Here is a 42105-nt window from a genome sequence, read left to right as displayed (position 1 = left end):
ACCGTGGGAGCCGGCTTGCTGGCGAATGCGGTGGGTCAGCACCCTCAACAGTGACTGACCCACCGTCTCACCCGGCAGTGTCAATCGACAGTGACATTATGCCCCTTCAAGAACGCCACAAACGCTTCTTCATCCAGCACCTTCAACCCCAGCTCGTTGGCCTTGGTCAATTTGGAGCCCGCCCCCGGCCCTGCGACTACCGTGTAGGTCTTTGCTGAGACGGAGCCTGACACCTTGGCGCCGAGGCTTTCGAGCTTTTCCTTGGCAACATCGCGACTCATGAGTTCCAGCGAGCCCGTCAGCACCCAGGTCTGCCCGGTCAGCGGCAAGCCTTCGACCACCTTCTTCTCACTCTGCCAGTGCATGCCGAAGTCTTTGAGCTGCTGTTCGATCTTCAACGCTCGCTCGGCGTTTTCCGGCACATCGAAGAACGCCCTGACGGACTGCGCCTGCTTTTCCGGCAACGTCTGGCGCATGTCCAGCCAGTCGGCCTTGACCACGCCTTCCAGGGTGCCGAACTTGTCTGCCAGTTTCTGTGCGCCCCCCGGCCCTATCGACGGAATGTTGAGCTTGTCGAGCATGCCGCCAAGGGTCGCGCTGGCAGCGAACTCGGCGCCTAGATCGCCGGTGTCCTGCAGTTCCATTCCACACTCGCCCAACAGCGCGCCGATGACGTTCTGGTTGTGGTCGTCTTCAAAGAAGCTGTGAATCTCGTGCGCCACTTCAAGGCCGATGTCCGGCAGGTACGTCAGCACTTCAGGCAACGCGACTTTGACCCTGTCCAGCGACCCCAACGAACGCGCCAGCACCTTGGCGGTCTCCTCGCCCACATCGGGAATGCCCAACGCGTAGATAAAACGCGCCAGCGTCGGCGTCTTGCTGTCGTTAATGGCCTTTAACAGCTTCTTGGTGGAAACATCGGCGAAGCCTTCCAGATCGATGATCTGCTCATATTCGAGCTTGTAGAGGTCTGCAGGCGAACCAATGAGTTTTTCATCCACCAGTTGCTCGATGGTCTTGTCGCCCAGGCCTTCGATGTCCATGGCACGACGCGATACGTAATGGATGATCGCCTGCTTGAGCTGCGCGCCACACGCCAGACGCCCGACGCAGCGATACACCGCGCCCTCGCTGACGGTTTCCTTGCCTTTACTGCGCTTGATCAGTTGCGTGCGCTCGACCTGCGAGCCGCACACCGGGCAGGTCTGCGGGATCTCGACCTTGCGCGCGTGGTCAGGGCGACGTTCCATCACCACCTGCACGACTTGTGGAATCACGTCACCGGCACGGCGGATGATCACGGTGTCACCGATCATCAGGCCCAAACGCGCCACTTCATCCATGTTATGCAGCGTGGCATTGGCGACCGTGACGCCAGCGACCTTGACCGGCTTCAGGCGCGCGACCGGGGTGACTGCGCCGGTACGACCGACCTGAAATTCCACGTCGAGCAGCTCGGTGAGCTCTTCCATGGCCGGGAATTTGTGCGCGATGGCCCAGCGTGGCTCGCGCGCGCGGAAACCCAGCTCGCGCTGTGCGGCGATGCTGTTGACCTTGAACACCACGCCGTCGATTTCATACGGCAGCGACAACCGACGCTCGCCGATGTCGTGGTAGTACTTCAGGCAATCCTCGATGCCGACAGCCACTTTCAATTCGCGACTGATCGGCATGCCCCACGCCTTCAACTGTTTCAGGTTTCCAATGTGGGTGTCGGAAATGTCGTGCGACACCTGACCGATGCCATAGCAGCAGAACTCCAGCGGCCGGTTGGCGGTGATCTTCGAGTCCAGTTGGCGCAGACTGCCAGCAGCAGCGTTACGTGGGTTGGCGAAGGTCTTGCCGCCGACTTCCAGCTGGCTTTCGTTGAGGCGCTCGAAGCCCGCTTTGGACATGAACACCTCGCCACGCACTTCGAGGGTTTCCGGCCAGCCTTCGCCGTGCAGCTTGAGCGGAATATTGCGCACGGTGCGCACGTTGACGCTGATGTCTTCGCCGGTCGTGCCGTCGCCGCGCGTAGCGCCACGCACCAACGCGCCGTTCTGGTACAGCAGGCTGACCGCCAGGCCGTCGAGCTTTGGTTCGCAGCTGTATTCGACCTTCGCCCCAGCGCCGAACAGATCCCCCACCGGCAGATCGAGGCCCTCGGTGACACGCCGATCGAACTCCCGCATATCGGCCTCTTCGAACGCGTTGCCCAGGCTGAGCATGGGAATCTCGTGACGGACCTGGGTGAACGCCGACAGCGCCGCGCTGCCAACCCGCTGAGTGGGCGAATCCGGCGTCACCAGATGCGGATTGTCGGCTTCCAGCGCCTTGAGCTCATGAAACAGGCGGTCGTATTCAACGTCCGGAATGCTCGGCTCGTCGAGTACGTGGTAGCGGTAGTTGTGAAGGTCCAGCTCTGCGCGCAGTTCCAGGATCCGGGTTTCGGCGGCTTTCATACGGTGTTCTCTCAGAATGCAAAAGAGCAGCCGGAGCTGCTCATCTGATGTTGCATCAACCTGTAGGAGCGCTTGCCGGCGATCAGGTGTGTCAGAACCCTAAAGGCCAACTGACAGAAAGTCATCGCGGGCAAGCGCGCTCCTACAATTAGAAGCTGCGTCGTTCGCAATCAACGACGCTGAGTCAACGCGCGACGCTCGAATTCGACGATGCGCTGGCGATAATGCTCGATGGTCTGCGCGGTCATGACACTGCGCTGATCGTCCTTCAATTCACCGTTCAACTCGTGGGCCAGCTTGCGAGCAGCGGCCACCATCACATCGAAGGCCTGCTTCGGATGGCGCGGACCTGGCAGCCCCAGGAAGAAGCTCACCGCACGGGTGCTGAAATGATCGATGTCGTCCAGATCGAACACGCCAGGTTTGACCGCGTTGGCCATCGAGAACAGCACTTCACCGTTGCCGGCCATGCTCTCGTGGCGGTGAAAAATGTCCATTTCGCCAAAGCGCAGGCCGCTTTCCAGAATGTTCTGCAGCAACGCAGGGCCTTTGAAGCCGCTTTCGTCGCGGGAAATGACGCTGATGACCAGCACCTCTTCGACCGGGGGCAGATCCTTGTCTTCGGTGATGCGCTGAGGCGGCTTGTCGTCCGGAAAGTCGTCATCCCGGGCGCTGAACAGGCTCGGCCCATCGGCTTCCAGATTCAGGTCACCCTGCTGCGGCTCATCCTTACGCTTGTTGCGTTTGCTTTCGCGCTCGGGACGTTCGGGCCGCTCACGGGCCGCGCTCATGGCGGGCAGGTCGTGCTCGTCGAGCTGCGGTTCTTTATGGGTTTCAAGGACTCGTGCAGGGCCCAACACCTCGGCGGACGAGCCTTCTTCGTCGTCCGGCAGGTTCGAGAAGCTGCGGTCCAGCCTGAATTTCAACTTGCCTTTACCGCCGCGCATCCGGCGCCAGCCGTCAAAAAGAATACCGGCAATGACAATGATGCCGATGACGATCAGCCACTCTCGCAGACCGATTTCCATGTAATCCCGTGCCTCTAATGAAAATTCTGAAAATTAAGGGCGTAAACCCCTTTAAAACGTGGAGCCAACTCTATGTTCTGAATGGCCTTTTACCCACGCCAAATGAAAAAGTGGACATTAAGCTAGCACGACCAAAGGTAACTTTACACCGTCTGTTACATCTGCATGCGGCAAGCATCTGTACCGCTGCGACCGTTCTTCCTGTGCCGAGCGCTCAGAGCGTCACTTTTCCGTCTTCAATCTGTTCGACCACATCGCAGTCCGCTACGCATCCACCAGCGCCATCGCCTCCTCTACGTCAACGGCCACAAGGCGCGAACACCCTGGCTCATGCATGGTGACGCCCATCAGTTGATCGGCCATTTCCATGGCGATCTTGTTGTGGGTGATGTAGATGAACTGCACGGTTTGCGACATCTCCTTGACCAGTCGGGCATAGCGGCCCACGTTGGCGTCGTCCAGCGGCGCATCGACTTCGTCGAGCATGCAGAACGGTGCCGGGTTGAGTTTGAAAATGGCAAAAACCAGCGCCAATGCGGTCAGGGCTTTTTCGCCACCGGACAGCAAATGGATCGTGCTGTTCTTCTTGCCCGGGGGGCGCGCCATGATCGTCACCCCTGTATCGAGTAAATCTTCGCCCGTCAGTTCCAAGTAAGCGCTGCCGCCACCGAAAACTTTTGGAAAAAGTGCCTGAATTCCGCTGTTTATCTGATCAAAGGTCTCTTTGAAGCGATTACGCGTTTCTTTGTCGATCTTGCGGATGACGTTTTCCAGCGTTTCCAGCGCTTCCACCAGGTCGGCGTCCTGAGCGTCCAGGTAGCGCTTGCGCTCGGATTGCTGCTGGTACTCGTCGATGGCCGCCAGGTTGATGGCCCCCAGACGCTGGATACGGGCGTCGATACGCCCCAGTTCTTCCTCGGCTTCTTTCTCGCTGGCCTCGGGTGTCAGCGTTGCCAGGACGCCATTCAGATCGTAGCCGTCTTCATGCAGTTGCTCCTGCAACGCCTTGCGGCGCACCGTCAGTGACTGCCATTCAAGACGCTGCTGTTCCAGTTGTCCGCGCAACAATTGTGACTGCTGCTCGGCCTGGGTCCGACGTTTCTCGGCATCGCGCAGCTCACGGTCGGCGTCTTCGAGCGCGTTTTTCGCGGTGCGCATTTCATCGTCGACGACCATACGCTTTTCCAGTAACTCTTCGAGTTTCAGGCGCAGTTCCTCGAGAGGCGCCTCGCCCTCCTCCAGGTTGAGGTTCAACTGCTCGCGCTTTTCGGTCAGGCGCTCGGACTGCATTTCAAGGCGCTCCAGCGCCTGACGCGTGGAGTCGTGCTGTGCACGCAGCGAGCTGAGCCGCACGGCCAACTGGTTGGCGTGGTCCTTGTGCTGACGTGCCTCCTGACGCACCCGGTCGAGCCGTTCACGCAGGCTGTCGCGCTGGGCCAGCAGCAACTCACGCTGCTCGGTGTCCAGCGCCATGCTGTCGAGGGCTTCCTGCAAGTGCAGGCGTGACTCACCGAGACTCTCCTGCTCAATGGCGCGCTGCTCGCCCAGTTCGGTGAGTTCTTCATCCAGCCGCGTGCGGCGCAAGGTCAATTGCTCAACCTTGGCTTTGGCTGCCGACAGTTGCGCCTTGAGTTCGCTTTGCTGACGGGTTTCGTCCTGCAGGCGACGACGCAACTGTTCGCGATTGCCTTCCTGCACACGTTGCTGCTCGCGCTGCGCCAGCAGGTGTTCTTCCAGCGCCGCCAGGGTCGCTTCGCGCTCTTCACGCTCAAGCTCCAGGCGCTGCAGCTCCTGCCCCCGCGCCAGTACGCCGCTCTCGGCTTCGCTGGCACGACGAACCCGCAGAAAATCCCGGCCGACCCAATAGCCGTCACGGCTGATCAGGCTCTGTCCGGCACCCAGTTGCGCACGCAGTGACAGTGCATCGTCCAGGGTTTCGACCGGCCTGACCTGCCCCAGCCAATGGGTCAGGTCGACATGGGTTTCCACTTTCTCCAGCAGGCTACCGGGAACGCGCGTGCTGTCAGTTGCCGGACTCACCAGGCGTAAATCGCCCTGATTGAAACCGGCGAGATCGAGCCCTGAGAAGTCGTCCACCAAGACCGCGTGCAAATCGGCACCGAGCACGGTTTCCACTGCCAGTTCCCAACCCGCTTCGACGCGCAGGCCCTCGGCCAGACGCGGGCGCTCGTTGAGCTGCTGATCGCGCAGCCACTCAGCGGTGCCGGTGCCGGGATCGAGCGCCGCCTGTTGCAGAGCTTCCAGCGAGGCAATGCGCCCGTTCAGGCGTTGCAGATCACCTTGCGCCTGCTGCTGCGATTGAGTGGCCTGTTGCAGTTCGAGGCGCAGTTGCTCAAGACGTTCGATCAGTTGTTCTTCTTCAGCCGTCAGTTCTTCGAAGGTCATCTCGCGTGCTGCGAGGTCTTCGCTGAGTTCAAGAATGGCGGCGTCTTCAGGATCAGCGGCCAGCAACTGGCGTTCTTCGCCCAGACGGCGCTGACGCTCGGCCAGCCGCTCCATGCTGGTTTCCAGTTGCTGGATGCGCGATTGTTGAACTTCGGCCTGACGCCGAGGCTCGGCGGAGGTCAGGTTGAAAGCGTCCCACTTTTCCTGCCAGCTGTGCATCGAGGCTTCTGCCTCTTCCAGCGATGCGGCGGATTCCTCGGCGGCAGCCAGGGTCATTTCCTGTTCCGGCTCGAGCATTTCCAGCTCTTCGCCAAGGGTCGCCAGCAAGGTGCGGTCATGGCCCAGGTGCGATTCGGTTTCCTGTCGCGCCCGCTCGGCTTCGCGCAGGTCGTCCTGCAACTGACGCAAGCGCTGCTGGCCATGCTGAATGCTCTGCTCGACGCGAGCGATATCACCGCCCACCGAATAGAAGCGGCCTTGCACCAGGTTGAACCGCTCGGACAGGTCATGATGACCGTCACGCAGACGCTCGATCAACGCATCGGCACTGCGCTGATCGGCCACCAGGGATTCGAAACCGATTTCCTGAGTGCCGATGATCGATTCGCGTTGAGCGACCTGTTCGTTCAGGGCCTGCCAACGCAACGCCGACAGCTGTGCCTTGAGCTGACGCTCTTCGGCTTTGTATTCCTGGTACTTTTCGGCGGCCTGCGCCTGACGCTGCAGCCGCTCCAGTTGACGACCCAGCTCGTCGCGCAGGTCGGTCAGGCGTGCAAGGTTCTCGTGGGTGCGACGAATACGGTTTTCGGTGTCGCGACGGCGTTCCTTGTATTTGGAAATGCCGGCCGCTTCTTCGATGAAGTTGCGCAGGTCCTCAGGCTTGGCCTCGATCAGCTTGGAGATCATGCCCTGCTCGATGATCGAATAGCTACGCGGGCCGAGGCCGGTACCGAGGAAGATGTCGGTGATGTCGCGACGACGGCACTTGGTGCCGTTCAGGTAATAGCTGTTCTGGCTGTCGCGGGTCACTTTGCGGCGGATGGAAATCTCCGCATAGCTGGCGTACTCACCGACCAGGGTGCTGTCCGAGTTGTCGAACACCAGCTCGATGCTGGCCTGACTGACCGGTTTACGGCTGGTGGAGCCATTGAAGATGACATCGGTCATCGACTCGCCGCGCAAGTTCTTGGCCGAGCTTTCGCCCATGACCCAGCGCACCGCGTCGATGATGTTGGATTTGCCGCATCCATTGGGGCCGACCACGGCCGCCATGTTGCTGGGGAAGTTCACCGTCGTCGGGTCGACAAACGATTTGAACCCCGCCAGCCTGATGCATTTAAGGCGCATGGATCAGTTGGCCGCCAAAGCAGACAGGATGGACTGGCAGCTGCGCTCGGCGTAACGGGTCAGCACGGTTCGAATGCGCCCCAGATCGCGCGCGACCACCGCTTCGAGCAACTGCCCGAACAGGGTCAGGTATTCGCTCATTTCCGCCTGACGCTGTTCCAGTGCGAGGTAGTAGAAGCGGCTCATGGACGGCTGCAGGTTCTCGACGGTCTCCTCCAGGTACGGATTGTTCGCGAACGGATACGCCGCGCGCATCACATTGAAGCTGTCCTCGACGAAGCTTTTTATGTCCTCGCGCTCACAACTGGCGATCAACCGTTGCTGAATTTGCAGGAAAGGCGCCAGATCGAGTTCTTCCTTCCAGCTTTTCGCCACCGCGAGGCCGAGCAGAATGTACAGCTCGCTCATCAATGCGCAGAGGCTGGTGACGTTGTGCGGGGTGAGCACCGACACCTGCGCGCCCCGGCGCGGCAGGATCACGATGAGGTGACGGCGTTCGAGGATCAGCAGCGCTTCGCGCACCGAGCCGCGGCTGACGTTGAGTGCAGCAGTGACCTTCTGCTCCTGAATCCGCTCCCCTGGCTTGAGCTCGCCGCGAATGATCCGCTCGGCGAGGTGATGAGCGATCTGCTCAGCGAGGCTGTCCGGTGCCTTGAACGTCATGTCTTTCCTTCAAACCCGATAGCTGCACACAAGCGGCGCAGTGTATCGCACTGGATACCTGTGGCGCAGGGCCATGTGCATGGAAACTGGCACGAAATAAGCAAAACTTTGAGCCTCGCCACATTGTTTTATTGCAAGGTCGTGTTGCCGTTAATCGGCCCGTCGCCGGAAAAGCCGTTTTCTTGACTTAAAGGTCAGAAATAAATTGACCCGATAGTCAGAACTGATAAATTCATCGACAGGTTCAATGACAGCTTCCGTTACACCTTTCCAAGATTGCCATCCCTTACAAGAAGACGAGGCGCGACCCGTGATCCAGTTTTTGCTGAACCAAGAGCTGAAAACCGAGCATGCTCTGGACCCCAACATGACGGTGCTCAATTATCTGCGTGAGCATTTACACAAGTCCGGCACCAAGGAAGGCTGCGCCAGCGGTGACTGCGGCGCCTGCACCGTGGTGGTGGGCGAGCTGACCACCGATGAAGACGGTCAGGATCACCTGAGCTACCGCAGCCTCAATTCCTGCCTGACTTTCGTTGCATCGCTGCATGGCAAACAGCTGATCAGCGTCGAAGACCTCAAGCACCAGGGCGAACTGCATAGCGTGCAGAAGGCCATGGTCGAGTGCCACGGTTCGCAATGCGGCTTCTGCACACCCGGTTTCGTGATGTCGTTGTTTGCCTTGCAGAAGAACAGCAATGCGACGGACTCGACACAAATCAAGCACGCTCAGGCCCATGAGGCCCTGGCCGGCAATCTCTGTCGCTGCACCGGTTATCGTCCGATTCTCGCGGCTGCCGAACAGAGTTGCAGCCAGCGCCAGCCCGACCAGTTCGACGCCCGGCAGGCACAGACCATGGCGCGCCTGAAAGCCATCAAGCCCAAGGAAACCGCCGAACTGAACAGCGGCGACAAACGCTGCCTGGTGCCGCTCACCGTCGCCGACCTCGCTGACCTCTACGATTCGTACCCTCAGGCACGCCTACTGGCTGGCGGCACCGACCTGGCGCTGGAAGTCACGCAATTCCATCGTCCATTACCGGTGATGATCTATGTCGGCAATGTCACCGACATGAAGAAGATCGAGCACTTCGACGACCGTATCGAGATCGGTGCTGCCACGGCGCTGACCGACTGCTACGAAGCATTGAGCGGTGAATACCCGGATTTCGGCGAATTGCTGCACCGTTTTGCATCGCTGCAGATCCGCAATCAGGGCACGTTGGGCGGCAATATCGGCAATGCCTCGCCCATTGGTGACTCGCCTCCCCTGCTGATCGCATTAGGCGCGAAAATCGTCCTGCGTAAGGGCGAGAAGTCTCGCACCCTGGCACTGGAAGATTACTTCATCGATTACCGCGTGACCGCGCGTCAGGAAAGCGAGTTCATCGAGAAGATCATCGTGCCCAAAGCCAACGCCAGACAGGCATTCCGCGCTTATAAAGTGTCCAAACGCCTGGATGACGACATCTCGGCCGTCTGCGCAGCCTTTCGCCTGCAGGTGGAGAACGGCGCCATTGTTGACGCCCGCGCTGCATTCGGCGGCATGGCGGCGATTCCCAAACGCGCCGCTAACTGCGAACAGGCGTTGATCGGTCAGCCCTGGACCTCGGCCACCGTCGAGCGTGCCTGTGCGGCGCTGGAAAAGGACTTCACGCCCCTCTCGGATTTCCGCGCCACCAAGGAATACCGCCTGCTGACCGCGCAGAACCTGCTGCGCAAATACTTCATCGAGCTGCAAACGCCACACATCGAGACTCGGGTGACTGCATATGTCTAATCATCATCCCGCTAAAACCCAGGAAGAACTCGTCGCCCTGTTCCAGCAGGACCTCACCACCGGCGTCGGCCGCAGCGTCAAGCACGACAGCGCCGACAAGCACGTGTCAGGCGAAGCGATCTACATCGATGACCGGCTGGAGTTTCCTAATCAGTTGCACGTCTATGCGCGAATGTCCGATCGGGCGCACGCGCGGATTGTGAGCGTTGACGTCTCGCCCTGCTACGACTTCGAGGGTGTACGCATTGCAATTACCCACGAAGACATCCCTGGCCTGAAAGACATCGGCCCGTTGCTGCCTGGCGACCCGCTGCTCGCCATCGACACGGTCGAGTTCGTCGGCCAGCCAGTGATCGCCGTTGCCGCTCGCGACCACGAAACCGCACGTAAAGCGGCGATGGCCGCGATCATTGAATATGAGGACCTGGAGCCGGTGCTCGACGTGGTCGAGGCCTACCGCAAGAAGCATTTCGTGCTCGACAGCCATACCCATCAGCGCGGTGATTCAGCCACCGCTCTGGAGACTGCACCGAACCGCATTCAAGGCACGTTGCACATCGGCGGTCAGGAACACTTCTACCTGGAGACGCAAATCTCCTCGGTGATGCCGACCGAAGACGGCGGCATGATCGTCTACTGCTCGACGCAGAACCCGACCGAAGTGCAGAAGCTCGTCGCCGAAGTGCTGGATGTGTCGATGAACAAGGTGGTCGTGGACATGCGCCGCATGGGTGGCGGTTTTGGCGGCAAGGAAACCCAGGCCGCGAGCCCTGCGTGTTTGTGCGCAGTGGTCGCGCGCCTCACCGGTCAGCCGACCAAGATGCGGCTGCCGCGCGTCGAAGACATGATGATGACCGGCAAGCGCCACCCGTTCTACGTCGAGTACGACGTGGGTTTCGACAATGACGGTCGCCTGCACGGGATTCAGCTCGATCTGGCGGGAAACTGCGGCTATTCACCTGACCTGTCGGCCTCGATCGTCGACCGGGCGATGTTCCACGCCGACAACTCGTACTACCTGGGCGACGCCACCATCAACGGCCATCGCTGCAAGACCAACACCGCGTCCAACACGGCCTATCGCGGCTTCGGCGGTCCGCAAGGTATGGTCGCGATCGAGGAAGTGATGGATGCGATTGCCCGGCATCTGGGCAAGGATCCGCTCGCCGTGCGCAAGGCCAACTATTACGGCAAGACCGAGCGCAACGTCACCCACTACTACCAGACCGTCGAGCACAACCTGCTCGAGGAGATGACCGCCGAACTGGAAGAAAGCAGCCAGTACGCCGAGCGTCGCAAGGCGATCATGGCCTACAACGCCAACAGCCCGATCCTGAAGAAAGGCCTGGCGTTGACCCCGGTCAAATTCGGCATTTCCTTCACCGCCAGCTTCCTCAACCAGGCGGGTGCGCTGATCCACATCTACACCGACGGCAGCATCCATTTGAACCATGGCGGCACCGAGATGGGCCAAGGCTTGAACACCAAGGTCGCGCAAGTCGTGGCCGAAGTGTTCCAGGTCAGCATCGACCGCGTGCAGATCACCGCGACCAACACCGACAAAGTGCCGAACACCTCGCCCACCGCGGCCTCCAGCGGCGCGGACCTGAACGGCAAGGCGGCACAGAATGCGGCGGAAACCCTCAAGCAACGGCTGATCGAGTTCGCGGCAAAACACTATCAGTGCGAGGCGTCCCAGGTTGAGTTCCGCAACGGCCATGTGCGCGTCGGCGAGCAGGTGATCAGCTTCGACACGCTGGCGCAGCAGGCATGGATGGGTCAGGTGTCGCTGTCGAGCACCGGCTATTACAAGACACCCAAAATCTACTACGACCGCAGTCAGGCACGCGGTCGGCCGTTTTACTACTTCGCCTTTGGTGCGGCGTGTACCGAGGTGATCGTCGACACGCTGACCGGCGAGTACAAAATGCTGCGCACCGACATCCTGCATGATGTCGGCGCCTCGCTGAATCCCGCGATCGACATCGGTCAGGTCGAGGGCGGCTACATTCAAGGCATGGGCTGGCTGACCACCGAAGAGCTGGTGTGGAACGCCAAAGGCAAGCTGATGACCAATGGCCCGGCCGGGTACAAGATCCCGGCGGTGGCAGACATGCCGGCAGACTTGCGCGTGAAACTGGTAGAAAACCGCAAGAACCCCGAAGACACAGTGTTCCATTCCAAAGCCGTGGGTGAGCCGCCGTTCATGCTGGGCATCGCCGCGTGGTGTGCAATCAAGGACGCGGTGGCAAGCCTGGGTGATTACAGGCATCAGCCGAAGATCGACGCGCCGGCGACGCCTGAGCGTGTTTTGTGGGGATGTGAGCAGATGCGTCAGTTGAAGCGTGATCAGGAGCTCGTCCCCACGCTTCGCGTGGGAATGCAGCCCGAGACGCTCCGCGTCGATTAACGGCATGACGCAGAGCGTCACAGGAAGCGTGCCCACGCAGACGGTTCGACGTGGGTACGATCAATTCGATCGCCTGACGCGATCAGGAGAAACACATGAACAACTGGATCAGCGCCCTTGCCGAACTGCAAGCTCAGGGAGAACCCTGCGTGCTGGTGACCATCATCGAGGAGCGTGGCTCGACGCCGCGCAATGCAGGCTCGAAAATGGTGGTCAGCGCCGAACGGATCTACGACACCATTGGCGGCGGGCATCTGGAATACAAGGCGATGGCGATTGCCCGCGAAATGCTCGACAGCGGCAGCCAGCAGACGCGTCTGGAGCGGTTCAGCCTCGGCGCCAGCCTGGGCCAGTGCTGCGGCGGCGTGAACGTTTTGCTGTTCGAGCCGATGGGGCAGCCACAGGCGCAGATCGCCGTCTTCGGCGCAGGCCATGTCGGCCGCGCGCTGGTGCCGCTGCTTGCCAGCCTGCCCTGTCGGGTGCGCTGGATTGACTCGCGCGAAGCTGAATTCCCCGCGCACCTGCCGCATGGCGTCACCCGGATCGTCAACGACGAAGTGGTGGACGAGGTGGATAACCTGCCCGCGGGCAGTTACTGCATCGTCATGACCCACAACCATCAACTGGACCTGGAGCTCACCGCAGCGATCCTCAAGCGCGGCGACTTCGCCTGGTTTGGCCTGATCGGCTCGAAAACCAAACGTGCAAAATTCGAACACCGCTTGCGTGATCGCGGCTTCGCGCCCTCCCTGGTACAGCGCATGCGCTGCCCCATGGGCCTGGCCGAGGTCAAAGGCAAGCTGCCGATGGAGATTGCGGTCTCGGTCGCCGCTGAAGTGATCGCGACCTACAACGCCTGCTTTGGTCTGGAAAGCAGCAAGCAAAGTGGCTCTCCGGCTGCTGAACCCGTTGCCAGGCTGACGCCCGTCTCACGCCGCCAGGCTCAATGAATAAAAGTGAATGCTCAGATGACTATTGAAAAGAAAGCCTACCGCGCCGCCATCGTCCACAGCATCGCCGACCCGGCCGAGGTGGCGCTCGAAGCCTCCTACGAGTATTTCGAAGACGGCCTGATGCTGGTCGAGGACGGCAAGATCAAGGCCGTTGGCCACGCCAAAGACCTGCTTGGCACACTCGCCAGCGACGTCGACGTGGTGATCTACACGGACGCACTGATCACCGCTGGCTTCATCGACACGCACATCCATTTGCCGCAGACCGGCATGGTCGGCTCGTACGGCGAACAGTTGCTGGACTGGCTCAACACCTATGTCTTCCCGGTGGAGCGGCAGTTTGCAGATCCTGTCCACGCCGCTGAAGTGTCCGATATTTTCATCAAGGAACTGCTGCGCAACGGCACCACCACCGCCCTGGTGTTTGGCAGCCGTCACAAGGAGTCGGTGGACGCGTTCTTCACCGCTGCCGAGAAGCTGAATCTGCGCATGATCGCCGGCAAGGTCATGATGGACCGCAACGCACCGGATTATCTGGTGGACACCGCCGAGTCCAGCTATGTCGACAGCAAGGCGCTGATCGAGCGCTGGCACGGCAAGGGTCGCTTGCACTACGCGGTCACGCCGCGCTTTGCGCCCACCAGTACCCCGGAGCAACTCACCCTTGCGGGCCAACTGCTGACCGAGTACCCGGACCTCTACATGCAGACCCACATCAGTGAAAACCTGAAGGAAGTCGAGTGGGTCAAAGCCTTGTTTCCTGAGCGCAAGAATTACCTGGACGTCTACGACCACTTCAAGCTGCTGGGCGAACGTTCAGTGTTCGCGCACGGGGTGCATCTGTGCGATCAGGAATGCGAGCGCCTGGCGGAAACCGGCTCGGCCATCGCCTTCTGCCCCACGTCCAACTTCTTCCTGGGCAGCGGGCTGTTCAACCTGCCGATGGCCGAGCGGCACAAGGTCAATGTCGGCCTGGGCACCGACGTCGGGGGCGGCACCAGCTTCTCGATCCTGCAGACGCTGAACGAGGCGTACAAGGTGATGCAGCTGCAAGGCGCGAAGCTCAGCCCGTTCAAATCGCTGTACCTGGCGACCCTGGGCGGCGCGCGGGCACTGCGTCTGGACGACAGGATCGGTAACCTGAACGCAGGCACCGAGGCGGACTTCGTGGTGCTGGACTTCAACGCCACGCCGCTGCTGTCCTACCGCATGAAACAGGCGACCAGTATCGAGGAGAAGTTGTTCGTGCTGATGACGCTGGGGGATGACAGGACAGTCAGCGAGACCTATTCGGCGGGGGTTCTGGTGCATCAGCGCTGATGTACGGTGCGGCGTATTGATGATCGCTGATGATCGTTCCCACGCGGAGCGTGGGAACGATCAAACTGAACTTAGTGCGAGCTGATCCACTGTAGTAGCGCGGCTTAAACCGCCGTACTGCGCCCCGGCTTTTTCTTCGGCAGCATCAGGTGCGAGAACACCGCGTGCAGGTCGTCCGACGCGCTTTCCTCGTCCAGATTGAGCTTGCTGTCGATGTGATCCATGTGGTGCATCATCAGGTTCACCGCCAGCGCCGCGTCGCGGGCTTCGATGGCGTCGATCAACTGGGTGTGCTCATCGTAGGAACAGTGCGAGCGGTTGCCGCTTTCGTACTGGGCGATGATCAGCGATGTCTGCGACACCAGACTGCGCTGGAAGCTGATCAGCGGTGCATTTCTGGCCGCCTCGGCCAGTTTCAGGTGAAACTCGCCAGACAACCGAATCCCCGCACCGCGGTCGCCTCGGGAAAAACTGTCGCGCTCGTCGCAGACCATCTTGCGCAGCTCAGTGAGCTGCTCGGCCGTTGCGTGCTCAACGGCGAGTTCAGTGATCGCTTTCTCGACCATGCGGCGAGCGAAGAACACCTGCCGCGCTTCTTCAACGCTCGGGCTGGCGACCACTGCGCCACGGTTCGGACGCAGCAACACCACGCCTTCATGCGCCAGACGCGACAAGGCTCGACGAATGATGGTGCGGCTGACGCCGAAGATTTCGCCCAGCGCTTCTTCACTCAGCTTGGTACCAGGCGCCAGCCGCTGTTCGAGGATGGCCTCGAAAATGTGCGCGTAGACAATGTCGTCCTGAGTACCGCTGCGGCCAGCCTTGGCGGCATGCGGTTGTTTCTTGAGAGGTTGCAACTGATCGTTCATGGGCACTCGTAAGAACTGAATCCGGCGCGGGGCCGTGACCGTGATCGGCAATGACGAATCAATAGCAGATATCGCCCAAACGTCACAGTAAAAGTAATGGCGCATTGTACACAGTGCGCACCGTCTGGACACGCTCCTGATTTCGCGACCGTTATGCACACAATCCGAAAATTTCTCACAACAAAATCAAAAACATTATTTGCAATTTTTGTATACAAAAGCATAATTCGCCCGTGCATGTTTCTGACCTTTCAGTCAACAAATCACACTGAAAGGTCAACTCGCCTCAGGGAGCAGTTACCGGCTCTGAAAAAAACAACAAAAACGTTCCGAGGAATTCACTGTGGAAAGTCGCAAACCCGAAGCCGCGCCGCTGGATGCCACTCAACTCGACCTCAGACCAAAACGCACAGGTTTACTTGAACGCCTCTTCAAGCTGAGCCTGCATGGCACGACCGTGAGAACCGAGCTGCTGGCGGGCCTGACGACCTTCATCACCATGGCTTACATCATCTTCGTGAACCCGAACATCATGGCCGACGCCGGTATCGATCACGGTGCCGCCTTCGTGGCCACCTGTATTGCCGCCGCGCTGGGTTGCCTGTTGATGGGCCTCTATGCCAACTGGCCGGTCGGCCTGGCGCCCGGCATGGGCCTTAACGCGTTCTTCACCTACACCGTGGTTGGCACCATGGGCTACAGCTGGCAAACGGCGCTGGGCGCAGTGTTCATCTCCGGCGTGCTCTTCATGATCCTGACCCTCTCACGCATTCGGGAATGGCTGCTCAACAGCATCCCGGTGAGCCTGCGTTTCGCCATGGGCGCCGGTGTGGGGCTGTTTCTCGGACTGATCGGCCTGAAAACCGCTGGCATCGTGGTCGACAGCCCTGCGACGCTGATCAAGCTCGGTTCGTTGCGCGAGCCCGGTCCGCTCTTGGCCGCCATCTGTTTTCTGATGATCGCCGTGCTCAGCTATCACCGCGTATTCGGCGCGATCCTGATCAGCATCATCACCGTGACCCTGGCGGGCTGGGGTTTGGGACTGGTGCATTACAACGGCATCTTCTCGGCTCCGCCAAGCCTGGCACCGACCTGGATGGCGATGGATGTCGCAGGCGTGTTCAACGTCAGCATGATCAGCGTGGTCCTGGCCTTCCTCTTCGTCCACATGTTCGACACCGCAGGCACATTGATGGGCGTGGCCCAGCGCGCAGGCCTGGTCAATGACGACGGCCGCATCGAGAACCTGTCGCGCGCCCTGAAGGCCGACAGCGCGTCGAGCGTCTTCGGCGCCATGGTCGGCGTGCCACCGGTGACCAGCTATGTGGAAAGTGCTTCGGGTGTGGCTGCCGGTGGTCGTACGGGATTGACCGCCGTCACCGTCGGCGTCTTGTTCGTCGCCGCGATGTTCTTCGCGCCGCTGGCCGGCATGATCCCTGCTTACGCTACCGCTGGCGCACTGATTTACGTGGCGATGCTGATGATGGGCGGCATGGCGCACATCGAGTGGGACGAAGCGACCGACACGATCCCGGCCATCGTGACGGCGATCATGATGCCGCTGACGTTCTCGGTCGCGGACGGGATTGCCTTGGGCTTCATCACCTACGTGGTGCTGAAAGCCGGCACCGGTCGGCACAGGGAAATCTCTGTGAGCCTCTGGGCGCTGTGCGCTATTTTCATCGCCAAGTTTGTGTTTTTGTAAGCCCGTATGAATACCCGACTGTAGGAGCGCGCTTGCCCGCGATGCGTCATCTCAGCCACGGATCTGGTGACTGAAAGAACGCAATCGCGGGCAAGCGCGCTCCTGCAAGGGTTCTACATCAACGCCGGAGGGCGTTTTTGCTTTTCTGATGTTCAACGAGGAGAAACCCGCATGACCCTGGAAACCTGGCTGCTGTTCAGCGGCGCGGCGCTCGTCGTCATTCTGATCCCGGGCCCGCTGTCGCTGTTGATGATCGGCAACAGCCTCAATTACGGCCTGCTGCGGTCGTACCCGGCGTTTCTCGGCGGGGTCTGCGCCTCGATCTGCCTGCTCAGCGCCTCGGCCCTTGGACTTGGTGCGTTGTTGATGGCGTCCGAACAGGTGTTCAGCGCACTGAAAATCGTCGGCGGCCTGTACCTGTTTTATCTGGCCTGGCAGAGCTGGAAACAATCGCGCCAGCCTGCCACCGCAGCGCAAGTGCCTGACGCGGTGAGCAACCCTGGCTTCGCCTCGCTGTTCTGGCGTGCGTTCGTCCTGGGCGCCAGCAATCCCAAGGACATCCTGTTCTTTGCCGCGTTCCTGCCGCAGTTTCTCAAGGCGGACCAGCCGTTCCTTGGTCAGTTGATCACCATGATCGCGACCTGGACCGTGCTGGACCTGGCCTGCAAGTTGTTTTACGGCATGAGCGCCCGGGGTGCGGCGCGCTATCTGCGCACCGGCAAAGGTCAGAGTTGGTTCAACCGTATCAGCGCCGGGCTTTTCGGTGGTGCGGGCACCGCTGCCTTGCTCAGCCACTGACACCCGATCAACAAGGCCATTGCTGCTCACGCGCGACGGCCTCGAGGGAGGACGCTGTCAGCTCAGAAGTCGTCCGCCAGTCGCTGCATGAACACCTGCGTGCCTGCATCGGTCTGGCTGGTCACTTTCAACCCGCCCATCAACTTCACCAGACGCCCTTGTTCACGCGTCGTCCTCAACTGAAGGACCACGGGTGCATCAGGATGGGCTGCCATCCACTCATCCATCCAGCGGTTAGACATCGGGGCCGGACTGTCCGCGGAGGCAACCTTGAGGGTCACCTTGGCACCGTGGAAGCGCCGCAATTTCATCAGGTACGCCGGCTCCAGCCCCTCACGCTGAAACATTAAAAGCCCCATGCGCTGCAGCAGCGCATCATCAGGCGCGATCAATACGTACCCGGCTTTAGCGACCAAGGCGGACATCAGTTCTCTCAAACTCGTCTTCCCGGCATGCCCTGTCACGTCCTCGGTCACCGCGACGATCAGCTTTTCGACAAATGACGCCTCGTTGACGACAAAATCGAGGCGATTGAAGGTCCGCAATGAAGGGCCGGTGCCGACGTTCAGACTGGGATTAGGGGTTCTGACCCATTCCATCCGCGCGCCTTCGAGCATCAACAATGGGTCATTCAGCGCGGGCAGCCGTGCCTGACCACCCTTCTGCCAGGCATTCAGCGCCGCCTTCATGTTGATCAAGCGGGTGCCAGTCCAACCGGTCTGGCCCTGATCAGCAAGTTCGAACAACTTCTCTGCCAGTACCCTATAGCTGGCCGGGGTCAGGCCGGGGCGGCCCTGCTCGATCAGCTCATGGATTGCGCGCTTGAACAACGGGCCGTGTACGGTCCACGCGCCGTTGAAAAACGAGGCCATGACCGGTTGATCCCCGGTTATTCTCACCGCCTTGTCAAGGCCTGTCAGGCTTTGGTCCACCGTGGTGGGTGCCTTGAGGAATACCGTCGAGGTAGACGGTGAGCCACCGCCTGGCAGAACGTCATACCGCAGACCGTCCATCTGAATGAAGTCACCCGCCAGGCCGGTGCGGCGGAATATCGGCGGGATCGCGTCCGTTCGCTCAATCCCTGTGGCAACCCCCAAGGGTTGTCCCCACTGCTTCCAGGCGTCGGGGCTCGCGAAGGCCGCGCCAGAGGTTCCCGGACGGATACCCGCGACGCGTTTAGCCTCACTCTCCGTCACCGGGCCGCCCTTGCGCTTGACGCCGCCGGGTGCCGCAGGCGCTGTATCGGGGGCTGGCGCAGGTCGACGGTAGGTTTCAGCCCATGTCGGCACTTCCCGATGCGTTTCATAGTGGATGGCAACGTCCAGTTCGAGACGGCGCTGGCGGTCGGGCGGAAACTCAAAACCGTCGAGCAGTTGGCGCGCCTGACGATGAGTAAACGCTGGGTCCGCATGCGCTTTGGCGATGAGGATCTCGGCGATGGACGATTTGACCCCGCCTTTGAGGCCCACGTCGGTGTGATACACCCAGTCGCCATTTTCAAACCGCACCGGCGGCTCATAGCCGTGCGTGGATGAACGTTTCAAGCGCAGCGTCTCTTCCGAAGCCCTGCGATACACCGCATACGTCTGGCCCTCGCGCTGAATCCACAGCTGTCCGTCTTGCAGAAAGGTCCCGGCGTCACGGCCGGTCTGAGGAATCGCATCGCTAAGGGTCCTGTGCGCTTCGTACCCTTCGAACGGCCGGACCTCATAGCGTCGCACCCCCGATACGACCGGCTTGAGCCGACCTGCGCGAGCACCGTAGCGGGTGAGCACGCGAATCGATGCGGCGCCCGGGATGATTGACATCGCCACGTCCACCACCCCCAATGCGACACCGCCCGCCGCCAACAGACCGTCGTCCAGGCGCCCCGCACGAAAAGCCTTGGCTGCCTCGTGCCCTTCGTCCCAGGCACCCTGAAGGCTGATCAGGGTACCGATGCCGGGCAACAACCCCAGCAAAGCCCGAAAGTAGCCCAGGTAGTCTGCGTTCTGCGCTCTGCTGGCCTCCCGATCAAGGTCGAACTGACTGCGCGCGAGGATTTCAGTCATACGATAAACAGCGCCGGCGCGCACGCTCAGTTGCTGTGCAGCCATTTGCAGGTCGAGTGCCGGCTCAAAACGGATGAAACCTTCGAAGCCACGCATCAGCGCCTGCTTGATGTAGCTGGCGTGACGGGCGCGGTTGGCAGCGTCCAGCGTGCGCTCGCTCAGGTAAGCGACCCATTCGTCATGGCTGATCAGTTGCTGGATCAGGCGCGACCTGGCCTCGTCGGACGTGGCGCCTTCGACGAACACGAGGTCTCCCGGTGCGTCGGGCAGATAGATCAACGTGCGCCCGCTCGACAGGTCGCGAACGGCACACAGGCCGTCGAGGGTGTGACCGCCGCCTTCGCCGCTGACCGCATGACCGGGTTTGAACACGACCCAGTTCATTTCCAGTCGGGCAGCGTCGGTTTCACGCCGGGATCGGGCGACGGCCGCCAGCCTCAGCATTCGATAACCGTCGTCGGTCAGACGTCGGCGGGTCGCGGCGCAGAAACCTTCCAGCAATAGCTTGAGTTCGTGGGGCTCCAGCAACAAGTCGGCGCGACGCTGTAGCGCGTGCGCCGATAGCCCGGTGAACGCTTCCGAGGCCTGAGTCGGTACGTGAAAGACCGTACGAAGCAGGTTTCGATAACCTTGGGCAACGTCCAGTTGCGGGATGACGCGATGCAAGTAGGAGGCGGTGAGACCGGCCTCGACGTAGCGCGTTTCGGTGAGGTCCGATTCGGCGAACGACAGCCGATGGGCCATTTGCTCATCACCCACCGGGAAGTTGCGCCGCGCCAGCTCACCGAGGCTGAACTGCTCGCGTGCCTCGCTTGGCACCCAAGGGGCGGCGTAGCTTTTGACGCGGCCGAACTGCGGATCGATTTCGTAGGCTTGCGACACGCTGACGGGCACGTCGAGAACGAACTGTTGCGGATCGACGTCGATGCCCAGGTCCGTCTTGATTCGCCTGTTCAATTGGTCGCTCGTGAAGTCGTCGAACGAGGGCAGGACCGCCTGCAGATGCTGCTCAAGGCGCGATGCCGCCGCGTGATAAGCGGTCAGCATTTCGCTGTACGCCTCCTGCTTCTGCGCATTGGCGGTGCGCAGCCATTCCGGCAATGGCGCCGTGAATTCCAGAAGGGCGAGGTCCAGAGGTCCGTCCGCCAGCAGCTCGTCGGGACTCGGTTGTGGGGTGTTCATGCGCATATTCTCCAGCACGTAATCGGAGCGCTGGAGTGTCCATAGACCGGGCGAGGCGTTGCCACACATATGTATTGAGCGTTGCGCCACCTGTTTCAAAATGAAAAAAGCCCGCAGTGTGGGCGGGCAAGAGGAACAGGGGCAAAGCAGATGAAGCGCGTGGAATGCGTGGGCTAGCTGCCGCGATAGGTCGAGTAGCTGTAAGGCGAAATCAACAGAGGCACATGGTAGTGGTCCTGATTGGCGTCGATGCCGAAGCGCAGCACCACCTCATCCAGAAACGCCTGCTCCCCCAGTTTGACGCCCTTGGCGCGGTAGTAGTCGCCCGCGCTGAAGTGCAGTTGGTAGACGCCGGAGCGGTAATCGTCGCCCTGCAGCAACGGCGCGTCACAGCGACCGTCGCTGTTGGTCAGCGCCTCGGCGATTTTCTCCAGGCGCTCGCCGTCGACCCGATACAGGGCAATCCGGATGGCGCTGCCGGGGCAGCCGTGCGCGGCGTCCAGCACGTGTGTGGTCAGTCTTCCCATGGCGTGTCAGTGCCTCAGTGAGGGTTGGAAGTCGATGAGTTGCACCCACTTGGTGCCGTCATCGCGAGGTTCGGATACAAGCGATGACGGATTAAGACACTTTTCCAAAAAGTTGTACACAATAAAAATCAGCTTTTCTGTTGCCGTGGCTGCTCAGTGCGTGGCAACCCCGAATTCGCGGGGATCGCGGAAAGTATTAGTGTTTTTCCACAGATCCTGACCACTCAGGCAAGTTTCTTGCACGGACGTATGGCGGCTAAAAAGCAAAAAAACAGGCTTACAAATCAGAAATAAAGTTGTATACAATCTATCCATCGCAGCGGCGGCCCGGTGATTCAGCGAAGGCCCTGCCACAGACAACACGTAGATAAGGAAGATTGCAGTGAGCGCCGACTATCCACGCGACCTGATCGGTTACGGCCGTAACCCGCCCCACCCACAGTGGCCAAGCAATGCCCGGATCGCGCTGTCATTCGTACTCAACTACGAGGAGGGCGGCGAGCGCAACATCCTGCACGGCGACCCGGAATCCGAAGCGTTCCTGTCCGAAATGGTCGCGGCGCAACCGCTGCAAGGCCAGCGCAACATGAGCATGGAATCGCTGTACGAATACGGCAGCCGTGCGGGTGTATGGCGTATTCTCAAGCTGTTCAGGCAATTCGACATCCCCCTGACGATCTTTGCCGTGGCCATGGCCGCGCAGCGTCACCCGGACGTCATCCGCGCGATGGTTGAGGCAGGTCACGAGATCTGCAGCCACGGTTACCGCTGGATCGATTATCAGAACATGGACGAGGAGCAGGAACGCGAGCACATGCTCGAAGCGATCCGCATCCTCACTGAACTCACCGGCGAGCGGCCGCTGGGCTGGTACACCGGTCGCACTGGTCCCAACACCCGTCGTCTGGTGATGGAAGAAGGCGGTTTTCTTTACGACTGCGACACCTACGACGATGACCTCCCCTACTGGGAACCGAACAATCCCACCGGCAAGCCGCACCTGGTGATTCCCTACACGCTGGACACCAACGACATGCGCTTCACCCAGGTGCAAGGTTTCAACAAGGGCGATGACTTTTTCGAGTACCTGAAGGACGCGTTCGACGTGCTGTACGCCGAGGGCGCCGAAGCGCCGAAGATGCTTTCGATCGGCCTGCACTGCCGCCTGATCGGTCGCCCTGCCCGCCTCGCTTCGCTGCAACGTTTCCTTGAATACGTCAAAGGCCATGAGCAAGTGTGGTTCGCCCGTCGCGTCGACATCGCTCGCCATTGGCATGACGTCCACCCGTTCAAAGGAGACGCACAATGAGCCGTTTCCAGACGTTGACGCCCTCTTCCCTGAGTCGCGAAGACTTCGTCAACGCCTTCGCCGGCATCTACGAGCACTCGCCCTGGGTCGCCGAAAAGGCCTACGACCTGGGACAAGGCAGCGATCTGGACGACATCGAGACGCTACACGCCCGTATGAGCGATATCCTGTTGAGCGCCGACCACGCCACGCAACTGGCGCTGATCAACGCTCACCCGGATCTGGCCGGCAAAGCCGACGTGCAAGGCCAGTTGACCGAAGCCAGCACGAATGAACAGGCTGGCGCCGGTATCCACCAGTGCACGGCTGAAGAGTTTGCACGCTTCACCGAACTGAACGACGCCTACAAGACCAAGTTCGCGTTCCCCTTCATCATGGCGGTAAAAGGCAGCAACCGGCACCAGATCCTCGCAGCATTCGAGACACGCATTCATAACTCGACCGATGTCGAGTTCGCCTGCGCGCTGGCCGAGATCAACAAGATCGCGATGTTCCGCTTGCAAACCCTTTGAGCCATGCCCCTCTCCACGTCCCTTACCAAAGGCAGACAAGAATGAAAGCTTACGCCGTACCCTTCGAGAAATACGTCAATCTGGCCGACGCCCGTCTGGGCACCAAAATCATTTCCGTCACTGACGACTGGTTCGCCGATGCCAACCGCCTGTTCCAGCCGACGCCAGCGGTCTGGAAAGAAGGCGTGTTCGATGACAACGGCAAGTGGATGGATGGATGGGAATCGCGCCGCAAACGCTTCGAAGGCTATGACAGCGCCGTGATTCGCTTGGGCGTGGCCGGTTCGATCAAGGGCGTGGACATCGACACCTCCTACTTCACCGGAAACTACCCGCCCTCGGCCTCGCTGGAAGCCTGCTTCCTGGCCTCGGGCGAGCCAGACGAAAGCACCGAGTGGACGGAAGTGCTGGCAGCCGTGGAGCTCAAAGGCGACAGCCATCACTACCACGAAATCAGCGACACCCAGGCGTACAGCCACCTGCGTTTCAACATCTACCCGGACGGCGGCGTGGCGCGTCTGCGCGTCTACGGCGTGCCGCACCGCGACTGGTCCGCGGTGGGCGACAACGAACAGGTCGATCTGGCCGCCGCGCTCAATGGCGGTCGCGCACTGGCCTGCTCCGACGAGCACTTCGGCCGCATGAGCAACATCCTCAACCCGGGCCGTGGCGTGAACATGGGCGACGGCTGGGAAACCGCCCGTCGTCGTACCCCTGGCAACGACTGGGTGATCGTGGCCCTGGGTCACGCCGGTGAAGTCGAGCAGATCGTTGTCGACACCTTGCACTTCAAAGGCAACTACCCGGACAGTTGCTCGATTCAGGGCGCGTACGTCAAAGGCGGCACCGACAGCCAGATCGAAACCCAGAGCCTGTTCTGGCGCGAACTGTTGCCGAGCCAGAAGCTGGAAATGCACGCCGAGCACACCTTCGTCGAGCAGATCAAAAACCTGGGCCCGATCACTCACATCCGCCTGAACGTGTTCCCGGACGGTGGCGTGAGCCGGTTGCGGGTGTTGGGCAAGGTCGCGAAGTAATGCTGAGTCTGTAGGAGCGTGGCTTGTCCCGCGATCTGTCGCGAAGCGGCAGTGATACCGGCAAATTCGGTGTATCAGACAACCGCATTTCTCGGATTTACGACGACTGCGTCGCCGATCGCGGGACAAGCCGCGCTCCTACAGAAGATCGTGTAAAGACAAAAATTGCTGTGTTTTCATTTACGAATTTCGAGAAAGAAGAACCCGCATGCGCACACTGATTATCGAGCCGTTGACCAAAGAAGCCTTCGCCCCTTTCGGTGACGTCATCGAAACCGATGGCAGCGATCATTTCATGATCAACAACGGCTCGACCATGCGCTTTCATCGTCTGGCGACCGTGGACACGGCCACGCCGGACGACAAAGCGATCATCAGCATATTCCGCGCCGACGCGCTGGACATGCCGTTGACCGTCAGCATGCTGGAGCGCCATCCGCTGGGCAGCCAGGCTTTCATTCCGCTGCTCGGCAACCCTTTTCTGGTCGTGGTCGCGCCATTTGGCGATGTACCTGAACCAGAGTTGACCCGCGCCTTCATCACCAATGGCAGGCAGGGTGTTAATTACCATCGCGGCGTCTGGCACCACCCGGTGCTGACGATCGAAAAGCGGGATGACTTCCTGGTGGTTGATCGCAGTGGCAGTGGCAATAACTGCGATGAGCATTTCTTCGAAGAGAGTCAGAAGATGATTCTCGATCCCCAAAAATAATGAGGGTCTGACCGCTCGTTAAGTGGCGGAAGACTAACGGTAAAGACTGTGGCTGCACATCTGATGGAATGGCTGAATCTGGGCGTGCGCTGGATTCACATGATCGTCGGGATCGCCTGGATCGGCGCGTCCTTTTACTTCGTCTGGCTGGAGAACAACCTCAACCGCGCCAACCCGCGCGAAGGGCTCTCGGGCGATCTGTGGGCGATCCACGGTGGCGGTATCTACCACCTGGAAAAATACAAGCTGGCTCCGCCGACCATGCCGGACAACCTGCACTGGTTCAAATGGGAAGCCTACTGGACCTGGATGTCGGGCATTGTGCTGCTGTGCATCGTGTTTTACTCCAACCCCACCCTTTACCTGCTGGCCCCCGGCAGCACGCTGAGCGGCGGCGAAGGCATCGCCATCGGCGTCGGCGCCTTGATCGCCAGTTGGTTCATCTATGACCTGTTGTGCGACTCGCCCCTGGGCAAGCGACCCGGCCTGCTGGGTCTGGTGCTGTTCGTGCTGGTCATCGGCGCCTGCTACGGCTTCAGTCAGGTGTTCAGCGGCCGTGGTGCTTACCTGCACACCGGTGCGATCATCGGCACGATCATGGTCGGCAACGTGTTCCGCATCATCATGCCGGCGCAGCGCGCGCTGGTCGCGGCGATTGCCGAAAACCGCACGCCGGATCCGACGCTGCCCGCCAAAGGCCTGCTGCGTTCGCGTCACAACAACTACTTCACCCTGCCGGTGCTGTTCATCATGATCAGCAACCACTTCCCGAGCACTTACGGCAGTCAGTACAACTGGCTGATCCTGGCGGGGATCGCGGTGTGTGCGGTGCTGGTGCGTCATTACTTCAACACCCGTCACAACAGCCATAAGTTCGCCTGGGCCTTGCCGGTTGGCGCGCTGGGCATGATCTGCCTGGCCTATGTGACCGGTCCTGCGCCAATGCCGCGGGGTCCGGAAGTCGCCAAAATCGAGTACCAGCCGCTGCCCGGCACGGCGATTGGCGGTCACCGTGCCGATGAGCCCAAACCGGAAGTGGCGCCTGCACCTGCCACCCCGGCGGCTGCGCCTGCTCAGGCCAGCAACAGCGGCGCCGTTGACTTCGAGAAAGTGCACAGCGTGATTCAGGAACGCTGCGCGGTTTGCCATTCGGCCAAACCGACCAGCCCGCTGTTCAGCAGCGCACCGGCCGGGATCATGTTCGACACCCCGCAACAGATCCAGCAACTGGCGCCGCGCATTCAGGCCCAGGCCGTGACCGCGCAGATCATGCCGCTGGGCAACATCACCCAGATGACCCAACAGGAACGTGATCTGCTGGGGCAATGGATCGATAAGGGGGCGCAGACGAACTGATTCGAAGGGGTGTCGCCGATGCCCCTGATGGACTCAATGCCTGTGGGAGCCGGCTTGCTGGCGAAAGCGGTGTGTCAGTCGACGCACATGTGCCTGATAGACAGCATTCGCCAGCAAGCCGGCTCCCACAGTAGACCGCGTCACGACCGCTTCTGATTCACACGTTCCACCGCCCAGCCGCAACGGGCGTACTCAAAAAATAAGAACAAATGAGGTGTTGCATGTCCGAGTCAACTCACGCGCGCATCCCTGCTGCGCCACCACGACAGCCCCTGCCACTGATGCAACTGATTCTGGTGGGCCTGCAACACGTCCTGTTGATGTACGGGGGTGCCGTTGCGGTGCCGCTGATCATCGGTCAGGCCGCTGGTCTCTCCCGTGAAGAAATCGCCTTTTTGATCAACGCCGACTTGCTCGTCGCCGGCATCGCCACTGTGGTGCAGTCGCTGGGCATCGGCCCCTTGGGCATTCGCATGCCGATCATGATGGGCGCCAGCTTTGCCGCGGTCGGCAGCATGGTCGCCATGGCGGGGATGCCGGGCGTGGGCTTGCCGGGCATTTTCGGCGCGACCATCGCCGCCGGGTTCTTCGGCATGCTGATCGCGCCGTTCATGTCGAAAATCGTCCGCTTCTTTCCACCGCTGGTCACCGGCACCGTCATCACCTCGATCGGGCTGTCGCTGTTTCCGGTGGCGGTGAACTGGGCAGGCGGCGGCAACAAGGCGGTCAGCTTCGGCGACCCGCTGTACCTCGCCGTCGCTGCGCTGGTGCTGCTGACCATCCTGCTGATCAACCGCTTCATGCGCGGTTTCTGGGTCAACATTTCGGTGCTGATCGGAATGGGCCTGGGCTACGTCATTTCTGGCTTCATCGGCATGGTCGACCTCAGCGGTCTGGCCCAGGCCGACTGGGTCAAAGTGGTCACGCCGCTGCATTTCGGCATGCCGCAGTTCAGTCTCGCACCGATCCTCTCGATGTGCCTGGTGGTAGTGATCATTTTCGTCGAGTCCACCGGCATGTTTCTGGCGCTGGGCAAGATTACCGACCGTGAAGTCACGCCCGGCATGCTGCGTCGCGGTTTGCTCTGCGATGCAGCAGCCTCGTTCCTCGCCGGTTTTCTCAATACCTTTACCCACTCCTCCTTTGCCCAGAACATCGGTCTGGTGCAGATGACCGGCGTGCGGTGCCGTTCGGTGACCATCGTCGCCGGCGGGTTTCTGATTCTCCTCAGCCTGCTGCCCAAGGCGGCCTATCTGGTGGCGTCGATTCCGCCGGCGGTCCTGGGCGGCGCGGCCATCGCCATGTTCGGCATGGTGGCAGCGACGGGCATCAAGATTCTTCAGGAAGCCGATATTTCGGATCGACGCAATCAGTTGCTGGTCGCGGTGAGTATCGGCATGGGCCTGATTCCGGTGGTGCGGCCCGAGTTTTTCAGCCAGTTGCCCCACTGGATGGGACCGATCACTCACAGTGGCATCGCCATGGCCACATTGAGCGCCGTGCTGTTGAACCTGCTGTTCAACGTGCTGGGCGGTGCCGAACGCGCGGCCATGGCCGGGCCGGCGCACTCTCACTAGATTCACTGCCCTGTTTTCGACTCGGGTGCTCTGTCGCAGAGCACTTGAGGACAGCTGTGCGAGTCAGTATCCTCCGCCGCCGCTCGAAATCAGCCCGGAACGACCGCTGACGCTAACTTGACTGGTCAGACAGATTCCCGACCCGTCTCCGCACACTCGCAAAGGCACGAAGAAACCCGTAAATCGACTGTTTTCCAAACAGCCGACAAGACTTTTTTGTCTTTTTTCAGGGTGTTGGCTCAGCTCTTGCTATCAACAAGAAGCTGACCAAACAGACAACTTAATCAGCAAAAAACAAGGCGCCGAACCAGAGCGTCAACCATGAGCAACGACGACTTTCACCTTAGGGAGTAACCGCATGAACCGCACACTTTCCAGCCTGATGGCCGCAGGCAGCCTGCTTGCTGCCGCCCCGGCCATGTCCGGCGATCTGTTGCAGTGGCAGAGCAACAGCCTGACGTATCTTTACGGCAAAGACTTCGCCGTGAACCCGGAAATTCAGCAAACCTTGACCTTTGAACATGCTGATGGCTGGAAATACGGCGACAACTTCCTGTTCGTCGACAACATCTTCTACAACGGCAAAAAAGATGCGGGCGTCGGCCATAACACGCTCTACGGCGAGTTCTCCCCTCGCCTGTCGATGGGCAAGATTTTCGATCAGAAATTCGAACTGGGTCCGATCAAGGACGTGTTGCTGGCGGGCACGTATGAGTTCGGTGAGGGCGATGTCGAGTCGTATCTGATCGGCCCCGGCTTTGACCTGAACATCCCGGGTTTCGACTACTTCCAGCTTAACTTCTACAAGCGTTACAACGACGGGCATCGTGCAGGCTATGGCGCCTGGCAGATCACCCCGGTCTGGTCCTACACCATTCCGGTGGGCAAGTCCGACATCCTGATCGACGGCTTCATGGACTGGGTGGTGGACAACAAGCAGTCCAACAGCAAAGGCGACTACCACTCCAACCTACACTTCAACCCGCAGATCAAATACGACCTGGGCAAGGCGATGAACCTGCCGGAAAGGCAGTTGTACGTAGGTATCGAGTATGACTACTGGACCAATAAGTACGGGATCAATGACACCCGTTATTTCGATACGGACCAGAACACCGCGAGTTTGTTGGTGAAAGTGTTTTTCTAAGCGCGCGAGCAGTGGCCCTTATCAGGGCCACTGCCGAGTGAAGATACATTTGACATCGAAACCGACACCGAAACCCTTCGGACCACAAACGACGGTATTTTCAGGGATTATCCATAACTTTTTACGGTTGCGGCCAGTGCGTGGCGTTTTAAAAACCTGATTGCCGCAGGCGCTTCCGTAACGTGGCTAATAGCTGCCACATCTTGAAACTTCAACTCCTCCATTTTCCCCCAATAAAGGGGGGCATGAGATTGCCACTCTATGTACGTTGACGTTTCCGTCACCCTGACGCCAGGCTTACCAGAAACCACACCATGCAATATTTCCCAACTCCCAGGCCGCATGCCAGTAATCAGGGGATATACATTATCCCGAATGGCCAAATCGCCTATCGTCAAATCGCGTTCCAGGCTGTCTACGGCCGTCATCGTCATGTACTGTCGTGAAACTTCCGGAATATAGAACGCTGCTCGTCCATAGTTAGGCGCTCCGCCGACCGTCACAGGATCATTAATAAGCTCCAATGCCCCATATACAGGTCGCGAATAGCGCTTGCCTTTATTTAGGCCTCCATCGGCAGCCTTGCGCGTCAACGAAAATTCTGAATGGGCATACTCAAACATTTGATTTTCCAGTTTGTCTCGCCATTCTGTATACGTATTGGCCCTGGGCGACACGGACCAAATATTGGCAATCGACTCACCTTCAAGTTTTTTTATTCGCTCAGGCCGAATATTAAAGGTCATTTTTGCGCTAGCCAATAATCGAACGCTTTCCTCCAGCAATTCGCCTATAGAATTGGCATGACCCGATTGAGTTCTTTTGATCAGCGCAGTCACAGCCAACGCTTTATCTCGTTCTTTTCTTTCCATGACTTTGGGAACTATATAGTTATCAAAGTGACTCATACTGGCGCTGATGAACTGTTGTTTGGTGCGTCGGCTTCCGCCAATTGGAGAGCACCCTGCGGTGTCTTTCATCAATCCGTTGGGATCCGTAAAGCAGACCGGGTTGTTTTCGACCATCTCATACCTGTTCAACCCATCCACATTCCCCGCCGGATCCGGACTGATCCACCGCTGCAACCACGGTGCGTAATACCGGAATCCGTAATAATAAAGTCCGGCCGCATCCCGCTCTTTACCCGAATAACGCACGACCTTGTATTTTGCCTCTACGGCACTGCGCCCTACCCACCACGCCGTACCGCCATACGGGTAATAGCCTTCATGGCTGATCAGGTTCGCGGCGTCATCGAGTTCCAGCGTGCTCGAGCCGAGATGATCACTGAGGCTGTAACGCGATTGGTCGTTCGCCAGGTCATTGGGCTTGCCCGAGTCCCAATGCAACACCCGCACGGTGCAACGTCCCGCCTCGACTGTCAGCACATGCCGAACCTCTGCAGTGGCGTCGTCGCGATGGATTTCCAGACCCGGCAAGTAACGAACTTCACCGGTCAGGATCCGACTGCGCGTCTGTGTATAGCGCACTTTGCGCACACGCTGGCTGTCACCGTCGTAACGATAAAGCTCACCATCGTTCGGGCCGTCGTCGCGAATGACTGAGGTGATATCGCAGAGCTGGTTTCGCGCATCCCAACCCATGGCTTGACCGGGTTGCAGCTCGATGAGATTGCCGTGCCCATCAAAGCTGGCAGTCATCTGCTCATCATCGGGAAGCGAACCGTCAGCACGCTGAGGCAGGCTGCGATTGCTGGTTGTTGATGTCGCCATGCGCCAAGTGTCGGTCCCGCTGTGATGACGGGCGATTAGATTGCCACCCATGTCGTAATCAAAGCGCTGTGTGTAATTGATCAGGCGACCAGGATCCAGCGGCAGGGTCTGAAACGAAGGCAGGTGCGGTCCATGATTGAACACTGCGACTTCTCGTCCCGTGGCTTCGATCAGTTGATACAAGCTGTCATAACGATAGCGATTGACCGGGTCGGTGCGCTGCTGGCTGAAATGCCCGGTCGATTGTGCGGCGTCTTCGATGCTCACCACGTTGCCAACCGGGTCGTAGGCGTAATTCAGGTCCTGGAATGTCCGCTCGGGAGACTGAGCCCGCAGCCTGAGCAAACGACCGTCTGCCGCGTCATAGACCGCGGTGCTGATGACGCCGTTGCCCGCCGTTTCCTGCTCCACAGCGCCCAATGCGTTGTAGCGGATATCACTGACCAGCGTCAGCGTCGATTCAGCGTTGGCCAGTTTCACGCTCATTTGTTTGAGCTGCCCGTCGCGCCCGTAATGCCTTAGTTGCCGGTGCCCTTGAGCGTCGCTGCTTTCAATCACATCGTCCAATGGACCGACCACACTCGACGACACATAGTTGTCAGTCTCAAGCCATGCATCACGCTCCGACATTGCAACGGGCCAGTCCGGCTGATCGAGTTCCAATAGAAAGCGCCGCTGTTGACGTAAACACGCACCCGTCAAACCAAATGCCAGAAAAGCGGAACTGCCCGCAGGATCATCCCTGCGCAGCAGTTGCCCGCACTGGTTATGCGCGGCGGATTCGGTGGAAGTGTCACCGTACGTAAAGCGCTCAACCGCTCTGGCAGCCTGCCCCTCCAATTGTTCGACCACCACCACAGGCCGTAACAGCGCGTCGTGGCTGATGGACGTTCGGTTGCCACGGCTGTCCCACGTCTCCAGCACCCGTCCCGATTCGCCCGACAGGTTCACCCGCCAGCCTGCATCGACGCTGACGGTAAGCAACGCTGGGCCGGAGAGCGCATGAATCGTCGACGTATGGGGATTATCAAGTCGTGAATCGAAGCTGGACACCAGGCGTCCGGGAATGTCAAAAACCTGCCTGACAAGCCGAGATTCGGCAGCCGACAGATCATCGGTGCGGCAGAAACGCACCTGGCGCACTGACAACCCACGGGCATCGATGACCATGAGTGAAGGCGTATGGGAGTGAAGGTTCATTGTGCCGACATCCGTGTCTGTGCCATGGATTAAGGCTAGACACGAACACGGCCTTGAGCGCTCAGGGCCGACGCACGGTCCTCATCTCTGCCCATTGGTACGGGCAATCCGCTCGCACGCTGTTCTGTACGTTACCGTCATACCCCTTGATCGAAAAAATCTCTATCAACGTGTATGAGTATGAACGTTCATTTCCTGCACTCCATGCATGAAACGGTTAACGAACACTGTCTGAAGCACTTCAATGATTGGCTGATCTTCTGGTGATCACTGTCCGCGACACGCTTATTTCCCTGGTTGGCACCCGTTCAAAACGTGGAAAGTACACCGCAGAACGGTGAGGTGGCGAAGTCGCTGGTAGGGGTGGCGCTTCACTGTCGCTCGACACAGAATTGGCGTTTACGGATGCAGGAAGAGCGCTGGTATCGAAAACCGAAGGCGTAACGTCGGCGGTTGAATGGCCGCCCCTGTCTACGTGATTGGTCGGACGGACGCTCAGGTATATGTCTATCGTCCCGCCCGACGTTTTTTTGTTTACGCTCATTATTTCCAATCCAAAATCAGTCATCAGACGATGACTCATTTTGCCAAGCGGTGCCGTGAGGAATTGCTCTTTGAAATCTTGTCCCTCGTTAAATCGTTTGGCGATCGCAAGTGTCTGACTGTTGTCAATCGTTTCAAGCTTCACGACAGAGGGCAAGTGGCCAAAAAATCCCCGTTTGGTTGCTACCTGCACATACTGTTCCTGAAACACCTCATTCGCGTAATACGCTTGATCATTCAAGGTCCTCTTATAAGCATGAATGATTGTCCATTTATGCGGTTTCATCTTGCTGGTGAATACGCTCTGGGTAGTACCTTCCCTCATACTGGAGCCAAAGATGCCAAGGCCCTGGTCTTTGTGCTTGAATTTTTTGACTGAGTCGTAGCGGTGAATCGCTTTATTACTCGCGTCTTGTAGACGATCCCGTAAGTCGCTCGAGAAATAGCTTATGTGTTCACCTCGATTGCCGTCGGGATCACGTTTGCTGACGGGACTTTGGCTCACGAACAGATAAAGATTCTTTCCATCAATATCCCCCGCAGGATCCGGATTAATCCAGCGCTGCAACCAAGGCGCGTAATACCTGGACCCATAGTAATAAAGCCCTGTCGCATCGCGTTCTTTCCCGGAATAACGCACGGTCTTGTAGCTGGCCTCAACAGCACTTCGCGCCGTCCACCATGCTGTGCCGCCAAACGGGTAATAACCTTCGTGGCTGATCAACTTGGCGTCTTGATCAAGTTCGAGGGCGCTAGAGCCCAGGTGATCACTGAGGCTGTAGCGCAGTTGATCATTCTCGACGCCGTCGGGTTTGCCGGACTCCCAATGCAATAGCCTCACGCTGTTGCGCCCCGCCTCTACCGTCAGCACATGCCGCACTTCACCGGTTGCCTCATTGCGATGAATTTCGAGCCCTGGCAAGTAACGCACCCGGGCTGTCAACGTGCGACTGCGCGTCAGGCTCACCCGCACCTTTCGCACCCGCTGACCCTCGCCGTCGTAGCGATAAAGTTCGCTGTCATCAGGCCCATCCTCGCGCTTCACCGCAGTGACTTCACTGAGTTGATTTCGCGCATCCCACATCATTGCCTGACCCGGTTGCAGCGCTTTTAAATTACCGTTGCCGTCGAAGGCTTCAATGATCTGTCCCTCGTCCGGCAGTGTTCCGTCTGCCTGCAGGGGCAGGCTGCGATTGCTCGTTGAGGACACCGCCATGCGCCAGGTTTCAGCGCCCGAGTGATGCCGCGCCAGCAAGTTTCCGCCAGCGTCGTATTCGAAGCGCTGGGTGTAATTGATCAGGCAACCGACATCCAGGGGCAGGGTCTGAAACGAAGGCAGGTGCGGTCCATGATTGAACACTGCGACTTCTCGTCCCGTGGCTTCGATCAGTTGATACAAGCTGTCATAACGATAGCGATTGACCGGGTCGGTGCGCTGCTGGCTGAAATGCCCGGTCGATTGTGCGGCGTCTTCGATGCTCACCACGTTGCCAACCGGGTCGTAGGCGTAATTCAGGTCCTGGAATGTCCGCTCGGGAGACTGCGCCCGCAGCCTGAGCAAACGACCGTCTGCCGCGTCATAGACCGCGGTGCTGATGACGCCGTTGCCCGCTGTTTCCTGCTCCACAGCGCCCAATGCGTTGTAGCGAATATCACTGACCAGTGCCAGCGTCGATTCAGCGTTGGCCAGTTTCACGCTCATTTGTTTGAGCTGCCCGTTGCGTCCGTAATGCCTTAGTTGCCGATGCCCTTGAGCGTCGCAGCTTTCAAGCACTTCGCCCAATGGACCGACCACACTCGACGACACATGACCTTCAACCTCAAGCCATGCATCACGCTCCGACATTGCAACGGGCCAGTCCGGCTGATCGAGTTCCAATAGAAAGCGCCGCTGTTGACGTAAACACGCCCCCGTCAAACCGAATGCCAGAAAAGCGGTACTGCCCGCAGGATCATCCCTGCGCAGCAGTTGCCCGCACTGGTTATGAGCGGCGGATTCGGTGGAAGCGTCACCGTACGTAAAGCGCTCAACCGCTCTGGCAGCCTGCCCCTCCAATTGTTCGACGACCACCACAGGCCGTAACAGCGCGTCATGGCTGATGGACGTTCGGCCACCACGGCTGTCCCACGTCTCCAGCACCTGTCCCGATGCGCCCGACAGCCTTACCCGCCAGCCCGCATCGACGCTGCTGCTGAGCAACGCTGCGCCACCGAGGGCTTGGATCGTCGAGGTATTGGGAAGATCAAGACGGGAATCGAAGCTGGACACCAGCCGACCGGGAAGGTCGAAAACCTGCCTGACAAGCCGGGGCTCGGCAGTCGACAGATCATCGGTGCGGCAGAAACGCACCTGGCGCACTGACAACCCACGGGCATCGATGACCATGAGCGAAGGCGTATGGGCGTGAAGGTTCATTGTGCCGACATCCGTGTCTGTGCCATGGATTAAGGCTAGACACGAACACGGCCTTGAGCGCTCAAGGGCGACGCACGGTCGTCAGCTCTGGCGGGCGCGAACCATCTGGGCGCTGGCGATGGGGAAACCGACCCCGACCACCATCAGGCTCCAGAGGATGTACTCCAGCCCAAACAGCAGAAACGCACCACCCACCATGAGCGTCGCCAGGCTGGGCACGCCCAGCGAGAGGATCAGTAAGGCGTGGGTTCCCAATTTTCGTTTGAAGGGTACTTTGGCGCTGAACACACACGTCAGCCACAAGTACAGCCAAGCGACGATGGTCAACAGATAAGCAAACAGGTACAACAAATCACCGGACATTCCGTATCCGTGCATAAAGCCTCTCCTTCCCTATCAGGCGGCAGTGATCAAGCGCCTTCGTCTGTCCACTGGCCGCTCGACAGTTTACATCTCGCTCACTCAGCGATAACCCCTCACCCGGCACGCTACGTCCCGAAAAAATGCCTGCCACGACACCGGGTAAAAACGGTCGGCGATTACCTTCAATAACGCTGGATTTCAACCCGTGGATGAGCTCGCTGATTCTGATCGACAGGTTCGCGGCGGCAGAGCACGCCTCAGGGATGGCCCTCCCAGGGCAACGGCTTGCCGGCACGTACCTTGGCGTTGAGCGAACGCAAAAGATCCAGAGGGTCCCGGTCCTTCATCGCATGGCTTTGTTCATCGACCCACGTCATGACCTGCTGCCGATCAAGCGACGGTCGACGATGAAGGATCTCTACCAACTGCCGCTCACAGTGTTGGGCATAGGCAACCACACTGGAAAACAAAGGGCTGTTCATTGTGCCGACACCTCGCCACCGAGTACGCGTTCAGGCCTTGAAAAGGCGCCAGATTTTTCCCGCTCCCATGACCACCGCCAACACAATACCACCGGCAATTATTCCCGCCACCGCATTGAGCAGCGTTGGCACGATAAACGATAGACCACCGGCGGCCGATGCCAGCCGCTCAATGCCATGGTGCAGCACAGGCAGACCGTGGGTCAGGATGCCTCCCCCCACCAGAAACATCGCCGCCGTACCAATGACCGACAGGCTTTTCATCATGTACGGAGCCGCGCTCAGTACGCCTCGCCCGAGCGCCCGTTGCATGCGCCGCAGTGCGCCCTCGCCTTTCAGTTCGCTGAGGTACAGGCCGCCGTCATCCAGCTTGACGATGGCACCCACCAGGCCATAGACACCGATGGTCATGACAATGGCAATGCCCGACAGCACGATGATCTGCTGCGTCAGCGACGCCTCGGCGACCGTGCCCAGTGTGATTGCGATGATTTCCGCCGAGAGAATGAAATCAGTACGCACCGCCCCCTTGATCTTGTCTTTCTCGAACGCCACCAGATCGGTCGCCGGGTTCGCCACCGCCTCGGTCAGTTGCGCATGCTCTGCCTGATCGTCCTGTGGGCTGTGCAGGAACCTGTGCGCCAGCTTTTCGAAACCTTCGAAACACAGATAGGCGCCGCCGAGCATCAACAGGGGCGTGACGGCCCAGGGAATGAATGCACTGATCGCCAGCGCTGCTGGCACCAGAATGAGCTTGTTGACGAACGAGCCTTTGGCGACGGCCCATACCACCGGCAACTCGCGCTCGGCACGTACGCCCGATACCTGCTGCGCATTGAGGGCGAGATCGTCACCCAGCACGCCGGCGGTTTTCTTCGCCGCCATCTTGGTCATCAGCGCAACGTCATCGAGGACGGTCGCGATGTCGTCGATCAATACCAGCAAACTGCTTCCTGCCATGTGCGATGTCCTGTTTCCGGGTTCGTGCGAAGTCATGAGGGTTGATTGCAAAGCATAACCTGTCGGGCCGTCGCTGGCCCCTCCAGCACCCGTCTTGAGCCTGCCGCGAGGCCGGTGCTACCATTCGCCACCGCCGAGCAGGCAAGGATATTCAGCTTTATGAGCAGCATCCGCGAGCGCAACAAAGAACTGATCCTGCGCGCAGCCAGTGAAGAATTCGCCGACAAGGGTTTCGCCGCCACCAAAACCAGCGACATCGCCGCCAAGGCCGGTGTGCCCAAGCCCAACGTTTACTACTATTTCAAGTCGAAGGAAAACCTCTACCGCGAGGTACTGGAAAGTATCATCGAGCCGATCCTTCAGGCCTCGACGCCCTTCAATCGCGACGGCGTGCCGGCCGAGGTGCTGAGCGGCTACATCCGCTCCAAGATTCGTATTTCACAAGAGCTGCCCTTCGCGTCCAAGGTCTTCGCGAGCGAAATCATGCACGGCGCACCGCACCTGACGCCCGAGCAGGTCGAGCAACTCAATGGTCAGGCCAAACACAATATCGACTGTATCCAGGGCTGGATCGACAACGGCCTGATAGCGCCGATCGATCCCCACCATCTGATGTTCAGCATCTGGGCCGCGACGCAGACGTATGCGGATTTCGACTGGCAGATATCGACGGTCACCGGCAAGCCGAAGCTGGACGACGCTGACTACGAAGCCGCCGCCCAGACCATCATTCGTCTTGTGCTGAAAGGGTGTGAGCCCGACCGCTGATTCCTAGACCGCCTTGCCGCTTTGCAGCGCCTTGTCGACACCGTCGAGCAGTTGACCAAAGCTCCAGGGTTTGCGAATAAAGGTAACCGCGTGCTGGACGCCAGAGCTTTCCGGCGTCTCGTGTCCCGACATGATGAGTATCGGAATCTGCGGCCATTTGTTGCCCGACAGGTTGGCCAGATCGGCACCGTTCAACGTGCCCGGCATCAGGATGTCGGTCAACAGCAGCGACACTCGGTCGGCGTGGTCGTCGAGAAATTTCGCGGCCTCGTCCGCGCTTTCCAGGGCATGGGTTGAAAACCCCTCGTCACCCAGAATCTCGCAGACAAAATCGCGAATGATCGACTCATCCTCCACCACCAGAATGAGTCCTTTTTGCTGCCCGTTTGCTGCCATTTGCGCTGCGTCCACCATAATTCTTCCCATTGCCTGCCCGGCCGGCCCTGTCCTGGACTCGGGTTGTTGTCCGTACTGTGAACGGCGCAAGCGCTGGAAATTCCATTAAGCGACGACATTTGGTCGAAACGGTTGTAACAGAGGGCAGGCGTAGAGACGCAACGGCCATTTGGCGGGCATGAAAAAACCCGCCGAAGCGGGTTTGTGCAAGACCGTCCAACTTCCTGTCGGCCGCCAATGCCTGGCAACGGTCGATCGTCCTTGATCCTGCAGCGTTCCGTCGCTGCAGTTGATGGGCCTAATGTACGTCGATAATGGGATCCAATCCATAGCGAAACGCTCGACTTGGTGTAAGCCTTTCGCCATACCTCTAACAATATGACGTCACCTCTTGGTCAACTCCTACGACGTTTAAGAATTATTCAACGACTTGTTGAGGAAATGCATTACAACGCTCTCAGGTTTGGCCTTAAGTAGCCGAGACGCTTATGACGGGCATGCTTTGCCAGCCACGGACGTGGAAGATTTGCTGTCACGCACACCGGGCTCAGAAACGGCTTGCGCAAATACAAGAACAACGAACGGAGTGACGGTTATGAATATGCGCAATTTTTCGATCAGCCGGCGTCTATGGCTGATCCTTATCGTCGCTGTGATGATGCTGTTCATGCTGGCGGTGGCCATGCTCAAACAAATCCACGATGACCTCTATGACGCCAAGGCCCAGAAGACCATGCACGTGGTGCAGACCGCCAGTGGCCTGCTCGACTATTACCACGGGCTGGAACGCGCCGGATCGCTGACCCGAGAACAGGCTCAGCAGCAGGCGATGGATGCCATTCGCGGGTTGCGCTACAACCAGACCGACTATTTCTGGATCAACGATCTGCGCCCGGTGATGATCATGCATCCGGCTAACCCCAAGCTGGTGGGTCAAGACTTGTCGGGCATCAAAGACCCCGATGGCTTTCAGGTCTTCAACGAGATGGTGACGCTGGCCAAGGCCAAGGGTGCTGGCCTGGTCCACTACCGCTGGCCAAAACCGGGGGCCAGTGATGCCGTGCAGAAAACCTCCTACATCTCGTTATTCACGCCATGGGGCTGGATCATCGGATCCGGCGTGTACGTCGACGATGTGCAGGCCGAGTTCCAGCAACAAGTGATCAAGGCACTGTCGATCAGCCTCGGCATCATTCTGGTCATGGCCGTGCTGCTGATGCTCATTGGCCGCAGCATTGCGGGCCCGCTGAAAACCACCGTGGACGCGATGGCCAATATCGCCAGCGGTGAAAGTGACCTGACCCGCAGCCTGGAAACCCAAGGCAACGACGAGATCACGCAACTGGCCACCCATTTCAATGCCTTCACCGCCAAACTGCGTCGGGTGGTCGGCGAGCTGCAACTGTCGGCCGCCGGGCTGGGGCAGGCGTCCAGCGAGCTGGGCAACAATGCCGTGCAGGCCCAGGAAAGGAGCCAGCAGCAGTCCCTGCAGATGGAACAGGTCGCCACGGCGGTCAACGAAGTGACCTATGGCGTGCAGGATGTGGCGAAAAACGCCGAGCACGCCGCCAGCGAGATGCGCAATGCCGAGTCCCAGGCGCAACAAGGTCAGGCCAATATCGACAGCAGCCTGAAGCAGATCGATCACCTGTCCGGCACCATCGACAAGGCCGTGGAGGTGATCCGTACGTTGTCCAGCGAAAGCACGCAGATCGGCGGCGTACTGGAGGTCATCAGTTCCATCGCCGAGCAGACCAACTTGCTGGCCCTGAACGCCGCGATCGAAGCGGCACGGGCAGGCGATCAGGGCCGAGGGTTCGCCGTGGTGGCCGATGAAGTGCGTCTTCTGGCGCAACGGACGCAAAAATCCACTGCCGAGATTCAGGCCATGATCGAGCGCCTGCAAAGTCACTCCGACGCCGCCGTGAAAGTGATCGGCGACAGCAGCCGCGCGTCGCAACTGACCATCGAGCAGGCCAATCTGGCTGGCCAGAGCCTGACCTCGATCAGCCAGGCGCTGCGCAATCTCAATGGCCTGAACGCCTCGATCGCGAGCGCGACCCTGCAGCAATCCCACGTGGTGGAGGACATCAACCAGAACGTTACGCAGGCGGCGCAGCTGTCGCAAAGCACAGCGGTCGCGGCCGAGGAATCAAGCGCGGCGAGCGCGCAGCTCAAAGGCCTGAGTGAACAGTTGAACGGGTTGTTGAGGCAGTTCAGGGTTTAATCGGTAGAAGCGATAGGGCCATAACTGGAAACACCTTATCAACCGGAGGATCCGGCTTTTATGGTGTGCATTTCTACTATTCGGGGTGACGCTGAGGGTTTGGTTTGTCCTAACGGCCAAACTGTTCCGCCTTCGGCGGGTTACTTGAAAAGACACCAAGTAACCAAGTGTCCTACAGGGTCTGGATTGGCTCACAAACTGGTGTCCAGGCCGCAGACCTGTGGGATTCAGCTTGCTGACGAATGAGATGGGGCATTCAGCACTGATGAAACTGGCCCACTCCCATCGTGAGCAAGCTGATTGTTCCCTCGCTCCGCGCACGGCCTTGCTCACAACAGCAGACTCAGCCACTATGTATACAATAAAAACAAATATTGAATACATGCATGGAAATCCTAAAAGCTGCTCCTTCCTCCCATTGCCCCGACTGGGCCGAAGCCCTGCTTAACGGCTTCAGTCAGGTGCTGCTCCAACGCAACCCGGTGTGCGGCCTGTTTTGCCTGCTGGCGATTCTGATCAGCGCACCCTCCTCCCTCGGCGGCGCATTGCTCGGCGCGGTGGCCGGTCTGCTGACGGCACAACGTCGTGGCTACGCCAAGCCCGAGCGCCAGTCCGGCGTCTACAGCTACAACGGTGTGCTGCTGGGCCTGCTGATCGGTTACCGATTTGAATGGTCTCCATTGTCGCCGTTGCTGATCATTGCCTGTGGCGGGCTCAGCGCGATGCTGATGCACGCCTGGCTTCAATGCACACCACGTGCTTCCTGCCTCAAGGCGTACACGGCCCCCTTCGTGCTGTTCAGTTGGTTGCTGTTGATGTTCGCCGCGCCGCTGCCGGGCCCGACGTCCGCCGACGCCACACTGATTCAGGCGTTACCCGCCGGTCTGGGTCAGGTATTTCTGCTGGATCACCCACTCGCTGGCGTGCTGATCGGGATCGGTTTGCTCATCGCCAATCGCACCGCCGCGCTGTGGGCGGCGGTGGGCTGCATCAGCGGTGTCGCGTTCGCGATGTGGCAACAGGAAAGCAATCTCGCGCTGCTCGGGCTGTCCGGTTACAACCCGGCGTTGGCGGCGCTGGCGTTCAGTCATGCGCGGTATAAACCCTGGCTGCCCGGCCTTGCGATCCTGCTGGCAATTCTCCTTCAGCCGGGTTTCTCGGGTCTGGGCCTGGCGACGCTGACCGCGCCGTTCATCCTGGCGTGCTGGCTGGTTCAGGCCGGGGGCAGGCTGTTGAAGCAATCAGCCAACGATCTGCGGTTGCGCTCCTGAGCGGTTTGTCACAGGCTCTCCCGACCTTGCACTCGGAAATGCCCCATGGACAGCAACACCGGCTGGCGCGAACAGCTACGCATCATCGTTTTTCAAACGGACACCAAGGCCGGTCGACGCTTCGACAAAATCCTGCTGCTGATCATCCTCAGCAGTCTGTTGATCGTCATGCTCGACAGCATCGAAGCCGTGCACCGCAATTACGCCGACCTGCTGGCGTACATCGAGTGGGGCTTCACCTTCGTGTTTCTGGTCGAGTACATCCTTCGCCTGTATTGCTCACCCAAGCCACTCAAGTACGCCTTCAGCTTCTACGGCCTGATCGATCTGCTCGCCATCGTGCCCGGCATCCTCGCGATCTACTACAGCGACGCGCAGTACCTGCTGATCGTGCGTGTGGTGCGGATGCTGCGAATCTTCCGCGTGCTCAAGCTCAGCCCTTATCTGAAGCAGGCCAACTACCTGCTGGCGGCGCTGCGCGGCAGCAAACAGAAGATCATCGTCTTCCTGGTCACCGTGTCGACGCTGGTCACCGTCTTTGGCACTTTGATGTACGTCATCGAGGGCCCGGAGCATGGCTTCACCAGCATTCCAAAAGGCATCTACTGGGCGA

31 protein-coding genes and 1 pseudogene (1 of these 32 running past the window's edge) are annotated in these 42105 nt (G+C 59.5%); 19 read left to right on the top strand and 13 right to left on the bottom strand.

What is annotated here, in order from left to right; all coding sequences use genetic code 11:
- Positions 1-80: 80 nt before the first annotated feature.
- The 4 genes from ligA to BMY73_RS08050 form a co-directional block, all read right to left on the bottom strand.
- Positions 81-2444 carry an NAD-dependent DNA ligase LigA gene (gene ligA, locus BMY73_RS08065; protein ID WP_092406278.1) on the bottom strand — a complete coding sequence of 788 codons (2364 nt, stop codon included), beginning with the start codon at positions 2442-2444 and terminating at the stop codon, positions 81-83.
- 170 nt (positions 2445-2614) lie between these two features.
- Positions 2615-3472: a cell division protein ZipA gene (zipA, locus tag BMY73_RS08060; RefSeq protein WP_062385874.1), complete on the bottom strand. Its 858-nt coding sequence runs from the start codon at positions 3470-3472 to the stop codon at positions 2615-2617.
- Between the two features lie 264 nt (positions 3473-3736).
- Positions 3737-7225, bottom strand: a complete 3489-nt coding sequence (smc, locus tag BMY73_RS08055; RefSeq protein ID WP_092406276.1) for a chromosome segregation protein SMC — start codon at positions 7223-7225, stop codon at positions 3737-3739.
- Positions 7226-7228: 3 nt separating this feature from the next.
- The gene (locus BMY73_RS08050) at positions 7229-7888 is read right to left on the bottom strand and encodes a GntR family transcriptional regulator (protein WP_062385877.1); all 660 of its coding nucleotides are present in this window, start codon (positions 7886-7888) and stop codon (positions 7229-7231) included.
- A gap of 310 nt (positions 7889-8198) precedes the next feature.
- Between BMY73_RS08050 and xdhA the strand changes: the two genes are divergently transcribed.
- The 4 genes from xdhA (at position 8199) to guaD (ending at position 14351) form a co-directional block, all read left to right on the top strand.
- A complete protein-coding gene (gene xdhA / locus BMY73_RS08045; protein WP_092406274.1) occupies positions 8199-9668 on the top strand; it encodes a xanthine dehydrogenase small subunit in 1470 nt (489 codons plus the stop codon).
- Positions 9661-12078 (top strand): xanthine dehydrogenase molybdopterin binding subunit, encoded by a 2418-nt coding sequence (gene xdhB / locus BMY73_RS08040; protein WP_256571151.1) that lies wholly within the window; start codon positions 9661-9663, stop codon positions 12076-12078. The genes xdhA and xdhB overlap by 8 nt, the downstream gene beginning before the upstream one ends.
- A gap of 95 nt (positions 12079-12173) precedes the next feature.
- Positions 12174-13028, top strand: coding sequence for a xanthine dehydrogenase accessory protein XdhC (xdhC, locus tag BMY73_RS08035; RefSeq protein WP_092406272.1), 855 nt, complete (start codon positions 12174-12176; stop codon positions 13026-13028).
- Between the two features lie 18 nt (positions 13029-13046).
- Complete coding sequence (guaD, locus tag BMY73_RS08030) at positions 13047-14351, top strand: guanine deaminase (RefSeq protein ID WP_092406372.1); 1305 nt, start codon at positions 13047-13049, stop codon at positions 14349-14351.
- A gap of 104 nt (positions 14352-14455) precedes the next feature.
- Here guaD and BMY73_RS08025 read toward each other — a convergent pair whose 3' ends face one another.
- Positions 14456-15220 (bottom strand): GntR family transcriptional regulator, encoded by a 765-nt coding sequence (locus tag BMY73_RS08025; protein WP_092406270.1) that lies wholly within the window; start codon positions 15218-15220, stop codon positions 14456-14458.
- Between the two features lie 343 nt (positions 15221-15563).
- On the opposite strand from BMY73_RS08025, the gene BMY73_RS08020 reads away from it, so the two are divergent.
- On the top strand, positions 15564-16925 hold the full coding sequence (locus tag BMY73_RS08020) for an NCS2 family permease (protein WP_092406268.1): 1362 nt from the start codon (positions 15564-15566) through the stop codon (positions 16923-16925).
- 171 nt (positions 16926-17096) lie between these two features.
- The gene (locus BMY73_RS08015; RefSeq protein ID WP_092406266.1) at positions 17097-17723 is read left to right on the top strand and encodes a LysE family translocator; all 627 of its coding nucleotides are present in this window, start codon (positions 17097-17099) and stop codon (positions 17721-17723) included.
- A gap of 62 nt (positions 17724-17785) precedes the next feature.
- Here the strand turns inward: BMY73_RS08015 and BMY73_RS08010 are convergent, their stop codons facing one another.
- Positions 17786-20956, bottom strand: coding sequence for a dermonecrotic toxin domain-containing protein (locus tag BMY73_RS08010; RefSeq protein ID WP_092406264.1), 3171 nt, complete (start codon positions 20954-20956; stop codon positions 17786-17788).
- A 173-nt stretch (positions 20957-21129) separates the two neighbouring features.
- Complete coding sequence (uraH, locus tag BMY73_RS08005; protein ID WP_092406262.1) at positions 21130-21483, bottom strand: hydroxyisourate hydrolase; 354 nt, start codon at positions 21481-21483, stop codon at positions 21130-21132.
- Positions 21484-21865: 382 nt separating this feature from the next.
- Between uraH and puuE the strand changes: the two genes are divergently transcribed.
- The 8 genes from puuE (at position 21866) to BMY73_RS07970 (ending at position 29133) form a co-directional block, all read left to right on the top strand.
- Positions 21866-22792: an allantoinase PuuE gene (gene puuE, locus BMY73_RS08000; RefSeq protein WP_092406260.1), complete on the top strand. Its 927-nt coding sequence runs from the start codon at positions 21866-21868 to the stop codon at positions 22790-22792.
- The gene (uraD, locus tag BMY73_RS07995) at positions 22789-23304 is read left to right on the top strand and encodes a 2-oxo-4-hydroxy-4-carboxy-5-ureidoimidazoline decarboxylase (protein WP_092406258.1); all 516 of its coding nucleotides are present in this window, start codon (positions 22789-22791) and stop codon (positions 23302-23304) included. Before puuE ends, uraD begins: the two co-directional genes overlap by 4 nt.
- A 41-nt stretch (positions 23305-23345) precedes the next feature.
- Entirely contained in the window at positions 23346-24341 is a 996-nt protein-coding gene (gene alc / locus BMY73_RS07990; RefSeq protein WP_092406256.1) for an allantoicase, read from the top strand.
- Positions 24342-24364: 23 nt separating this feature from the next.
- A complete protein-coding gene (locus BMY73_RS27885) occupies positions 24365-24562 on the top strand; it encodes a hypothetical protein (protein ID WP_139214154.1) in 198 nt (65 codons plus the stop codon).
- Positions 24550-25053, top strand: a complete 504-nt coding sequence (locus tag BMY73_RS07985) for an ureidoglycolate lyase (protein ID WP_062385902.1) — start codon at positions 24550-24552, stop codon at positions 25051-25053. The genes BMY73_RS27885 and BMY73_RS07985 overlap by 13 nt, the downstream gene beginning before the upstream one ends.
- A 48-nt stretch (positions 25054-25101) precedes the next feature.
- The gene (locus BMY73_RS07980; RefSeq protein ID WP_092406254.1) at positions 25102-26409 is read left to right on the top strand and encodes a urate hydroxylase PuuD; all 1308 of its coding nucleotides are present in this window, start codon (positions 25102-25104) and stop codon (positions 26407-26409) included.
- Positions 26410-26630: 221 nt separating this feature from the next.
- Positions 26631-27986: a nucleobase:cation symporter-2 family protein gene (locus tag BMY73_RS07975; RefSeq protein WP_092406252.1), complete on the top strand. Its 1356-nt coding sequence runs from the start codon at positions 26631-26633 to the stop codon at positions 27984-27986.
- Between the two features lie 358 nt (positions 27987-28344).
- Positions 28345-29133, top strand: a complete 789-nt coding sequence (locus tag BMY73_RS07970) for an outer membrane protein OmpK (RefSeq protein ID WP_092406250.1) — start codon at positions 28345-28347, stop codon at positions 29131-29133.
- A gap of 107 nt (positions 29134-29240) precedes the next feature.
- On the opposite strand, the gene BMY73_RS07965 is transcribed toward BMY73_RS07970, so the two are convergent.
- From BMY73_RS07965 to BMY73_RS07945, 5 genes are all read right to left on the bottom strand, one after another.
- Positions 29241-32066, bottom strand: a complete 2826-nt coding sequence (locus tag BMY73_RS07965; RefSeq protein WP_092406248.1) for an RHS repeat domain-containing protein — start codon at positions 32064-32066, stop codon at positions 29241-29243.
- A gap of 241 nt (positions 32067-32307) precedes the next feature.
- Positions 32308-35025: an RHS repeat domain-containing protein gene (locus BMY73_RS07960; RefSeq protein WP_092406246.1), complete on the bottom strand. Its 2718-nt coding sequence runs from the start codon at positions 35023-35025 to the stop codon at positions 32308-32310.
- 81 nt (positions 35026-35106) lie between these two features.
- On the bottom strand, positions 35107-35403 hold the full coding sequence (locus BMY73_RS07955; protein WP_062385913.1) for a hypothetical protein: 297 nt from the start codon (positions 35401-35403) through the stop codon (positions 35107-35109).
- Between the two features lie 242 nt (positions 35404-35645).
- Complete coding sequence (locus BMY73_RS07950; protein WP_062385915.1) at positions 35646-35870, bottom strand: hypothetical protein; 225 nt, start codon at positions 35868-35870, stop codon at positions 35646-35648.
- A 30-nt stretch (positions 35871-35900) separates the two neighbouring features.
- Entirely contained in the window at positions 35901-36830 is a 930-nt protein-coding gene (locus BMY73_RS07945) for a DUF808 domain-containing protein (protein ID WP_062385916.1), read from the bottom strand.
- Positions 36831-36989: 159 nt separating this feature from the next.
- Between BMY73_RS07945 and BMY73_RS07940 the strand changes: the two genes are divergently transcribed.
- Positions 36990-37598 carry a TetR/AcrR family transcriptional regulator gene (locus tag BMY73_RS07940; RefSeq protein WP_062385918.1) on the top strand — a complete coding sequence of 203 codons (609 nt, stop codon included), beginning with the start codon at positions 36990-36992 and terminating at the stop codon, positions 37596-37598.
- 3 nt (positions 37599-37601) lie between these two features.
- On the opposite strand, the gene BMY73_RS07935 is transcribed toward BMY73_RS07940, so the two are convergent.
- On the bottom strand, positions 37602-37994 hold the full coding sequence (locus BMY73_RS07935) for a response regulator (protein ID WP_062385982.1): 393 nt from the start codon (positions 37992-37994) through the stop codon (positions 37602-37604).
- A gap of 595 nt (positions 37995-38589) precedes the next feature.
- Between BMY73_RS07935 and BMY73_RS28770 the strand changes: the two are divergent.
- The 4 genes and pseudogenes from BMY73_RS28770 to BMY73_RS07920 form a co-directional block, all read left to right on the top strand.
- Positions 38590-39363, top strand: a pseudogene (locus BMY73_RS28770) (cache domain-containing protein); the annotation flags it as partial.
- Between the two features lie 123 nt (positions 39364-39486).
- Entirely contained in the window at positions 39487-40221 is a 735-nt protein-coding gene (locus BMY73_RS28765; RefSeq protein WP_370588154.1) for a methyl-accepting chemotaxis protein, read from the top strand.
- 386 nt (positions 40222-40607) lie between these two features.
- A complete protein-coding gene (locus BMY73_RS07925; RefSeq protein WP_062385922.1) occupies positions 40608-41492 on the top strand; it encodes an urea transporter in 885 nt (294 codons plus the stop codon).
- 45 nt (positions 41493-41537) lie between these two features.
- Positions 41538-42105, top strand: partial view of an ion transporter gene (locus BMY73_RS07920; RefSeq protein WP_092406244.1) — the 5' portion only. 290 nt of this gene lie beyond the right edge of the window; only the first 568 of its 858 coding nucleotides appear in the window; the start codon lies at positions 41538-41540; its stop codon lies beyond the right edge, outside the window.

It is taken from the genome of Pseudomonas sp. NFACC02, assembly GCF_900110765.1.
Classification (GTDB): Bacteria; Pseudomonadota; Gammaproteobacteria; order Pseudomonadales; family Pseudomonadaceae; genus Aquipseudomonas.
Note: the sequence above shows the minus strand (reverse complement) of the source record. Positions and strands in the feature narration are given on the sequence as shown.

What these genes read in the sequence shown, in the direction of transcription:
- ligA (WP_092406278.1), bottom strand. Translation starts at nt 2,444, where the DNA reads ATGAAAGCCGCCGAAACCCGGATCCTGGAACTGCGCGCAGAGCTGGAC.
- zipA (WP_062385874.1), bottom strand. Translation starts at nt 3,472, where the DNA reads ATGGAAATCGGTCTGCGAGAGTGGCTGATCGTCATCGGCATCATTGTC.
- smc (WP_092406276.1), bottom strand. Translation starts at nt 7,225, where the DNA reads ATGCGCCTTAAATGCATCAGGCTGGCGGGGTTCAAATCGTTTGTCGAC.
- BMY73_RS08050 (WP_062385877.1), bottom strand. Translation starts at nt 7,888, where the DNA reads ATGACGTTCAAGGCACCGGACAGCCTCGCTGAGCAGATCGCTCATCAC.
- xdhB (WP_256571151.1), top strand. Translation starts at nt 9,661, where the DNA reads ATGTCTAATCATCATCCCGCTAAAACCCAGGAAGAACTCGTCGCCCTG.
- xdhC (WP_092406272.1), top strand. Translation starts at nt 12,174, where the DNA reads ATGAACAACTGGATCAGCGCCCTTGCCGAACTGCAAGCTCAGGGAGAA.
- guaD (WP_092406372.1), top strand. Translation starts at nt 13,047, where the DNA reads ATGACTATTGAAAAGAAAGCCTACCGCGCCGCCATCGTCCACAGCATC.
- BMY73_RS08025 (WP_092406270.1), bottom strand. Translation starts at nt 15,220, where the DNA reads ATGAACGATCAGTTGCAACCTCTCAAGAAACAACCGCATGCCGCCAAG.
- BMY73_RS08015 (WP_092406266.1), top strand. Translation starts at nt 17,097, where the DNA reads ATGACCCTGGAAACCTGGCTGCTGTTCAGCGGCGCGGCGCTCGTCGTC.
- BMY73_RS08010 (WP_092406264.1), bottom strand. Translation starts at nt 20,956, where the DNA reads ATGAACACCCCACAACCGAGTCCCGACGAGCTGCTGGCGGACGGACCT.
- uraH (WP_092406262.1), bottom strand. Translation starts at nt 21,483, where the DNA reads ATGGGAAGACTGACCACACACGTGCTGGACGCCGCGCACGGCTGCCCC.
- uraD (WP_092406258.1), top strand. Translation starts at nt 22,789, where the DNA reads ATGAGCCGTTTCCAGACGTTGACGCCCTCTTCCCTGAGTCGCGAAGAC.
- alc (WP_092406256.1), top strand. Translation starts at nt 23,346, where the DNA reads ATGAAAGCTTACGCCGTACCCTTCGAGAAATACGTCAATCTGGCCGAC.
- BMY73_RS07985 (WP_062385902.1), top strand. Translation starts at nt 24,550, where the DNA reads ATGCGCACACTGATTATCGAGCCGTTGACCAAAGAAGCCTTCGCCCCT.
- BMY73_RS07975 (WP_092406252.1), top strand. Translation starts at nt 26,631, where the DNA reads ATGTCCGAGTCAACTCACGCGCGCATCCCTGCTGCGCCACCACGACAG.
- BMY73_RS07970 (WP_092406250.1), top strand. Translation starts at nt 28,345, where the DNA reads ATGAACCGCACACTTTCCAGCCTGATGGCCGCAGGCAGCCTGCTTGCT.
- BMY73_RS07965 (WP_092406248.1), bottom strand. Translation starts at nt 32,066, where the DNA reads ATGAACCTTCACTCCCATACGCCTTCACTCATGGTCATCGATGCCCGT.
- BMY73_RS07960 (WP_092406246.1), bottom strand. Translation starts at nt 35,025, where the DNA reads ATGAACCTTCACGCCCATACGCCTTCGCTCATGGTCATCGATGCCCGT.
- BMY73_RS07955 (WP_062385913.1), bottom strand. Translation starts at nt 35,403, where the DNA reads ATGCACGGATACGGAATGTCCGGTGATTTGTTGTACCTGTTTGCTTAT.
- BMY73_RS07950 (WP_062385915.1), bottom strand. Translation starts at nt 35,870, where the DNA reads ATGAACAGCCCTTTGTTTTCCAGTGTGGTTGCCTATGCCCAACACTGT.
- BMY73_RS07945 (WP_062385916.1), bottom strand. Translation starts at nt 36,830, where the DNA reads ATGGCAGGAAGCAGTTTGCTGGTATTGATCGACGACATCGCGACCGTC.
- BMY73_RS07940 (WP_062385918.1), top strand. Translation starts at nt 36,990, where the DNA reads ATGAGCAGCATCCGCGAGCGCAACAAAGAACTGATCCTGCGCGCAGCC.
- BMY73_RS07935 (WP_062385982.1), bottom strand. Translation starts at nt 37,994, where the DNA reads ATGGCAGCAAACGGGCAGCAAAAAGGACTCATTCTGGTGGTGGAGGAT.
- BMY73_RS28765 (WP_370588154.1), top strand. Translation starts at nt 39,487, where the DNA reads ATGGAACAGGTCGCCACGGCGGTCAACGAAGTGACCTATGGCGTGCAG.
- BMY73_RS07925 (WP_062385922.1), top strand. Translation starts at nt 40,608, where the DNA reads ATGGAAATCCTAAAAGCTGCTCCTTCCTCCCATTGCCCCGACTGGGCC.